Consider the following 49,882-nt stretch of genomic DNA (forward strand, 5'->3'; position numbering starts at 1 on the left):
CGCGCCCATGATCGCCGCCGCCACCGGCTTCAGCGCTACCGCGTTTGTCACATAGGTCAGCCCAGCCCCTGACACCGAGTCTGGGTTTCCGTCAACGGAGTACTCGCCGGTGACGCGGTTCTTCATCACCGGAGCCAGGCCAGCGCGCGGCGCGGCGTAGGGGTCGGTCCACGCGAAGCCGCCGGTCAGATCCGCCGTGGCCTGCTTGGCGGCAATGAGCGCCGCCTCGGTGGCGGCGTCCAGTGTGGTGAGGATGGCGCCCACCGGGGCGCGGCCGTAGGAGGCCAGCAGCTTGATGCTCATGTCGTTCTCCGTTCAGACGTCTGCACCGATCAGGCCTGCGCGTCCTGCACGCAGATCGTGGTCTTCTCGGTGGCGATGCCGGTGCCGCCGGCGTTGTTGAGCAGCGCGGTGAAGGGGAAGGTCTGCACGATGCCGCCCTCGCCGTCTGCCTTGGACGCGCCGCCCACCTTGATGCGCGGGATGCTGAAGGCGATGAAGTCGGCCGCCGCGGTGTTGTCGGCCGTGAAGACCGCCACCAGGTCGATCTCGGTTTCGTTGACGAAGGCGTCGCGCATGGCGACGCTGTCGAAGTACGCCGTGAACTGGCCCGACACCATGACCTTGCCGGCGAACAACTGCGGGATGACGTTGCTGCCGACGACCGGGTCGCCGGTGAAGCTGGGGTCGATGTCCAGCGTCAGGCCCGTGAGGCTTGCTGCCACGACGCCGCCGGCGCGCAGCACGCCGTTGACGGCGGCCAGGCTGCCGGTCGTCGTCACGGCCGTGGGGGCGGTGAAGTACTGCACCGTGGTGGCGATGCCGCCGCGCTTGGCCGAGGTGTCGGCCATGTCCTGCCCCATCACGTCGATGGAGATCGTCGCCATGCCGGTAGGCGGCAGGCTGAGGCTGATCTTGTCGACCTTGTTGCCGAGGAACAGCTCGCTCTGGCCCAGGTCGGGGTAGTAGTGCTCGACGCCGAAGTCCTTGTCGGTGTGACCGGTCTGCGGAATCCAGGTGGACTTGCCGGTCTCCGCGATGGTGCAGCCTGCGATGGGGCCCTCGGCGAACAGGGCGCTGCCGTTCACCACGATGACCGTGGCCACCGTGGACGTGAGGCCGACGATGAGCAGGTTCTTGTTGAGGTTCAGCGCGTTCATCGCGCCGGCGGTGTTGCGGACGACGCGGCCGACCTTAAAGCCGTCGGTCAGGAAGTTGCCCGCGCTGCGCGTGATGGTCCAGGTGCTGCCCGCGCCGGCCGCGACCGTGAGGCCCACGGCGGCAGCGCTGACGCCGGCGGTGAAGTCGCGCTTCAGCGCCATGGCGAAGAAGTCGGCGTGCGTCTTGCAGCTCAGCTCACCGGCGATCTGGCCAGCGACGCGGCGCACGCCGTGGCGGAAGTCGGCCACCTGGAAGTCGGGCCGGATCTCGGCGGACTGGTAGGTGTCCTTCTGGAGGTCGACCGTGGACTGGGTGCGGCGCAGCAACTGGCCGCCCGCCTGGCCGGGCGCGGCGCCGAAGCTGCCGGCGTTGATCTTGTAGGCGACTTGCTTGAAGGTACCGGAAGCTGCGGGCATGGTGAACTCCTTACGGTTCTTGGAAGGTGACGATGAAGTCGATGGACTGGTGGAAGACGGTGCGGTCGTCGTCGCTGAAGTCAGGGCCGACGACGTCGCGCACGACGCTGTTGACGCGCACGCCGGCAATGAGGCCGCGCTGGTAGTTGCAGGCGATGCGCACCTGCTCCAGCAGATCCTTGAGCGCGGGGTAGGCGCCGGCCAGGCCGGTGACCTGGATGCGGCTTTGCATGAGGCCGAACTCGGCCGCCGCGTCCAGCGTGGAGAGCTGCACGGTGCTGACGTGCTCGACGACCAGGGCGGGCAGCGGCTCGCCCTGCAGGAGGGCGTGCGGATAGATGCGGTCGCCGACGATGGCGGTGACCGCCGCGGCCTGGGCCAGCAGCGCGTGGATGGCCTTCTCGGCGCGCATGGCGGTCAGGCCTCGTCGAGCACGTCGACGTCAGGCGTCTCGATGCCTTGCTTGGTGAGCCTGGCCCTGACGGCCTGGCCGAACGCGAGCACGGCGCGCTGCGCGGTGGCGTCCAGCGCGGGCCGCATGAAGGGATGCTTGCGCGCGCCGGGGTGTTCCACGCCGTCGCGCATGACGCCGGCAATGAAGAGGCTCTTGGCGCGCTTGGGCTTGATGAAGTGGGCCTTGGCGCCGAACTCCACCAGGTGCGCGTAGAACGGCGCGTTCTTGCGGTTGCCGCCCACGGTGATGGTGGCCAGCGGCTTGCCCTTGACCAGCCGCGTGCTGACGCGCAGCGAGTCGCGCAGCTTGCCGCTGCGCACCGGCACCTGGCGCTTGGCTTCCTCCAGCGTGACCTTGGCGGCCGCGCGGAGCGCGCTGCGGACAATGTTGCGCTCGATCTTGTCGGGCAGCTCGCTGAGCGCCTTCTGCAGCTCGGCGAAGCCCTTCAGCTTGACGTCAAACATCGCTGGTCTCCTCGCAGGTGATGAGCAGGCCGGAGCGGCGGCCCTGTTCGGCGGGCAAGCCCACCAGGCGGAAGCGGCGATTGCCTTCGACGATGCGCCAGTCGCCCTGCACGTCGGCGCGGTAGCGGATGAGGTACTGCACCTGACGCGAGGCCACGCGCTGGTCAGCGCTGGTGCTGGTGCCGCCTGCAGCCTCCATGCGCCGGGCGCACACGGTGGCCACGGTCTGATAGCTCGGCGCGGCCGACCCGTAGGCCGGATCTCGCGTGACGACGGGCTGCTGCAGCTGGATGTGACGATCAAGCTGGGAGCCGGAGAAGCGTTGCGCCATGGTGGGCCTCAGAAGGATGGGACGCGCCAGCGGTCCAGCAGGCGGTCGATGAACGAATTGCGCTGGATGGCCTGGCCGAGGGTCCAGGCCTCGCGGTTGTCGTAGTACGCCGCCACGCGCATCAGCACCCAGTGCTTGATGGCGGGAGGCACCGCGTCTGCCGTGGCCCAGCCGCAGGTGAAGTCCACCTGCACGGCGTCCAGCTGGGCGCGCGCGCTGGGCCAGGTCTTGCCATAGGCCGGCGCGAGGCGGGCGTAGAGCGGGTGCCCGAGGCTGACTTGGTAGTCAGTGCCGGCCACCAGGGTCTGCTGCACGCCATTGCTGTCGACGTACTTGACCGAGTCCACCGCGGTGACCGGCGGGCGGTGCAGCTCGATGGTCTGGATGACGAAGCAATCCAGCGACAGCCGCCACTGCTGCGGCAGGAGGGCCCGCCGCAGCAGGCCTTCCGCTTCGTCAGTGGCGGCGTAGACCATGGCTGTGATGAGCGCGTCGTCGTCCGCCACGTCGACGCGGCACTGGGCCTTGGCTTCGGCCAGGCTGACCACGAGCGCCGTGGGGGCGGCGATGCGCTGCAGTGCCATGGCTCAGGCCGAGATCTCGCCGGCGGCCAGGCGCTTGGCGTAGCGCACGGCTTCGGGGTGCGTGTCGATGACGAAGGACTTCTCCAGCTCTTCGACGCGCTCGACCGGTACGCTGGCCAGGTCGTTGGGCTTGCCGAACTCGCAGTCGGCCAGCACGCGCGCGTCGACGTGGGTCGGGGCGGGCTCGATGGGCCGCACGGCAGCGCCCAGCTCGCCGTCGACCTGGCCGGGCTGCGGGTCGCCCAAGGGCTCCAGCTCCGCGTTGGCGGCGGCGACCTCCTCTTCCTTGCGGGCAGGCGCCATGCTGGTGGCGCTCAGGTCAGCCGGCGCGGGGGCCGACGGGGCGGGTTGCGCAGCGGCTGCAGCGACGGGCGCGGGGGCCGGTGCCGGCGTGCGGGCGGTTGCCGCTTCCGCAGCGAAGGCGGCGCAGCTCAGGGCGAGGGCCGCGAGCGATGCGAACAGGCGACGAGACTTGAACATGTGGATCTCCTGAAGGGTGGAAAGAACCGCGCCCGGGTGCAGGCGTCTGCACTCGGGCGCGAAAAGGCCGGATGGCCTGGAGACAACCCTGGCGGGTCTGCGATCAGCTGGCGCTGTGCTGGTAGGTGCGCACGCGGCCGGTGTCCATCAGGTTGCCGCCGGCGCGCGCCCAGGCGAGGAAGCCGACCTGGCCCTTGCTCATGTAGGCGCTGTCGTCGAAGCGGAAGAGGTTCACCTCCATCGCATCGCGGATCGTGTAGCCCTCGAAGTCGCCGAACGCGATGCTCTTCGCGTTGGCCGCTGGCGCCGGCATGTCGTTGTTGATGGTGACCGGGTAGCCCAGCAGCAGGTCGGGAGCCTTGGCCGTGATGCCTTCGTCATAGCCCGGCGTCCAGATCGGGCGGCCCGCGGTGTCCTTGATCTTGCGCACCACGCGGCGCATCGTCTGGCCCATCATCCAGCCCGGCTCCGGGCCTTCCTCCAGGTAGGCGATGTCCAGCGAGTCGACCATGTCCGCCAGGTCGTCATAGATGACCGTCAAGGTCTGGCCGGTGGTGCCGGTCTTGCCGACGGTGGCGGAAGGCACCAGGCCGTCCGGCTCGGTGGTGCCTGCGCCCACCGTGAACTTCAGATTCTGGATGCGGCCGATGCGGGTGCGCAGGCGGTTGTTGATGAGCGCGACGATGTCGATCTCGGTGTCTTGCAGCAGCTCGATGGGGATCGTGATGATCTTGGAACCGAACTTGAAGACGTTCAGCGGCTTGGTTCCGAACACGAGGTCCGCATTGGAAGCCGGGCTGTTCTGCGTGACGATCTCGCCGATTTCGCCGGTGCCGTCCGTCGTCGGGAAGCTCATGGTGTTGCCCATGCCGGTCGGCAGGACGTTGGCCTTGCGGCGCATCGCGCCAAACGCCTTCATGGCTTCGATGAACTGCCGGGCCACCTCGGTCTGCACGGTGTAGCCGCCTTCGCTGCCAGTCGTCGTGCTCATGGTGTTGAGGACGATCTGGCGCTCTTCGGCGGTGAGGTCGACCATGCGCTTGCGCATGAAGATCTCGACGCCCTTGGCCAGCGGCGTCTTGTTGCCGGCCTTGTCCTTCTTCTCGGCGTCCTTGAAGTTGGCCTCGGCCTCCTGGTCCAGCACCTTCTGCAGCGCGGTGATCTGGCGCTGCAGGCGCTCGGCCTCGTCGCTGTCGGCGTCGAAGACCGACTGGTCTTCCTTCGACCAGGTGCGGTCGCCCATGCCTTCCAGCTGGGCCTTCATCTTGCGGTTCAGCGCGGCAAGGCGCTCCCGCAGGGCTTGGATGCTCGTGCTCATGGTGATCCTTTCAGTGGTTTGTTGAGCAGAAAAAGAAAAGGCCGCTCGGGTGAGCGGCCTTGTGGCTGGCGCGGGAGCGCGTCAGGCAGCGAGGCTCAGCAGGCGCAGACGGTTCTGGTTGCGCTGCAGTTGCTGGGCGATCTGGGCGTCATCGAGCTTGGGCTCGGGCGGCGTGAGCTTGGGGGCCTTGGCGTAGGCGCTGAGATCCCAGCGCGCAGCGTTGGCGGCCTGGTCGTTGGCCGCGCTGTCGCGCTTGGTGTTGGCGTCGATGGCATCGATGAAGCCCTCGGCCTTGGCCTCTTCGGCGGTGAACCAGGTCTCGTCGTCCATCCAGGCCTGCACGTCGGCCAGCGCCTTGCCGGTCTTGCGGGCGTAGTCGGCGGCGATGGTGCCGTCGATCTTCTGCAGCAGATCGGCCGTGTCGCGCAGCTCGGTCTTGTTGCCGTAGGCCATCGTCCAGCTGTTGTGCACCATGAAGAGACCGCCCTCGGTCATGCGCACCTCGTTCGCAGCCAGGGCCAGGTACGTGGCCGCGCTGGCAGCCAGGCCGTCGATGTGCGTGATGACCTTGCCGGGGTGGGCCACGATGGCGCTGGCCATCGCGCGGGCTTCGAACACGTCGCCGCCCGGGCTGTTGATGTGCAGATGCACGGTGCGGCCGCCGGCATCGGCCAGCGCCTTGACGAGGTCGGCCGCGTTCGCACCCCACCAGCTGCTGATGACGTCATAGACGTACACGTGCAGCTCGGTTTCGGTGGACTCGGCGCGGATGGCGGACTTGCCTTCGGCCTGGCCGCCGGCGTTGTCCTTGATGAGCTGCAAGAGCTTGTTGAGCTGGGGCATGGTCAGGCCTCGGTGGGGTTGGGAGCAGGAGCGAGTGCAGACGTCTGCGCGCCGCGCTGCGCCCTGAAGAGTTCGTCGCCGCCGGTCTCGGGCGGCATGTTCTTGACGCGGCGCACCTGGTTGGGCGTCATCCAGCCGTCGCCGGTGCCGGGGCCGCCGAGGGCAGCGCGGAAGTACTCGGCCTGGGTCTTGCTGTCGCCGGCGAGGATGGCGTCCAGGTCGAAGGACACGAACTGGCCAGCGCGGCGGAAGAGCTTGCGGTTCAGCTCCTCTTCCCAGCGCTGCAGCATGGGCTTGATGGTGAAGCGCACGAAGCCCAGCACGATCTGCTCGATGCCGGTACCCCAGCTGGTGGCCTTCTCGGTGTCGCCGATGATGACCAGCGGCACGCCGAACGCGTCGCAGATGTCCGACTTTTCGAACTTGCGCAGCGCCATCAGCTCCAGGTCGACAGGCGCGATGCTGAGTTGTTTTACCTCGGCGCCCTCGCTCAGCACCAGCGGCAGGTTGCGGCCGCGGCCCTGGCCGTAGGTCTTGGTGAAGCTGTTGTGCAGGAAGGTGACCTGCTCGTCGTCGACCTCGCCGGGGTAGCCGATGGCGATCTTGGGCATGCCGCCCTCGCCCATCGCGCGGCCGCTGAAGTCGCTGGCGGCCAGGCTGTTGCCGATGGCCTGGCGGGCGGCGTTGCTGATGATGCTCAGCGACCGCGTGCCGTCGAAGCCCATGCCAGCAAAGTGCAGCATGTCGTCCTGGTCGACGCCGTAGGCGCGGCCGGTGTCGGGGTCCACGCAGTCATACACCAGGCGGTTGCCCTTGCGGCGGGCCTTGCAGTTGTCGGGGTGGTGAACACGGAAGCCGGCCACGCCAGCGCCCTTGCGCAGGATCTCGGTGTGCTGGTCGCCACGGAAGGCCACGCAGCGCACGATCCATTCCTTCCAGCTGGCCGACGTCCAGGCGTCGTCCGGGCTTTCGTTGAGCAGCCACCACAGCGGCGTGGGCTCCATGCGCTCGCGGTCGCCCTGGGTGTTCAGCCGGTACTGGTGCAGCGGCAGCTGGGTGATGGCGCCGCTGACCTTGCTGAGGCAGGCGAACACGGTGGACACCTGCATGGCTGTGCGGTCCGTCACCGGCATGCCCGCGCTGCTGGTGATGGGGGCGAACAGATCCAGCATGCCGGTGCGGTCGCTGCTGACGACCGTGGTGGCGCTGCGCGGTGCAGGCGTCTGCACACCGGCGCGCTGGCGGGCGCCGGGGTTGGCGTCAAGCCAGGCGCCCAGCACGCGCGACTGGTGCGCCGTGGTGTCAAGGGTGTGGTGCTTGGTCATGCTGGTACTCGGTCGTTGAGATCCACGCAGAGCTGGCGGTGCCGCTTCGGCGCATCGGGCACCTCCAGCGCGCGGCCCAGGGCCAGCAGCAACGCCAGCGGGCCGTCGATCTTGTTTTGGTCGCGGCTCTTGCCGGGGTGCTTCAGGCCGTTGAATTTGCTGGTGCTGACTTCGACGTTGCTGACCATCCACGTGAAGACCGGGTTGCCGTCGGTGTGGATCTTTCGCTCCAGCACCAGGTTCTCCAGCTGGATGAGCGGCTGCGTGAAGAACAGCGCGGCCTGGCGGACCTCTACCATCGGCAGGCCTTCGGCCATGAGCTGGGTGGCGAAGTAGCGGGACAGCGCGGGGTCGAATGGAATTTCTTTGACGTCGAAGCGCTTGCAGAAGCGGCGCAGGTCGTCGGCAATGATGTTGAAGTCGGTGACGTTGCCGGTGTTCTCGACGACGTACCCGGCGCGGACCCAGCCCTGCAGGTGAGCATTGCCGCTCTGCTGGATGGCGGCCTCGTTGTGATACAGCCGCGGGAAGAAGTGCCAGTGCTCGCCGCGGCGGAAGACGAGCACCACGGCCGCGAAGTCGTTCTTCTCGGCCAGGTCCATGCCGATCCAGCAGGGCTCGCCTTCGAAGTCCGCCAGCGTGAGCGTGGGGTCGGCGGTGTGCTGCCAAGCCTGCATGTCCATCCAGGCGGTGGAGCTGCTGACCCAGACATTCAGGCGTTTGGTCAGGAAATTGTTTATCGCACTGGGCTGGGCAACGGCCTTGCGGCAGGCGGCCTCCATGTCGTCGACCTTGACGCTGATGCCCAGCGCCGGGTTGGCCTTGCGCCAGACGGCGGGGTCGTGCCACACGTCGCCGTCGTCGATGGTGTAGATGACGCCGAACCAGGTCTCGTCGATGGCCGTGCGCTCCAGCACCTTGATGGTGTAGTCGCGCAGTTCGTAGCAGATGCCCGAGCGGTCGAAGCCGGCCGTGGTGATGGCGCTGATGAGCGGCTGGCTGCGGGCGCCGGTGGCACTGTCCAGCACGTCCCACACGGCGCGGGTCTTGTGGGCGTGCAGCTCGTCGACGCTGGCGCCGTGGACGTTGAGGCCGTCCAGCGTGCTGCCTTCGGCGTTCAGCGGCTTGAAGCTGCTGGCCGTGCTGGCCATCGTGATGTCGTGCTTGCCGACCTCGACGCCGAAGTGCAGCATGAAGTCCGGCGAGCGCAGCGCCATGTTGCGCGCGGTATCGAACACTTCGCGGGCCTGCTCGCCCGTGGTGGCCACGCTGTAGCAGTGCGCGCCCGGCTCGCCGTCAGCGGTGGCCAGGTACAGCTCGCGCGCCGCGACGCGGGTGCTCTTGGCGTTCTTCCGGGCCACCTCCTCATAGCTGCGGCGGAAGCGACGCAGGCCGGTGTCGCGATGCTTCCAGCCGAACAGCTGGAACTCGCAGAAGATCTGCCACGGGTCCAGCTGGATCTTGGCGTAGGTGTAGCCGCCGTCCACGTAGACGGGCTTGGCCCATTCGCCCTTGATGTGCGGCAGCAGCTCGATGAAGCGGCAGGCCCGGCCGCCGGCGACCTGGTCAAGCACATAGGGAAACTCGTCGGTGCCGGCATGCGCCAGGTCGCGCAGGAAGCGCTGGCACGCCAGGCGCTCATACAGGCCGGCCACCTCGCCGCCGCTGACGACGGCCTGGGCGTAGGCCAGGGCGCGGTCGAAGTAGGTGGCGGACATGGCGAAGCTCTGCAGGATGGGTGGGCGGGCGGGCGGTTCAGCCCCTTAGCCGCGCAGGCCGCTGACGCGACCTGGCGGGCCGTCCCGTGAACGGGTCAGCAGGGGATCGACTTGAGAAGGCTGCCGGTGACCATGAAGACGAAGCGCTGGCCGGACTCGTCTTCCAGCACGAAGTCCACGGTGGCGTTGCCCGCCTGCGTGCCATTGCGCACGACGACGACTTGCTTGACCTCGATGGGCTTGACGGACGGCTGTGCCGCGGCCCAGTCGAAGCCCTTCGCGACGGCGTCGGCAGCATCAGTGCAGACGTTCACACAGAGGTGGTTGTGGATGGGGTTGACCATGGTGTGCTTTCAAAAGTCGCCGAAGGATTGCGGCAGCGCGCCAGCGGGCGGGGCCGGCGCAACAGTCGGTGTGGCCGCAGGCGCAGCCGGGGCTTGGGGTTCCTCGGCCAGCGGCAGCGCGCCCTGGCTGGCGTTGCCCTTCGCGTCGAAGAGCGATGCCTGGGCGCGCATGGCCGTCGTCACCACGGCGCGCGCGTCGGGCCGCAGGCCGAACGAGTTCAGGAACGTGTGCTGCTTCGCCTGTTCCTTGTTCAGCAGCTGATACAGCGCCGACTGGATGCGCAGCCCGTTGGGCGTCACGTCCACCAGCGCGTCGGTGGGGTCCTTGCCTTGCGAGATCAGCAGCGCCTGCTTCGCCTGGATGGCCGTCTCGATCTGCTCGACGCGGCCGATGGTCTGGCACAGCGCCGCGAACGCATCGCGGTCGACCGTGGACAGCAGGTTGTATCGGACCAGCTCGACGCTCAGCCGCTTCCAGGCTTTCTTGCCTTCCTTGCTCAGCCAGGCCGGCGCCGTCGGCGCGCCAGCCTGGGGGCGGAACACCGTCGACAGATCCAGCGGCCGATTGCCGCGGTTGCCTTCGAGCACCTTCAGCTCGACGGGCTTGGCAGCGGGTCCTGGTTTTGCCATGGTCTTCCCCATCGGGCGGATACCCCCCCACCCCTCTAACCTGCGCGCGCAAAAATTTGGGGACCGGGCCGGTCCTCTGTGGGGGCAGGCTCAGACTTTTCCTGCCCCCCCCTCCCCTGCGCTGCCTCGCGCGCGGTCTTGCGCTTGTGGCAATCGACGTTGATGGCGCGCAGGTTGTTGTCGTCGTCGACGCCAGCGAGTGAGCCGTGCCGTCGCTTCCACTCGGCCTTGTTCACCTTGTGGTCCACCTGCGTGGCCGACAGCAGCCGACCAGCTGCCTTGCACTCTTCGCACTGGCACAGCCCACAGTCGCGGCGCAGGATGCGGACGCGCAGTCGATCCCAGTGCGCGCCGTAGCCGCGCTCATGTCGCGACCCGCGCGACGCATCGGCGAACTGCCCGCGCCTGACCTTGTGGGCATCGCAACGCGCGCTGCCGTCATGCACCAGCACGCCGCACGCGGTGCACGGCTTGGGTGGGGCGATGGGCATGGCGATTCCAGAAGCGACGACGCCCGCCAGCGCATTGAGCTGTCGGGCGTCGGGGTGTGCTGCGTGCCTCAGAGACACCAACACCAGCGTTCCAGGAATGTAGGAGAAATGTCTAATCCTTAGAACTCTGGCGCGCACGCTTGGCAAGCTTCGCGCGGGCTGCGATCGACAGCGGCTTACTCGCGTCGCCACGCGGCCGCGCAGACGCCTGCACCAGCTCGCTGGCCTCGCGCTGGTGCCTGAGGCGCGCATCAGCATCACGCAGCCAGGCCGCCAGCGTCTCGTGCGCCTTGTCGATGCGGACATAGAGCGTGGGCCGGCTGATCTGCAGCTCGTTGCAGCGTGTCTCCATCGAGCCATCGCCGAGGTAATACACCTCGACCGTGCGCCGAAGGTGAGACGGCAGCGCCTGCACGCCCCGGTCCGTCTGCTCCGCCTCGATGTCCAGCGTTGGCACCTTGGCTTCGTACCCGCTGGGCCGGCCAGCCGTCACGGCGGGCAAGTACAGCGACGCGTACCCGAGCCCGCCAGACCGGCCGGCAGCAGTGCCGCCCGATTCCTTCCACCGCGCCCAGTTCAGGCAGCGGCGCTCCAGCTCCTCATTGCGCGCCATCGTCCTGCCCCACCAGCTTGCCCGCCAGCATTAGCACCGCCGCGCCCGGGAACTTCTGCAGCAACGTCCCCAGCTCAGCCGGCACCAGCTCACCAGCCGGCGCCGTGCCCACGCTCACCCGGCCTTCGCTGGCCCAGAACTGGCCCGGCTCACCACGCACCACACCAGCACGCCAGCATTCATTCAACTGAGAGCCCCTGCCCGCCTCCCGTTCGCCACGCATCAGGGCGACAACCCGGGGCATGTGCTGCGTCATCCAGTCCCAGCTCAACTTTGCACCGCCGTCCATCCGTCCACCTCTTTTATTGAGTGAGTGACACACACAGGTCTTCGCGCTCGCACGCGCCCGCGAGCGCACCTGTGCCTACATGCATGCGCTCGCAGTAAGCCAACCCAGGCGCGATCGGCAATGCAGCAGCTCCAACTCGGTCTTCCATAGGAAACCACCGCGCTGTGCGCTCACTGCCGCCCCTGGACGGCTGGACGGATCGGCTACATGAACGGCCCGTGGACCGACGTCCCCGCGCACGCCCCACAACGCCGGCCGCGAATCGCGCCTCCAGCAGTCGTCATGAAGCGCCGCGTATCCGGCACCGCGACCTTTTCCGCGCTCACGAAGCGCGCTCCCTGGTCAGAACGGTGCACCATCGGCCCCCTCCAAAGATGGCTCGTCGTCGCGCGACTCCCCATCCACGTGCTGCGCCTGGCTGCCGTCATCGGCACCAGGCGCTTTCTCGTCACCCGGCAACACAGGCGGCCACACCTCGGGCCTGAAGAAGCCGCGACGCCGCTGCCCCTTCGTCTCCCGGCCGGCCTGCCAGCCCATCGCATCGAGCCAGCTGCGGATCTGGTTCTCCAGCTGCGCGCTGCTCTTGCCCGGGTCCGTGCCCAGCGCCTCCACCATCTCGTCGATGGAGACAAACGGCGTCGTCATATGCAGGTGCTGCGTGGCCTTGGCCTCGTTCACGTGGCCGCCCACGCGGGTCAGCAGGCGCCACAGCCTGGCCTGCACGCCCGTCTCCATCAGCCGCTTCTCCTGCTCGGGCACGAAGTAGGCGTCCTCCTCCTCGGGCGTCGGGAAGATGCGCTCCCCTGCCTGGAACAACGCCACCGCCTCGGCGAACAGCTGCTCGCGCCGCTCCCGCAGCCAGTCCAGGTCCGGCCGGTGCAGCACCACGAAAGGCCAATACCGGCGATTGCCGGACAGGTCGCGCAGGTACTGGTACTTGTTCGTAGAACAGAAAATGATGCACTGCCGAGGGTGGGCCACCACATAGCGGCCATAGGCGCCCCGATAGCGGTCTTCCGTCGACGACAAGAACTGCTTCGACTGCTCAGCATCGGCCCGCTGCAGCGCCGTCATCTCGCTCAGTTCATAGCCCCAGATGCCGGCCAGCTGCTCATAGGCATCCTTGCCAGAGCCGATTTCGAAGTGCGTGTCGGAGAAGAACTTCTCCCCCACCAGCACCTTGATGAGCGTGCTCTTGCCCAGCCCGCCCTTGCCTTCCAGCACCGGCGTGTAATCGAACTTGCACCCCGGCTTGATGACCCGCGCCACCAGCCCCAGCAGCATGTAGCGGCCCACCAATTGCAGGTAGCGCCGCAACCCGGGCGCCAGCTCGTCGGACTTCAGCCGCAGCACATAGATCAGCCAGTCATCCAGGCGCTTGCGGCCATCGTGCTGCAGGCCCTCCAGCCAGTCACGCACCGGGTGAAAGCGGTTCTCGTCGGCCACCGTATCGATGGCCTCCTCCAGCGCCGACTTGCTGATGGTGGGCAGCCGGTAGTGCGTGCTGAGGTAGTCCCCCAACCGCAGCGGGTCCGAGTCGATCATCGGCGCGGCCGCCTTGCGCCATGGCCACGCTTCGCGCGTCTCAGGCCCTTCCGTCAGCTCGTTGAAGCCCACGCACCCGCGCAGGCTCTTGGCCTTGCGCAACGCCGCGATGACCAGCTTGCGGTTGGGCTTCAGCCCCCACACCTTGCACTTCGTCTGCGTGCAGACGAAACGAAGGTAATCGCTGAACTCGTCATCGTCATCCCCGCCCACGCCCGTGTCTTCATCGTCATCGGGCGGGGGCTTCTTACCGCCGCCGCCCGACTTCCCCGCATCGCCAGCGGGCGGCGGCACCTCAGCCGCTGCAGACGTCTGCACAGGCGCGTCAACGGGCAACGGGCCTGCTCGCCCGAAGAACTGCAGCACCCGCTCCGCATCCCACCCATCCGTCTCGATGGCATCCGCCGCATCCCAGCCGTCGTCAACTTCGCCCGGCTTCGGAATCGGCAACAGCTGCACCTGGCAGCCCTGCGTGTCGCGCAACAGCGCGCCAATGCCCAGCATCGCCGACATGCCCGGCTGCTTCGCCTCAGGCAACAGCGGCTTCGTGGCCTCGGCCAGCGCCCGTGCAGCCTCGTCCGTGTACTGCTCCCGCTCCGCCTTGGTCAGCGGCTCGCGCTTCGCATCGCAGTCTGGCCACAACAGCACGTTGCAGGCCGCCAGCCAGGCCCACATCGCCTTGCGCCAGGCCTTGCTGCCGCCCGGCCAGCTGGCCACCACGTACACACCGGGGCAGGCGGCATCCAGCACCGCATGCAACACCTCGGCTTTGCGCTCCCCCTCCACCAGCACCACGGTGGGCAGATAGGGCTTGTCGCCCTGCACTGCCACCGGGTGTTGCCGGCCCGGGTAGAACAGCGGCCGGGGCTCATCCCACTGCCGCCACCGCCAGGCCATCGTGCCGTTGCCCTCGCTGACGCACCAGGTGTACGGCAGTGTCTCCTTGCCGCCGTCGCTGGTGCGAAACCGCACCACGTAGCCCAGCAGGCATCCATCGGCCCAGTACGCCGCCGTGTGCGTGATGTCGCTGGCGGCGCGGTGGTAGTGCTTGAAGTTCGCCAGCGAGTGCGCGAACTCGGGCACCGGCAGCGCCGTCTTCCAGGCCTCCTGCGGCCCCTTGTCCACCGCCTTCGGCGGCGGCGGTGGAGGCGTGCGCACCACCACAGGCGCGCCGGCCGGCTGCTTAACCAGGCCGGCCACATCCTCCAGGCCATGCGCGCGTGCCAGCTCGATGGCAGCCTCGCCGCCGCTCAGCCCATGAATGGCCGCGTAAAGCGAAATCAGGTCAGTGCCAACCTCGCCGGTCGCGAAGTCGCCCCACTTCCCCTTGTCCAGGTTGACGGCAAAGCTGCTGCCAGCGCCGCCGCTCAGGCTCGCACAGAAGTACTCGCGCCCGCGCTGGGCGCCGCCCGGCAGCCAGTCCTCCACCAGATCGGCGGCGCGGCGCAGCAGCGCGTCCGCCAGCTCTTTGAACTTGATCGGGGGCAGATCCCCCTTGCGGCCGGCGGTCAACGGAAGTCAGCCCAGCAACGCGCCAGGTCATCGAACGCCGATGCCTGCGAGGCCATCGACGCCGCGCCTGGCCGCGCGAAAACCTTCATCGGCCGGTTGGCCCCCGGCACGCGCCGGTGGCCGATGACGATCAGCTCCCCGGCCGCCGCGATGTTGTCGGCCGTGCGGCGCGCAGCATCGAAGCCCACGCAGGCCAGCTGCGCCAGGTCACGCCAGGTGACGCCCTGAACGCCCGGCTCCGCCACCGGGACGGTGCTGACGGCGGCGTCCATCGCCGCGCGGATCTCGCCACGGGGCCGCATCAGCGCACTCCCCCGCGGCGCTTGCCCGCCGCATTCAGCGCCGCCAACTGCGACATGAGCCGCTGACCAACAATCAGCAGCTCGTCGTATTCCATCCGCGCGGCCGCCACGTCGGCGTCCGTCACCACGTCCTTGCTCAGCGGCGTGGACACCGCCGCGACGACATCAGCAAACTCCTTCGCCGTCTGCGCCAAGAGCAGCGCGCACGGCTGGGCATCGGCGTCATAACCCTCGGGCTTCGGGATGGGCGGAAAGTGCCCGCACTCCTCCGCATGCGCACGCAGCGCGCGGTAGTCGCCCAGCGACAGCTCGATCTGCACCGCGTCGTCAAAGCCCAGCTTGGCGCGATGCGTCGGGCTCAGCTGGTCAGCCAGGTCGCTGATGCCGACCTGGCGGCCAACAGCGGCGGCCCCGCCGTGGTGCCGCACCATCGCGAGCATGGCCTGCATCACCGGCGTCATGGCAGCACCTCGCCCGCTGTCTGAGATTGGCCCTCGGGCGGCAGACTGGAGGAACGGATTGCGGCCGCCGCGGCGACAGTGGCGACATGCCTCGTCGCCACCTCATCCCTCAGCGCTTTGAGCTTGAGTGCATCGTTGGCCCCCACCGGTGCCCGACCTCGCGCCCAGCGCGACATCCGAAACTGCGGAATGCCCGTGCGCGCACCTATCTCCGTCTGAGATAGGCCGTGCTGCATGAGCTCCTGAATGAGTTGCGCAGTTGCATCCATCCGCGCAGTCTATGTGATGTTGCATTAGTAGACAATGCACAATCGCATGATGCATTTGCGCATAGTTCGCCAATGCGACCGCAAGACTTGATTGAGGCACTTCGCCTGCAGCGCGGGCTGTCGGTGGGCCGCCTGGCGGAGCTGATGCACAACCGCAACTTCCAGGGCACGCTTCACCGCTATCTGAAGAGCGACACCACAGCGCCAGAACACTCCACCGCCGAGCGGATCGCCAAGTTCTTCGACCTACCGCTGGAGGCCATCTACGACGCCCGCGTGGCGGCGCGCATTGCGCGCGAGCGCGGCATGGCTATCTCCCCTGTCGTCGCGCCGTCCGCGCACGTGGCTGAAGACGTCAAGGTCTACGAAGTCAAGCGGCCTGCGCGGCAGTTCCCCGCGCCGCTGATGGCCCGCGTCGCCGGCCTGTCCGATCCGCAGTTCAAGAGCCTCATCGAGATGATGACCGTGTTCCTGAACGGCATCGCGCCGGAAGTCTCGCCCACCAAACAGGGCGCCAACTGAACGCGAGCGCGACAATTTACCCGTGGCCGAAAACGCCACGGGCCTAGCCGCCACTGCGGCGCGTGTGGGGCTAGCGCTTCCCTGCCTTGAGCTGGGCGATGCGGCTGTCTGCCTCTTCGAGCGAGATGCGCCTGGACGTCTTGAGGTCGATAAGCCCCATCAGCTTCCAGCGCGCGTAAGGCGGCGGAGAGTTCATCGGCGCGTCGGCCAACAGCACCCAGCCGAACCCCGCCTTGCGGTACTCAAGCCGTCGCGTGACCAGCGGCGGCCGTGGTTTCTCATAGGCTGTCGACACGTCAGCGTCTGGCTTGCCGTGACGCTGGATGATTGCCGCCACATCTGCAGCCGGCAGCGACTGTTCACCCGCCCAGGCGGGTGCGGACAGGCCGACCGCCACGGGCGCGACAAGGAAATCCCTGCGGCGCTGCTTCATCGCGGCTACCGAGCACTGATGGCTTGCGCAACCGCGCTGCGCACGGACTCCACAAATGCCGGATTCGTGGACTTCAGCGCCAGCGTCTCGCCGCCACCGCTCACCAGAATCAAGCTGCGCGACCTCACCTGCTGCCAAATCCAGGCGGCCGCCGCAAGCGCCACGATCAGCCCCCCACGAGTTTCAGGCTTGCTGCCCATCAGCAGCGCAACCACCAGCACCAAGCCTGCAATCCACGGCGTGCCTGGCCTCATGACCTTGACCGAGCCAACGTTGCGCACCGCGAACGTCTGACCGTCAATCTCAATGCGCGTGCTTGTCACAAGCACGTTTCCCACCCGCAGGTACTCCACCTCTTCCATCTGCCCTCCCGTGGGCGCGGCATCAGTGCGCCGCATGTCGTTGCATTGCGGCCAATTCTGTCCAACAAGTTAATGCAATGATGCATTGACAACATCAATGCGACCTTGCATAGTCGCCACCGCCAACACAACGCGGAGGCACCATGCAGCCCACGACGACCGCCAGCCGAGCCTGGCGCAAAGCCCCAGACGATCAGCCCACCGAGCTGGCCAACGGCCAGACCGTCCAGCGCGCCAACCGCATCCCGCGGGTGGCCCGGCGGCCGGCCAAGCCCGGCCTGTTCAGGCGTCTGCACATCCACCTGCTGCAGTACCTGCTGCTGACGCGCATCGACAAGCTGGGCAAGCGGGCTGACGACATCGAGCGCCGGCTGGGCATGAGCGCGCAAAACGCGCACGAGCTGGCTCGGCTCTTCCGCTACAGCCCCCTCGTGGAAGCGCAGCGCCGCACCCTGCGCCGCGAGCTGGCCCAGGTGGCCACCGACTTCCGGCAGGTGCGCCAGCGCCTGGACGACCTCAGCGCGGAGCTGGCGTCGTGAACGGCGTGCTGGTCACCGACAACCTCGCCTGCGGCCTGCATGTCAGCGTCAGCGCTGAGCTGAGCTACTGGCGGCATTGCCACTACTTCAACGATTTCCGCGGCACCAAGGGCCGCTGGGTCATCGCGCTGCACCCCAGCCCCGCCGGCCGCGAAGTGGCGGGCCGCGCCATCCTCGTCCGCCCCGCGGTGGTGGACGACTTCGGCACGCTGGTGCCGGTAGGGACGCTGCAATGAGCCCGCGCCACACCCCCGCCACGCTGCGCATCCAGTCGCGGCTGGAGCGCCTGGAGCTGGAACACCTGCGCGCGCTCGCCGCGGAGCAGGCTGCGCAGATAGAGGCGCAGGCCGAGCAGATCGCCGAACTGCGGCGCGACAACGAATGGCTGGAGGACGTGGCCGAGTGCCACCAGCGCGAGACCATGGCGCTGGGCCAGCGCATGGAAGAGGCCGGCACGGGCCACCTCGGCCTGACCATGAGCGGCAACCTGATCGTCATTGCGCGCGGCGTTCCCGAACTGGGGCTGTCGTCATGAACTACGCCCACAACTTCACCGTGGGCGGCGACGCCAAGGATCCAGACCAGTACATCGAGTGCAACGTCTACGCCCATCAGGGCCAGCAGGCGGCGCACTGGAGCGAGTCGGTGCACATCATCATCGGCTCGGTCGACCACCAGGTGTGGGGCTGGCTGGACCCGGCCAAGGCCCGCACCTTTGCGCACAACCTGCTCGCCTGCGCCACGCATGCGGAGCAGGCCGCCGCCGCTCGCGAACAACGCGAGCGCGACGCTGCGGGAGTTCGGCCATGACGACCGCCACCGAAGCCGTCCCCGGCCTCAAGGCGTTCATCTACGCCGACCCCGGCCAGGCCCGCCGCGACACCCAGTCGCGCCAGCTGTGCGCGCGCGACGGCCACCTGCCCACGCTGCGCTGGCGCGGCATGGTGCTGCGCTGCTACCGCTGCACGCGCTGCGGCCAGGAGCGGCGGCCGTGAAGCCCACCTCCACCCAGCTGGCGCGCGCCTACCACCAGGTGCGCCGCCCCGACTGGCCCTGGGCCAGCGCCGACGAGCTGGCCGAGGCCAAGCGGCGCGTGGACCAGGCCTACACGCTCACCAACGCGTGCGCCGCCAGCATGGCCAACGGCCACGCCCTTGCGCCGGTGCCGGCCCCCATCCCGCCAGCGGCCGCACCCAAGCCCGTGCAGACGCCTGCACCGCACTTCCACCGCCGCCGCGATGACGGCGCCGTCGATCTCAAGCGCGCCGCTTCCGGCGACACCGACTAACCCGCCGCGCACGCCGGCCGGGAACGCCTGGCCGCGCTCGAGGCGCCACCACCACGAGGCACACATGCAACCCGACCTCACCGTGATCCGCCGGCATGGCCGCTACCGCGTCCTTGCCCACAGTCAGCCCGCCCGCCTGAAGGACGGCACCGTCATCGACATCCACCTGGTGCAGCAAGACCCGCCGCACCTCGACGACCGCTTCCTGCGCGCGGTGCTGGACCACGAGCTGGTGCAGAGCCACGTTTTCGACGTGCGCGACCTGGCCGCCAGCCGCGAGCTGCGCCAAGGCCTGGACGACGACATGCGGCGCGCCCACGAGCGCGACGCCGGCGACCTGGTGGTGCTCACGCTGCGCCAGTTCTACCCCGACGCCGCCAGCCTGCTCACCAAGATCGTCGAAGAGAGCTTGGCCAAGCTGCTGCCGCCTGGCCACTTCGCGCACGGCGACGACACGCAGGCGGACATGTTCGTCACGCCGGCCGAGACGGCCGCCCTGACCCGCTTCCTCACCCAAGCCCCGGCCACGCGCCGGCCCTTCTACGCGCGCGGCAAGGAGGCCGACCGTGTCTGACGTTCAATACCTCGATATCCCGCTGGGCCAGCTGCACGACAGCCCCACCCAGCCCCGGCTGGTCTATGACGACGCCTACCTGCAGGAACTGGGCGCCGACATCAGGAGCCACGGCCGCACCCTGTCCCCGCTGCTGGTGCGCCCGCGCGTGCCGGCGCTGTTCGCCGCCGTGGGCGACGAGCAACTGGCACGCGACGCCACGGCCGGCTATGAGATCGTGTTCGGCCACTGCCGCAAGCGCGGCTGCGAGATCGCCGGCTTGGCGACGGCGCGCTGCGAGGTGCGCTCGATGACCGACGAGGAGGTGGAGCGCGCGCAGATCTCCGAGAACCTGCAGCGCAAGAACGTCCACCCCTTTGAAGAGGCCCAGGGCTTCCAGGCGCTGATCGAGCGCCACAACGACACCCCCGACGCCATCGCCGAGCGCACGGGCAAGAGCCGCACCTACGTCTACGCCCGGCTCAAGCTGCTGCAGGCTTGCGCCGAGGTGCGCAAGGCCTGCCTGGCCGGCGAGATCGACGCCGAGGTGGCGCTGCTGGTGGCACGCCTGCGCAGCGACACGCTGCAGATCAAGGCGCTGAAGCGCATCAGCGCCAAGGCGTGGGACTTGAAGGACGGCGGCAAGCGCAGCTTTCGCAACATCCGCGACCTGCTGAACGAAGAGTTCACGCTGGACCTCAAGGCCGCGCCCTTCCCCATCGACGTCGTGCTGGCGGGCAGCGGCCCTTGCCCCACCTGCCCCAAGCGCAGCGCCAACGCGCCCGAGTACCAGGACGTGGCCGAAGGCCAGAAGCGCAGCCAGTGGAGCCACCAGAACCTCGGTCCGAACGTCTGTACAGACCCCGAGTGCTTCGCCGCGCGCAAGACTGCCCACTTCGCCAACCAGGCCGCCGAGCTGCGCCGCAAGGGCCGCACCGTCATCGACGGCAACCGGGCCCGCGCACTGGTGGGCGCCGATGGCAAGGTCAAGGGCGGTTACCTGCCCCTGGCCAGCGTCAAGGACGAACTCAAGCGCGCGCACAAGGCGCCCTTCCTGCCCGCCGCCGTCGTCATCCAGTGCCCGCGCACCGGCAGGACGCACGAGGCCGTGAAGGAAGCCGACCTGGTGGCCGCCGGCCTGCGCACCGCCAGCACGGCCAGGCCCGACGCCACCGGCCACCGCAGCAGCGCGCAGGCCATACAAGACCGCGCCGCCCGCGAGGACCAAGCCAACGCCAAGACCGCCCGCAACCGCGCCTGGCTGCTGGCCGTGCGCGAGGCCGCAAGCCTGCAGGCGCGCAGCGAATTCGACCTGCGCCTGATCTGCCACCACCTGCTGGAGCGCGCCGACGACAACGGCGAAAGCGGCCTGGACATGCTGCTGGACGTGCGCGGCGTGCGGCTGAACGAGCTGCGCGGCCAGATCGAGCTGCTGCCAGCCAACGAGCTGGCGCTGCTGATGCTGGACCTGGTGCTGGCCGAAGGCTGCGAGGTGGACAGCTGGAACCTCGACGACGACCCCGCTGCGCTGATGGCGGCCGGCGCCCACTACGGCGTGGACCTGGCGGCCATCGCTGCCGAAGCCGCCTCTACCCCTGTCCCCGCTGCGCGCGCCAGCAATGGCACGTCGGACGAAGAAGGCGGCGATGCTGACGACGAGGCCGGGGATCTCGCCCAAGGATCTGGCCAGGCCGGCTCCGCCGGCAGTGATGACGAGGACGTCGGCTCCGCCGACGCAGCCAGTCCGTTGAAGCCGGCTGAAGCCGGCGAGTCGGCGGCAGCATGAGCGGCGGGCTCAATCGCGCCCTTGCCACCGGCCAGGCCGCACGGGACTACAACCCCCTGCGCGTGCTGCAGGAGCTGGAGGCCGCCATCGGCTACCGCGACGGCTACGTCATTCCCCTGGGCAAGTCTCAGGACGCCTGGCTGTACCGCCTGCTGGTGGACACCGTGCTGTTCCACGCCGGCGGCGACAACGCGCCGCGGCGCCAGGCCGGCCCGTTGTCCACCAGCCTGCTGACGCGGGCCCGCGTCGACGCCGGCCGCGAGCTGGCCAGCTCGATGCTGCTGCCCGTCATCGGCAAGATCCGCGCGACCGGCGGCGACGCCGCGGCGGTCGACATGGTCATAGGCGCCATCACGCAGCTCGCCGGCGCGCTGGTCCACCACCAGGGCCCGCAGCAGGCCGCGCTGGACCTCGGCGCCATCGTCAGCGCGGTCGCTCAATACAAGGGGCCTGCGTGATGACGGCAACCCATCAAAGCCGCTTCAGCAAGGCCTGGGCAACCACTGCGGCTGACGTCCCGCCCAAGTGCAAGCAATTCCGCACGAGCGCGCTGGGCCTGCAGCGCCGGTGCTGCAGCTGCCAGGAATGGTGGCCCGCCGACACCGACTTCTTCACCCGCGCCGCGCACGCGCCAGGCGGCCTCGCGTCGCTGTGCAAGGCCTGCGCCTTCGACCGCTCGACCACCGCCGCCAACGCCGGCCGCCTGCGGCCCGCCATCACCGCGCCCATGCAGATGCTCGCCAGCGTGGCGTGGCTGCGGACCTATCCACCCAGGAGCCCATCATGATCGGCACCCAGCCCACCGGCACCATCGCCGGCGTTGTCATCACAGCCGTGGCGCACGAAGGCCTGCGGGTCTTGGTCGACGGCAAGCCCGGCCGCCTGGCCATCCTGGACGACGCCGGCAACGTCGTCTCCGCCGGCGACGTCGTCGCCGCCGAGGCCGAAGCCGTCGCCGTCAACAGCCACCGCAACTTCCTCATGGGCCAGGGACACCTGCGCGTGCTGAGCAACCCGCTGGAGGCCAAGCGTGGCTGACCCGACACAAGACGCCATCAACGCTTCCCGCTACGAATGGATGCGGCGCGCGTTCGTGACCTTCGACGAGGAAGGCTTCTGCAACACCGGCCTGGAACCGCTGGCGCTGTGCCAGACGGAAGCAGAGGTCGACGCGGCCATTGACACCGAGCTGGCCCGCGCCGCGGGCCGCCCCATCCCTTGAGCGACATCGATATGGGCATGACCGCAAGAGTGGCGCTGCCACCGATACCCCCACGGCCTCCAGAAATCGGAGCGCACGAGCGCATCGTGCTGGCCGCCTTGAAACAGGCTGCTGCCGAACTGGAGAGGGGCCGCCGGCTCGACACCAGCGGGACAACGGCCAGCGTCTCCGCTACCGGCAACCGCTGGACTTTCAACCTGCAGTTCAAGCCTTGAGCGACATCCATAGGAGGCCAAGAAATGGCACTGACATCAACCGAGCAAGTCGCGTTGCGCGCGCTGAAAGAGGCGCTGGCGAAAGTCATGGACGCGCAGACCCTGTGCGTGGAGGCCCATTGCACAGGGGATCAAGTGGTCGACAACCTGCTGCGCGCTGAGGGCGCGCTGGTGCAGGCGATCCGGGCTTTCGACTGACCTCCCATCCCCTGGAACTAGCCATCATGACCAACCCCACTGAGAAACGCGCGCCCGTCCAGGGCTACCCTGGCGGCATCCCCTGGGCCATCCACCTGGAAGCCTACGAGGTCTACTGCAAGCGCTGGGGCGCCCAGCCCGCGCTGATCGACCTGGAGGGCCGCAACTGCCGCGGCGGCTTCAGCACCGGCGAACTGGATGACTTCATTCCAGGCTGGCGCGACCGAGTAGCCGAGTTTGGCCTGCTCAAGACCAAGGTGGCCGAGCAAGCAGCCCGGCTCGACGACTACGCGACGGAGATCAACCGGCTGCGCAACGTCATCCAGGCGGCATGCAGCGGCGGCCTGGAACACATGATTGATCGCTGGGAGCAACTGTTCCCCGACGCTCCCACCCCGACTGTTGCCACCCGCGCCAAGACGGCTGACCTGCAGGGGCTGCGCGACGTGCTGCTGAACTCCGGCCCAGTCGTCCGCGACGAGGACGGCTACTGGTGCAGCCTGGCTTTGCCGCACTGCGACGAGAACGTCGACTACGCCAAGCTGCTGGCCGTGTTCGGCCTTGAGACCGCCATCGTCGACGCCGAGAGCCAGATGGACTTCGACGCGCACGAGGCGATGTGCGAGGCCGGCGGCTGCAACGCCTGGACGCCCACGCCACCGGAGGGCGACGGCTGGGTGATGGTCAGCCTGCACGACACCGAGGACGGCGCCGTGGCGTTCTACGTGCGCCCCGCCGCGCCGGCCAAAAAGCCCCGGCCCATCGGCGTCGAAGCCGTTGCCGTTGTCCGCCCGGGCGGAGAGGACGGTCCCACGCTTCACTGGCTGCTGGAAGGCGGCATCCACGCCGCGGCCGAGGGTGGCGAGGCCGTGCTGGTGATCGCGGGCGCGCCAATCACCGACGACGACGGGCACGGCTACGTCTATCGCGCCTGAACTTCCCATCCCCGGAACTGGCACCAATGACTGACGCCCTCGTCCTCGACCCCTGCTGCGGCAGCCGCATGATGTGGTTCGACCGCAAGCACCCTGACGTGATCTACGGCGACCGCCGCGCCGAAACCATCACCGTCACCGACCGCAGCCACGGCAACCCCAGCGGCACGCGCACCATCGAGATCGCGCCCGACACGCTGCTGGACTTCCGCGAGCTGCCCTACCCGGACGGCGCCTTCAAGCTGGTGGCGTTCGACCCGCCGCACCTGGTGCGCGCCGGCCCGAAGTCCTGGCTGGCCGCCAAGTACGGCAAGCTGTCCGAGGACTGGCGCGACGACCTGCGCCGAGGCCTCGCGGAATGCATGCGCGTGCTGGAGCCGCATGGCGTCCTCGTCTTCAAGTGGAACGAGACCCAGGTGAAGCTCAGCGAGGTGCTGGCGCTGACGACGCACCGGCCGCTGTTCGGCAACACCAGCGGCAAGAAGGCCGGCACGCATTGGCTGGTCTTCATGAAGCCGGCCGCGGCCACCTGATCCTATCCCCAAGCCTCGCCCATCAACCCCACCAAGGACAACCATGCCCACCGGATACACCGCCGACATCAAAGACGGCATCACCTTCAACACCTTCGCCCTGAACTGCGCCCGCGCGTTCGGCGCCTGCATCATGCTGCGCGATGAGCCGGCCGGCGGCGACAAGATCCCGGAGCAGTTCGAGGTCAGCAACTACCACGCCGAGCACGCCGAAAAGATGCGCGGCGAGCTGGTCAGCTTCCACGCCCTGACGCCGTCTCAGCGCGAACAGCAGGCCGCGAAAGCCTGGGATGACGCCGAGACGCGTCGCCTGATGCGCCTGGAAGAGATGCGCGCCCAGCGCAAGGCTTACGAGGGCATGCTGGCCCAGGTCGACGCCTGGACTCCGCCCACCGCCGAACACGTCGGCCTGCGGGACTTCATGCGCAAGCAGATCGTCGAGAGCATCGATTTCGACTGTGACGAGACCTACTACTTGACGCCGACGGCCCGGCTGACCGGCGAGCAGTGGGCCGCAAAGCGCCTGGCGGATTTGCAGCGCGACATCACGTACCACGAGCAGAACCACGCCGAGGAAGTGCAGCGCACCGACGGCCGGTCGGCCTGGGTGAAAGCCCTGCGCGCCAGCCTGCCGGCCTGACGTTCCCGCCCTTCGACTGTAGGTACCCACGATGAAAACGACACCTTGGTTCAGCGGCAAGACCCAGCCCGCGCGCGATGGCGTTTACGAACGCAAGCACCGCAGCTGGGGGCTTTGCTACTCACGCTTCCACCTGGGCCGCTGGAAGTTTCCCGGGAGCACACCCGATGTGGCGGCCACCCAAGAAGTTGACTCGGACCTGCAGCGCGAGCCTTGGCGCGGCCTAGCCGAAAAACCCAACCGCTGACCCTCCCACCCTCCGAACTCGCACATGAACATCAGCAATTTCCTCGGCGTGCGCTTCGTCACCAGTCCGCTCGCGCTGCAACAGCACACCGAATACCGCATCGAACGATGCGCCATCAGGAAGCGCCGCCGTGGCTACAGAGTGCGCAAACACCAGTGGACAACGCCAGGGTGCTACCAGCTCGCCGATGGCTCCCTGGTGCTGCACCCGGACCTAGTGGGCAAGCTGCAGACCGCAGCTGAACGGCGTGCAGACGCCTGCACAATCACCCCATGATGAAGTCCGGCAACATGGTGAGGCTGCTCGATGGCCGCGAGGTCGATTCCGCCAGCGAGGAGTGGCGCCACGAATGCGAGGCCAGGCATGTGGCCAAGATGGACGGCGCGGCACGCTCCGACTACCTATCCCAGGTGGGCCAGAAGCGGGGCGCTGAGGCGATGAGAACGCTAGAGGCGCTGACCCACCGAGTGGGCAAAGCCTGAACGCAACCCGCACCACACCGAGCCCGCACCAGCGGGCTTTTTTATTGCAGCGCTACACTGCGCGCCGTCGTCGGCCTGACCGGCGGCATTCGCTAGGGGTGTTGGCTTCGGCCGACTGAGACAGTCCCTTTGAACCTGATCCGACGCAAGCCCGCAAGGGCGCGCGCCGAGGCTTGCCGAGTTTAGTTGGCGAGCCCGAGGTAATCCTCGCGCAGGGAAGCAGCCGAATCGCAGTCCCCATCCTGTTTCGTCTCCCGGGGGCCTGGCGTCTTCAGTGTTTGCCGACCTGCCATCGCTTCGCATTCCGATGGCAAGACCTACTCTTTCCCACATCGCCACCGCCGCCGCCCTGCTGGCCGCCGGCGCCGCCTCCGCGCAGTCGCTGCCGCAAGTCAGCGTGACCGGCAAGTCCGTCGAGGCCGTGCCCAGCCTGTCCGGCTTCAACGAGGCGCCGGCCCGGCTGCCCATGCAGGCGCTGAGCCTCTCCGCCGAACGGCTGGAAGACCTGGGCATCACCCAGCTGTCGGGCATCACCAAGCTGGACGCCTCGGTCTCCGACGCCTACAACGCCGTCGGCTACTGGTCGCAGCTCAAGGTCCGCGGCTTCGACCTCGACAACCGCTTCAACCTGCGCCGCGACGGCCTGCCCATCAGCGGCGAGACGGCCCTGTCGCTGGTAAACAAGTCGGCCATCGAAGTGCTCAAGGGCAGCTCCGGCATGCAGGCCGGCACCAGCTCGCCGGCCGGCCTCGTCAACTTCGTCGTCAAGCGCCCGCTGGCCGAGGACGGCACGGCGCTGATGCTCAACGTCGTCCAGGGCGGCACGGTGGCCGCGAGCGTCGACAACTCGCAACGCTTCGGCAGCCAGCGTGAGTTCGGCCTGCGCCTGAACCTCGCTGCCGCCCACCTGGACCCGCAGGTCAACAACGCCCGCGGTCGCTCGCACACCGCGGCGGTGGCGGCCGACTGGCGCGTCAGCGCCGGCACACTCGTCGAAGCCGAGATCGAGTTCAACCGCCAGAGCCAGCCCAGCCAGGATGGCTTCAGCCTGCTGGGCGACAAGCTGCCCGACGCGAAGGCCATCGACCCGCGACTGAACCTCAACAACCAGCCCTGGACGCTGCCCGTCGTCTTCGACAACACCCATGCCTCGCTGCGCGTGCAGCAAAAGCTGGGCGGCGACTGGCGCGCCCAGGCCCACCTGGGCGTGCAGCGCCTGCGCACGGATGACCGCAACGCCTTCGCGTTCGGCCTGGACTGCAACGAGAACAGCGACTTCTCCGGCGCCTACTACTGCGACCGCTTCGGCCCTGACGGCCGCTTCGACCTCTACGACTTCCGCAGCGAGAACGAGCACCGCGACACGACGTCGCTCGACATCTCCGCCAGCGGCCCCGTGCAGCTGGCCGGCCTGCGTCATGATTTGACCGTGGGCGGCCTGAGCAGCCAGTTCAAGAGCCGCTTCCAGCGCCAGGCCTACAACTTCACCGGCATCGGCAACCTCAGCGGCAACGTCGTCACCGCGCCCAGCCCCGCGCTGACCGGAGAGAACACCAACCGCGACGAGCGCAGCAACGAGCTCTACCTGCGCGACCGCGTGGTGCTGGGCGCCGACACCAGCGCCTGGCTTGGGCTGCGCCACTCCCGCCTGCACCGTGAGAGCGTGCGCACCGACGGCTCGCGCGCGACGGACTACTCGCAGGGCGTCACGACGCCATGGGTCGCCGTCAGCCACGCCATCGCCAGCGACTGGCTGGTCTACGCCAGCTGGGGCCAGGGCATCGAGAGCGAAGTCGCGCCCAACCGCGCACGCTTCAAGAACCGCGGCCAGGCCCTGCCCGCGCTGAAGAGCCGCCAGACCGAGATCGGCCTGAAGACCGGCACGCAGCGCGTCGAAGGCTCGCTGACACTGTTCGACATTCACCGCCCCGCCTGGCGCGACGTCGTGCTGCCCGGCTTCACCGAGTGCAGCGCCAACGACAGCTGCGAGCGCCGCGCCGACGGCCAGGCCCGCCACCGCGGCGTCGAGGCCAGCGCCGACCTCAAGTGGAGCGGCGGCGGCGTGTTCGCCAGCGCCATGCGCCTGCAGGCCCGCCGCCACGGCAGTGCCGACACCGCGCTCAACGGCCTGCGCCCCGCCAACGTGCCGGAGACGACGATCAAGCTGCACGTGCGCCAGGACCTGCTGCCCGGCCTGCAGCTGCAAGCCGGCCTGCGCCACGAGGGCCACCGCTTCGCGACGCCCGACAACAGCGTCACCGTGCCCGCCTGGACCGTGGCCGACGCGAGCCTGCGCTACACGCAGCTGCTGGGCGGCCAGACCTGGATCTGGCGTGCCGCGGTGGACAACCTGGCCAACAAGCGCGCCTGGCGCGAGTCGCCGTGGCAGTTCGATCACAGCTACCTCTACCCGCTCGAAACGAGAACTTTCCGCGCAAGCCTCGAAGTTCGACTCTGACCGCCAAAAAACTGCTATAGTCGTGGGCTCTGTTCCTCGATAGCTCAGTCGGTAGAGCGCCGGACTGTTAATCCGTAGGTCCCTGGTTCGAGCCCAGGTCGGGGAGCCACAGAATTGCATCGCAAGATGCCAAGACGCATGACGCAACCGCTTGTCATGCCGACATACAAATCCATTCCTCGATAGCTCAGTCGGTAGAGCGCCGGACTGTTAATCCGTAGGTCCCTGGTTCGAGCCCAGGTCGGGGAGCCAACAATGCTCACTGCGAACCGGTTGCCCGTCATTGCTGACGAGGCAATCCGGCTTGTAGTGAACATCGACAGAGCCGTCATTGATGACGATCCGTTCAGTGATCGTTGCCAAGACGGCTCTTCTTTTTTTCGGGTCGTCGCTGGCCGTGATGATGTTGCGGAAGATCTCCGCGGCCTCTTCTGCCGTGATGGTCAGCGGCCCCACGTTGGGCTCGGGTTCTGCCTCCAGGGCCGTCATCGCCCGCTCCAGCTTGTCGATCTGCAAGTTGAGCTCGCGCAGCCGGGGCCCCAGTTCCTTGATGCCTGGTGCGTCCTTGCCGCCTTCCTCGAGCACTTCGAACAACTTGCGCCGCCGGCCCTCGGCGCCACGTAGTTCCAGCAGCAGCGCGGTGCGCCTGCGGGCGCGGTCCTTCACCCAGTCACTAGTCGCGTCGTCGAGGCGATCAAGCACGCCCTGGATCACCTCCACCGTCAGCACGTTGTCGAGCAGCTGCTGGGTCATCCACGCGTCGAACGTGTCGGCACGGAAAGCCGGCAGACCGCAGCGCACGCCCTGCAGGTCGTTGTGACAGCCGTAGTAGCTGTACATGATGCCGCCGCGGCCTTTGCCCGTGCGGATCTTCAGCGAGCCATCGCAGCGCCCGCAGCGGAGCAACCCCGTGAACACATGCTGGCTGACGCTGGAGCCCTTCTCTGCCCTGGGCGCACGATTCCCCATGGCGGACTGCACCTTCTCGAACACCTCCGCGGTGACGATGCCCTCGTGAGCCTGCACGCGCACCCACTCACCGGCCGGCTTTTCCTTGCGGGTCTTCCGGTCAAAACGGTTGAAGATCACCATCCCCATGTAGGCCTCGCTTTTCAGTAGGTAAAGCACGGCCGCTTTGCGCCAGGGCCTGCCGTTGAGTGTGACGCCCAGCTCGTTGAGCCGCGTCGCGATCAGAAGGGATCCAGCGCCGTCAGCCGCCCATCCGAAGATCTGCCGCACCACCGCCGCCTCGTACTCATCGGGCGCCAGCCGGCGGCGCCGGCCATCCGAGGCCGGCACTGCGCGGAATCCGTAGGGGACACGGCCGCCCATCCAGAAGCCATCGGCCGCAGCGCTCATCATCGAGCGCTTGGTGTCGCGGCTGACCTGGCGGCTGTAGTTCTCGTCGATGACCTGCTGCATGCTGTCCAGCAGCCAGCCCTCATGCGTGTTGATGTCGACGTCCGACTGGGCGTACACCAGGCGCGTGCCGCAGGCCTGCAGCTCGCGCTTGTAGGTGATGGCGTCGTGCTGGTCCCGAGCGAAGCGGCTGCTGCTCCAGCAGATCAGGTAGTCAACGTCGCGCAGCGCGCAGCGGTTGATCGCCGCCCGGAATCCCGGGCGGGCGTCGGTAGTACCGCTGATGCCCTCGTCCCGGTAGACGGCCACCACGGCCGCATTCAGGGCCTGCGCGCGCCGTTCACAGGCATCGATCTGGCTTTCGATGGACAGGCCCTCGTCGGCCTGGCGCTCGGTGCTGACACGGGCGTAGACGACGGCGCGCTTCATCGCCCCACCCTACCGGCATTGAAGAGGCGCATCAAATTGCGGAAGGACATTTTTTCACCCAGTTCGCTCTGCAGCATGGTGTAGATCTGGCGTGGCTTCAGGCCTGAGGCCACGAGGGTTTCGATGTAGCGGTTGCGCTGGTACTTCTCGAACGACCTAATGGTCCGCAGCCGCAGGTGGATGGCGTTGCGCGGGCCGCGCAGCGATGGCTCAGCTGACCAGGCGGCCCACAGCGCCACGAAGTCGTCGTAGCCGACGAGATGAGCCACGTCGAGCCACAACTGCGGCATGCCGATGTCGATCAGCTCGCCGATGCGAGGGTCTCTCGGGGTTTCCGCTTCAGACCTGGCCGGCTTGGCCGGCTTCAGGCAGGCGTCAGCGAGCAACGCGTGCTCCAACTCGCGAGGGAAGAGGTCGCTGCCCGAGCTGGCCACCTCGTGAATCTTCGAGGCCACCAGCGAGCTGACCCGCGGCGCACTACGAGCCGCCATGTGCGACTCGGCCCAGCTCTCCGACATGATGCTTCGAACGTTGTCCTGCGATCGAGCGTCCCCGAGATGGGCTCGCATCGTCGACCAGATCACCGAAGCAGGCAGCCCGGCCTCCTTCAGTGCGCGGATGTACAGGTCTCGCTGGTAGCGCTCGTAGCTGGCGAAATCGCGCAGGGTGACGAATATCTGCCCGTCGTAGGTCAGCGCCTTGGGCTCCGCCGACAACTGCCGCCAGAGGGCCAGGAAGCGGTCGTAGCCGAGGAACTGGGCGACACCGAGCCACATCGCGGACAGGCCGATCTCCGAGAGCTCGAGCATGAGCGGATCTGCGAGCGACAGCGAGCCATCGAACCGCGGCCCCGGAACTTTTGGCGGGGTGCGGCCATCCAGGTACCCACCTCCCCCCTCCAGGCGCCGCCGGGGGGCCTGCCGAGCCCCCACCCCCCCCTGTTCTGGGGGGGCGGCCGCCCGGCCCGGCCGGTCGTCGTCAGCCGGCCACAGGGTCAGGTTGCCGCCTGCATCGTCACCACTGCGCGTTTGCTCGCTCATCGCTCCACCTCGCTCATGGATGCGGCCATGCCACGCCACTGCGTCTTCCAACAGAGTGCGCAGTGGGCATGCCCGCAAATTTGTGTCGTCATAAATGAGTTAGCCCGTTCCTGTTACAGATTTGCACCACGCGCGCAATCGTTCGGCGTCATCGATGTTTCCTGGCTATATGCCCTTCGACGATGGTGACGGGATAGGCGTTGTGTCCTCATGAGGGATCGGGGCACGGGTCGATTGATGGCTGGCGCCTACAGGCGGCGCAGCACTTCGGTGACGGGGGTCTTGATCTTTGCCAGCGGCCCAGACTTGTCGATGGTGGCCGTCTGTCGGCGCGAGGCCAGTGAGTCGTAGATGGCCGTGGTCTTCGGGTCGACGTGCCCCAGCAGCTGCTGCCGCAGGATCAGGTCCACGCCATCCTCGGACAGCTCCGTGCCGAACAGGTGGCGCAAAGCGTGCGGGTGCAGCTCGTGCTTCGGGACGCCGGCCGCCTCACCGTAGCGCTGGATCATTCGCCACACACTCTTGCGCGAGATCCTCACTGCCTCGCCGTGCCAGTCCTCCGGCTTGCAGCGGGTGTTCCTGGCGTTGACGAACAACACCGTGCGCACGTCGCTCCCGACCTTGACCTGGCGGTCGTAGCTGCGGAGCTCTTCGTGGTCGAGGTACACCCGAAGCAGCATCTCGGCCTCGCGCGGCACGGGCAGGATGCGCGTCTTCTCGCCCTTCTCGGTGACGCGAACGATCAGCCTCGGCTTGCCGTCGACGTCGCCATTGCGCAAGTCCTCCACGTTGAGGCCAGTGAGGCCTGAGACCCGCAGGCCACAGCCGATCAACAACGACAGCATGGCCGCGTCCCTCATACCCAGGAACGTGCCCAGATCAGGCGCCCACATCAGCTTCTCTGCGCTGGCCAGGCTGGTGACCTCTGGCAGCGGCTTCGCCGTTTTCGGGTGAAGCAGGTCAGCGGCGGGCGACTTCCTGACCAGGCCACGACGGTTGGCCCAGTGGAAAAAGCCACGCGCCGCCGAGATGTACTGCCGGCGGCTACGGGCGATCACGCCCCGCTTGTGCAGCCAGATGCCGGCCCACGCCTCCAGCTCGACGGGCTCCACTTCCAACAGCGGCCGCCCCTCCAGGAACTCCTGCAGCCGCGCGAGGCACGCCCTGTAGGCCTGAATCGTCCGCGCGCTCCTTCCGCGACCAGCCAGCAGGTGCGTCAGGAAACCATCGATCACCTCGGCATCAGATTCATGAGCCATCGAGAACCCCTTTTCGAGTCCACGGCGGGGGGCATCAGACATTCAACCCATGGAACCGTGGGCAGTGCATTTTATGACCATGAGAACCCAGTATTCATGCGGGTTTGCGGCCGATTCCAAATCCACGGATCAACCCATGGAACGGCTCACGACCCGTGGTTACAAAACTGACACCAATTCCATACCCGTGGATGCCAAACCCTCTTCCGTGGTCCTTCTTTCTCTCTCTTTTCTATATAAATCAAAGAGATAGATAAAAAGAACGACCCAAATGCAGAAAATGCATATCGTGGAATAAATAAATCAATCCGTGGAAATTCACGCTCGATCCATGGATTAAAAAATAGGCAACAGCGGAGCGCTCCATAGGAGAGGAATAGAGAGAGCCTATTCCCGTCCATCAAACCACGGCGATTTGCGCCTCTCCGTGTCTTGTTCAGCCGTTTTGCATGGTCGGCCGCCCCCCTCGTCCTCAATGCCGGCCGGCGCCGGGTCAACGTCATTGGGGGGTGCGGGGGGGATGCCTGTCAGGAAGGCGTGCCGGCGCCCTATAGGCCAGCAAAGGCGCAGTGATGGGGTGGCGACCTTGCTGCCGCCCTAGGGCATGTCCGGGCTCAGCGCCCGAGACGGCGCTGTACGGCGCCCACCGTCGACCGCACCATCCCGGTGGTCAACAGCCCGCGGTCGAAGTAGCTTGCCTTCGTGGGCCCCAACACGCCGGCGCGGATCTCCGGCGTCAGCCGGTCCAGCGCCTGCAGCGTCGTCTCCTGGCCGGCCCGGTCCGCATCGCTCACCTGGTCATCCAGCACGGCCACGACGAAGCTGAGCGTGTTCGGGTGCGCCGGCCATGGGCAGCTCTTGCGGTCCGGGTACACGCCCGAGCCCAGGCCGTGCAGGTTCTGCCTGGCCAGCAGATCGCAGATATCCGGTCGGGGGTGCCGGGGGGACAGCAGGAACCGGAATCCCACCAAGCCAGGCACCGCCGCCATGCTCGCCATGTAGCCCTCGCCGTGGGCCCTGTTCAGCTCCGTGCGCGCCACGCGCTGCGCGCTGGCCAGCGGGGTGCCAGCGGGTGCCTGCAGCAGGTCTGCCGCCTTCATCACCTCGTCGACCGCCGCCGCCCTCTGCGCAGCAGCTGTCGACGGCGGTACGGGGCGGCCCTGCGTGATGAGCTGCAGCGCCGCCTGGTCCGCGCTCCATCCGCGCACCACGGCCTGCTCGATGACCGAGGTCACCGCATCCCGCGTGGTACGCCCCACGCGCCACAGGCGGTCCGAAAGCGTCAGCCCGTCGACGTCGGCGAACTGCCGCACGAACTCCGCGGTGCGCGTGGCGAACAGCTGAGGCGCCTCGCCACCAGCCGGCACGCCGCCCAGCACCTCGTACACCGCCGCCAGCGGCTCCACACCCAGCACAGCGGCCTCGTCCACGGCTGCCAGGATGACGTCACGCCGGCGCGTACCCAGCGCATCCAGTACCGCCGTCACCTGAGCCAGCAGGCCCTGCAGGGCGCCAACGTGCACGGTTCCCTGCCCCTGCGCAGCCTGCGCGATCGCGGCGCGGATCTGCTCAGCCGCGGCCTCGTAAGCCGAGGCCAGCTCCGCGGCCGTCTGCTCGTCCAGCTCACGCATGGCGGCTTGGGCCGCATTGCTGGCCCGCTTGATCGCTGAGGCGATCGCCTGGCGCTCTGCCATCAGCCGCGCCCCTTGCCGCCGTTGCTGCCAGGCACTCCCACGTTGGTGGCGCTCTCGCCCTTGGGCGCGTTGCCGGGCGTCACCTTCACGGCCGGCGCACCGGGGGCGCCGGCGGCGGCCGGGTACGGGTCGCCTTCAGCCGCCCAGGCCTCGCGTGCCTCGATCACCTTCGCCGGGTCATAGCCCATCTCCTCCCACACCATGGGATGAGGCAGGCCAACCGCCAGCAGTTTCATCCCCAGGTCGGCCACTTGGTTGGGCGTCTCTGTGCGGCGGGTCGCCATACGCAGCAGGAACTCATCCGGCCCCGCCACGATGCCCTTGAACAGCAGGTGCAGCCGGAACGCCATCTCGTACTCACCCGCCAACGAGTCCTGGATGAAGTCGACCTCCTCGAAGTAGTCGCGCTTCAGGTCCTCGAGCACATCGCGCGCCAGCCCATCCGTGAAGCCCGCCAGCCCCTTCGGCACACCGGTGCCGGCGAAGAAGCTGTCCAGCAGGTGCACCACGTCCGCGATCTGCTCCAGGTTCGCGTCCCCCTGGATCGCAGTCACGCCGCCCTTCTTGTTGGCGTAGAAGTCGGTGGTGATCTCGCCCTTCTCGCCCTCGATCTGCTTCCGGTAGTCCTGCAGCGCGTGCTCGTCAGCACCCTCCAGAACGTGAGAGAGCCGCAGCGGCGCCCGCTGGCGGCGGCGGATCACCAGGTCCTCCTCGGTCATCACCAGCATGCGCCACTTCTCCACGGCGCTGCTCAGGAACGGCCGCCCCATCGCGCCCAGGTCATCGAAGTTGATCGGGTCGTAGCGCGCCAACTGCAGCTGCCAGGCCGCGAAGGTGGCCTGCACCTCGCCGGTCACCGTGCTGCGCTGCTCGTAGGCCTTCGTCACGTCGGCGAAGCGGCCCGAGTCGTCCACCATCGGGATGATCGTCTCTGCCGGCATACGCACCGCCGCGTCAATCTGCGTCTGGTCGGGGCTCAGCACCATCTGTAGCGCCAGGTTCCCCTCGGCCACCAGCCCGCGGGCATCGCTGTGCAGCTTGGGCGCGCGGTCCAGCATCAGCCGGCGCGTGAAGCCCTCCCATTCCTTGCGCAGCGTGCTTGAGCCCGTGTCCGGGAACTGCATCACCAGCCCTCCCCGCACCGTGTCGCGGCACACGCGGCCGTGGATCTTGCGCACTCGGCCGTCACGCTCCTCCATCTCCCGGATCACCACGATCTTGTCGCGCACCTCGGTGCTGAACGCGAACTGCCGGTACATCCTCATCAGCGCCTGGTCGGCTGGCAGCCGAACCCCGCGCTCCATGGGCGGACGGCCCACCAGCGGCGCCAGCGCGGCCCGCATGAAATCGCCGCCGGCGGCGGCCAGGTTGCGCAGGTAGTTCATCGCGCGCTCCTCAGTTGATCGTCAAGTACTCGACGCGCAGCGTCTTGCGGTCCGGTGCGGCCTTGCCCGCACCGCGCAGCGCCAGGCAGATCTGCGCCCATCCGGCGTCCGTGATCCACTCGTCGGGGTCGGGGGTGGCATGCAAGTCGCACACGCCAACCTGCGGTTCGGCTTTCGCACGCGGTGCCCAAGGGAAGCCGGTGGCCTTGAAGCTCAAGACCGGCCTCTTTGTTGCCACGCATGTGCAGCCCAGCTTGAAGCAGTTCATCGCAATCTCCTTCATTGGCACACCAGCACCTGGCCGCCCGGCTGCGGCGCCCAGCCACCGGCCAAGCTGCGCACCCAATCCATGAATCCAACGCCCTGGCGATTCAGCGCCAGCGGCACCCCCGCCAGCAGCCCCTCGCGGCCCATGCGCCGCGTCTGCACCAAAGTCGGCGCATCGGCCTGCCCGCGCGTGATCAGCGCGTACACGCCGGCACAAGCTGCATCGAAGAAGTCGTCACCGAACTTGGTATCGACCATCTTGAAGCTGCTGTACCCGGCCTTCGTCGGCTCGCCGCGGATGTTCCCGAGCTGCCGCAGAAACGCCTTCCAGGTCGCGTCCTCGCCATCGGCCAGCGAGTCCACGTAGGGCATCGCCGCGCGGCCGTGGTGGAACACCTCGCGCAGCGCGCTCGCCATCACGTGCTTCGTCATGCCGTCGAAGCGCAGCGGCGCGAACGCCCAGCCGGCCCAGGCCGTGGCCGTGCTCTGCCCGTCCGCCACCGCCTCGCGGTTGATGTGCGTCAGCCCCTTGCTGAACAGGTCGTCATTCAGCCCTGTCAGCATGCCAACGCCGAACGCGTCACCGATGGCGTAGTCCGGCCGGAAGTAGTCCCAGAAGCTCACCAGGTCGCGGCGGATCGCCGAGTCGTCCACGCCCGCGCCCCACTGGTAGACGAAGGGGAACGTCACCCAGTTGCCAATCTGCTCGCACACCACCAGCGCGCTCTTCGACGCCTCCGGCCGCTCACCGTGCCCCGTGTGGTCGTAGCCGAAGCTCAGCAGCCCGCGCCGCTTGTAGCGAGCGCCAGGAAGCGGCATCGCACGCTGCAGGCCCGCCTCCAGCCCCAGCGCCGGCGCGCGGCGGATGTGCTGCTCCCAGATCCAGTTGCGCGCCTGAATGTTGCGGCACAGGAACTGCCGGATGTACTCGTCCTCGGGCAGCTGAACCTGCATGCTCTTGGCCCAGTCCGCGTCCACCGCGCCAAGCGCCATGCCCAAGTGCACGTCCACAATGGGCAGCGTGTGGTACTCGCCAGAGTCGATCAGGCCCTGCACCACGCCCGCGCCCTTGTAGACGCCCGTCACGCGCACTTCCGGCTTGAAGCGCGCGGTGCCCGCATCCACCCCGAGCCGCCGGGCCGCGCCCAGCATCGGCAGCAGCCGGCTCATCAGCCGCTCCTGCGGCATGTCGTCCGTCTCCTCGAGGCTCGCGATGGTCAGCGAGTCCCCGTCGATCTGGCTCATGATCCCGTAGCAGTTCGCGCCGCTCAGGTTCGCGAACTGGAAGCCCGTGTCCGCCAGCTGCGGGCGGCCCTGCTTGTAGTTGATGAAGGCGCTCAGCATCGGGCTGCGCCTGATGGCCTCCAACATGTAGTCCAGGTTGTTCTGGGCCTGCTGCTGCCGCGGAGCCACGATCCCGCAGTCCTGGTGCGCCTCGGTGGCCACACGCTCCAGGTTGTACATCTCCTTCACCGCCGTCTTCCCCGTGCGCCGGCAGCTGAAGTCGATGGTGTTCGGGTGCAGGTCCATCTCGTGCATCTTCAGGATCTGCACCGGGTCCAGCTCCACGTTGTGCACGTGCTTGTGCCACAGCGCGTGCGGCCGCACCCCAGTGGCGGGGTCCGGCCGCGCGAACTTCATGATTTCCTCTTCGGCCACCGAGGCATGCTTGACCCGTTCGGCCGCGCTGACCCGCATCAGCTGCCCCCGTCGCCGCCATGTGCGCGCTGGTGGGCCACAAGCACCGGGTCGTTGTCAGCTGCCGCCTTCGCCGCAGCCATCACCCCGGGCAGCTTCTCCAGCACCGCCGCCGTGCGCCGGCTGAAGTCCTCCAGCGCCTCCGGCGCACGCGCCGCGCCGCCCAGGCGGCCGCGCAGCTGCTCCTGCTCATCCTCGTTCGCCTTGATGGTCATGCCCAGGTCGGCCAGGCTCAGGCCCAGCCGCGTCACCAGGTCCGCGATCGGCTTGAACGCCGGGTTCGCCGCCACGTCGTAGATCGTGCGCAGTACCCCTTGGTGGTCGTAGTACGTCACCACCTCGTTGACCATGTTGCCATCGGCATCGGCCCGCAGTTCCAGCTTCGGCGTCCTGATCACGGCGCCCGTGCCCAGCACCTCCTGCACGCACATCTGCAGGCAAGCCACCAGGGCAGCGTGCAAGTCGCCATGCAGCCGGCCCAACACCTTCGGGTTGCGCTGCTCGAAGGCGGCGGAGTGCAGCATGAACAGCTCCGTCTGCTTCACGCACGCCGGCTGCTCACCGCACCAGTCTCGGTCGACGTCGCACTGCTTGCAGAACGCGTAGCGGTCTGGGCGCGCCGGGAAGTAGGTCGCCACCCGCGCATTCAGCCCGTGCTTCATGGCGTTGAATCGCGTGCGCAACGCCTCCTCGGGCGTTGGGTGACCTTCCAGGTTCGCCGCGGCCGCCGCCAGTCCGTCCGGGGTGCGGGGCCCCGTCGACATCTGGTGCGCCTTCAGCAGGCTGCGCTCCCACGCTGCCTGAGGCTGATTCGCGATGCCGCATGTCAGGCACGTCGCGAAGTAGCGCCAGGGGTGGTGTTCCTCCTCCGGCGCAGGCTCCACCACCTCAGGCTTCGCCGAGAACGCACTGCGGCACAAGCCGCAGCGGAAGCTCACGCGGTCCAGTTCGTCGCGCCAATCACGGGTTTTGCGGGCCATCCCGCCACACTACGCAAGCCCCCCGGACATTGGCAGTCCGGAATGCCGGGAAGGCCTACCGCTGCATCGCCCTCGCCAGCTCGCCAGCCTGCGCCACCATGTCCACCGCCAAGCCGAGCAGCGCCCGCGCACTGCGGCGGGCCGCCGCTGTGTCATCGGCCATCAGGAGCGTGTCCACGCCGGTCAGCATGTCCTGTGCAGCACAGAGCGCCTGCGCCAGGTCATCCAGCCCATCCACCGGCAGCGCCGGCACCAAACAAGGTCTCGAACTCATGCGCTGGCCGCTCTATGCACGGCTACCTCCAGGTCTGTACCACCCCCCGCAAACCGATGGCATACCGGATGAAGAACCCACCTGTTCTCACCCGGTTGCCCTCCTAACATCGGCGCGGCGCTCAGCCGTAGTGTCTTCAGGCACCTGGCCGTTAGCAACGGCGCCGATTGCCCAAGTATTCCTACCAGCCCCATGGCCACCTACGCCCCCAAACTGGCCTCCGCGGCCAACACAGATGAGTTCTGCGCCGAGCTGACGCACTCCTGCCAATCAGCTGGGCTGCGCCACTTTTTGGCCATCCAGTACAGCGACGACGATCTGACCCGCGTGCTGCAGCTGCACCACAACGCCCCTCCCGAGGCTGTTGATGACGTCAAGACCGCGAGCCACTGGAGCATCGGCCGCCTGCTTGAGCGGCTGCGCCGCAGCCCACTTCCCGTGCATTTCGGCCGGCACCAGCACATCGGCCTTGAGCTGCCAGGCTACATGAGCGGCGTTGCGGCCCTGGCGCGCAATCGCCGAGGGGGCATCGTCCTGTGCTACGGCCAGCCCTCGGCAGATCTGGACACCTCCCGGCTCATCCACACCATGGGTCAGCTGCTCGTCGACGCCAACCTGTGCATCGAATCGCTGGCCACGCTGCAGACGCAGGCGAGTCCGTTCAGCCAACAAGAACTCGCCTGCCTGGAGCAGGCCCTGCTGGGCCTCTCCAGCAAACAGACGGCGCTCCAGCTGGGCATCAGCCATCGCACCGTCGAGCACCACCTGCAAAGCGCCCGCAAGCGCACGGCAGCCCGCACCAGCATGGCGGCAGCCTACGAAGCCGTCCGCCAGGGTTGGCTACGGCCTCCGGCAGGCGGCGTCGAAGAGGCCACCGGCTGACTACTTGCCGCCGGTACGGGGAACGCCGAGCAGCTCGTAAATGACGTCGATAAACACGCTCATGAGGGACTCCAAAGGTCAGTGGACACGGCCGGAATTGGCCGCCGGTCACTGTGGCATACCTAGGTAATCCTTCCAGGTAGCGGCACCCTGGAAACTCTTCCAGCTTCCGCTGGACGTCCTCAACGATCGATCAACCCGCCCTCGATGGCGCGAAGGACCGCCTGGGAACGCGACGAGGCTCCCAGCTTTCGAACCGCGCGCCGTTCGCTGTCCTCACGTCCTGGATGGGAAATGACAGCCACGCCCCGCGTGTGCCACACCGACACAGCGTCCGCGGCCCAACGCAGCGCCTCCACCTCGTCCGCGCCCACAGCGTTCAGATCGACGGACGGCGCCGGCGTCCAGAGCCGCTTGGCGGCCTCGTGAGCATGCAGGGACAGGAGCCGGAGCTGCCCCTCCAGCGACGCCCGGGCGGCCGGCTGGACAGGCAAAGCATCTGGGCCATCGACCCCGAAGAAGAACACCTCGGCATGAGAGCGCTCGTGCAGTGAAACCGCCATGCCGCGCCGGTAACCGAACGGCGCCTGGTGCTCCCACAGCAACCCCGCACCGGCGCGGACATAGAACGCCTGGTCGTAGGTGTAGCAGTCGGGGCCTGCGAGCATCGCAGTCAGCAGCGGATCCTGCAGCCCATCGTCCAGCGATCGGGAGGCTTCCACGAACGCCGCTGGCGGGTTGCCAAAGGAATGCACCGCCGCCTTGCGCGACGCCAGCCGCCCCCGCACCAATGCGCCGGCAGAAAGCCCAAAACCGAGCTTGGCCGCGGCATCGACAAGCTGCGCCTGCAAGGCATCAGCGTCGGGAGACAGGCCGATGTTCAGCACATCTTCGTACGAAAGCATGGGGCCGAACTGTACCGGCCACCCCGGGTCGCTACTACCCGCGCGTTCACGTGGAACCCGCATACTCCGCACGACAAAAGACGCAGTGAAACAACCGTACCAAGGGGCACGATGAGGATGATCGCCACACTGATAGTCGCGCTGTCGATGTCGGCAACAGCGCCGGCGCAAGACGAGGCCTCTGCGCGCTCCTCAGCTGGCTCAAGGCTCGACGCTTTGTCTGCCCGCTCGGGGCTGCTGCTCGTCACCAACTACACCGACGTGGGCGGCATGGGTGGCGAGACCGTGGGCCGGATCAAGGTACAGGCACAGGAAGTGCGAGACACCGCAAATCCCAAGGTGGCGCAGCTCGGCCTGGCGATCACGATCGAAGAGCCCGGGCGCGCCGTCAGGCTCAGCATCGCCTATGTGGACGACGACGAAATCGACGCTTTGATCAAGGGCATCGACTACCTCGCCAAGTTGACACCTGGCGGCACGGCATTGAGGAACGTCAATGGCCTGTACCGCACGCGTGGCGGCTTCACGGTCTCTGTGCTCGATCAGAACGAGCTGGTGGTATCGACTGGCGTCCCGCGCGCCATGGTGCTGATGCCCGTTGCCGGCATCTCTCGGCTGCGCCAGCTGCTTTGGGATGGGAAGGCCGCGCTGGACCTGCAAAAGCAGAAGCGATGAGAAGGCGGCATCGCATAGCGAACGACAGCTGACGCGGACCGTATCCTTGCCCCCGGATGCAGACGACATAGTGTGGGGCACTCAACTCAGGAGCCCCTATGGCAACCCAAGCCCCTTACAAGCGCCAAGCCGACGTGGTGCAGCACCTCCAGGCGCTGCTCGACGAGATCCGCAGCCAGAAGCGCGAGCCCGACAAATGGGAAGCGACTCACATTGCGCAGGCGCTTGGCCTGCTCAGCGCCCATTGGTACGACGCGGCGTTGGCCATGGCAGCGAAGGCCGCGGAACCCGCTACTCACACAGAAGGGGAGCGTGCACGCGACAGCGACACGCCAACGCTGCGAACGCTGGATGAAGCGATGCTGTTCATCGCCGCCCAACCGGCACTGAATCGCTTCTGAATTTCCACGGCCGGACCCAATGGAGCGCCTAGCTCCACAACGGGTCATCCTCAAGCGAGCTCGGCGGCCGCTCCTCTTCGGGAACCCATCGGGGCACCGGCAGACCACGGACCGCATATGCCTCGCGCACCAGTCGGGTCGCATGCAGTCGCTTCGCTCGATCGCCAGGCACACCGAGCAGGCTCTCATAGTCGGCGGGGCGTAGCCTCTTGACCGACGGGAACGGCCAAGCCGGAGGCGTGCACGTGGCGACGATGAGCAGTTCGTACGTCTCCATGCAGACTTCGAACCGGATGAACGCGAAGCGCCATCCATCGCACCGGCCGCCCTCGATCCTGCCGAAGGCCGGCATCCACAGTTGGCCGCGCTCCGCCGCCACGATCAGTTTGCAGCCGCGCCAGAGGGAATCGAAGCGCTTTCGCCCGCCAGCTCGGCGCGCGTCCTGAACCTGCCCTGCAGGAACACCAGGCGTCGGCAGCTGCAGCACCAATCCACGTCCAGCTTCACACGCTCGCAGAAGGGGCAAGGCTCAAGACCTTTGCACCGGTCGCACGGGCAGCGGTCCGGGTGATCGCCAATACCGTCAGGGGGCGCGGGGGCGGTCATGGCGCTGGATCTGTAGCGGTCTGAACGCCGGACATCACCACATCCCGCGGCACGCCGAACCACTTCAGCTGGCCCTTGTAGGGAACGAATGGCAGCGGCCGTGCGTCCTTCAACACAAAGCCATAGGGGCCCATGAAGAACGGGTTATCCATCTCGGTCACCACGTCCACCAGCGTCGCTGCACCAACGATGCCGCCAAAGTCCAGCGACGTGAAGTGCGGCACCTCGATGCCAAGCTCGGCCTTCAGGTGATCCACCGTTGCCCAGTAGTCCCTCCTCACCATCTGGCCGCCAGCATGGATCAGGAAGCGACCACGGAACTCCGTGCTCCAGTCGCGGTTCTCGACGAGCTTGTGCCCGTTGACGATGAGCCAGGCCCAAGGCTGGCGAATGCTGAGGGTGCGCATGCAATTGCCTCGTTAGAACTATGGTGATGGGATCAGGAGAGCAGCTCCATCTGGCCGCCGGCAGTGCGCCGTGTGACCTGGCGCGTCTTGGCGTGGTGCTCGGCGTCGTAGCGCAGGTGGCACCGCTGGCACAGCGCCTTGAGGTTGGCGCGTTTGCAGTTCTCAGGCCGGTGGTCGAGGTGTGCTGTGGTCAGCACGATGGTGGTCCACTTCGAGCCCTCGTAGTCGCTCATGCGCACCCGGCCCAGCTTCATTCCAGTGTCGGCGTCGTAGACCCAAGCGTCGGCGTCCTGGAAGGTGTCCGCGTTCTCGCCGGTGCCGCGGCAGATGCGCTCACCGTGCTTGACCTTGCAGAAGGCGCAGCGCCACCCCTGGGCCTCTTTCACAGCGGTGCTGATGGCCTTCCAGTTGGCCGGATAGCGGTGGCGGTTCTCGGGCTTGATCGGCATGGCGTGCAGGCTTCGGTGATGGGATCAGGCCGCGAACAGCTCGCGCTGCGAGCCAGTTCCCGGGTTCTGGGTTGGGGTGGAGTCGGCGTAGTAGCTGTCCATCAGCGTTGTCAGCGCGCGGCATGGGCGGATCAGGCCTGACTCGATGTCCGTCAACAGATGCGGGTTGACGGCTGCGGTGTCGCGGGCGAACTGCTTCAGGCGCTGCACGTCATCAAACGCGACAAGCTCGACGGTCAGGTGTTCAAGCGCCACGATCTGCGCAGCCGTCAGCGGCGCCTCGCTGTGCTCGATATCGCGGAAGACGCGGAGCGCTTCCAGCTGCTGTGGTGTCAGTTCCATGGCCGAGGCTTGGGGCTGGGGTCAGGCGTCCGGGTCCGTCTCGGATTCCGGCTCGGGCGGGTCCACGCGCGCGGCCAGGCGGCGCAGGCGGTCGATCTCGCGCGAGTGCGCCAGCTCGACGCTGCCGTAGTGCTCGGGCTTGCGGCGGTAGTCGTCGGAAAAGCCGGCAATCTCATTGGCGCGGCGGCGCAGGATTTCGCCGATCTGGTTGCGCTCGGACTTGGTCAGCATCGTGTAGGTCATGGATCAGTTCCGGGGCTTGGACAGTTACTCGGTGGCAAGCGGCACGTCGTGCCACTCAATCGGTCCGCCGTGGACGGGAGCCCAGGCCTGCTGCAGCACCCGCAAAGTGCGCGCCGTTCCGTCGCCTACGGGTTGCTGGCGCTCCAGGAAGCGGAGGCCGCCTGTCGGCTGCATGACACGGCCTGGCCGCGGCAGATTGACCGGCGGCGTGGGGCACAGGCCACCAGCGTGGTCGATGTTGGGGCGACCGCATTTGAGGCACGGGCCGCCGATGCTGTTTGTGTTCATGATGGGCAGTTCCAGGGGCTTGGTCAGAACTCGGTCGTGAGGTGCGCAGCGCCGCCGAGCCCGGCATGCACGACGCGCATCACGTCCACGTTGTCGAAGTCGTCGCGCAGGTCGCGCGCCTCGGCCTGGGCGGTCAGCAGCGACTGGTGATAGCTGTCCACGCGCTCAAACAGCGTCCCTGGATCTGTGACGACGGCGAAGCGGGCGGCCGGTGGGGGGCTGATGGTCATCGTGGCCCCCGTGGCAGCGCCCAGTGCGTGATGCCCAGCACGCTGCCGCCGCTCTCGCAGCCGATCCAACCGGCGCCGTCCCAGTAGCCGGTCCAGAACTCCTCGTCGTCGGCATGCCAACACAGCACGGTTAGCTCGGCATCAGGTTTGCGCAGGCTGGCGTCGTGCCACTCCAGCGCCTCGCCAGTCCATTGCGGCAGCGCTTTCGCCAGCCGCTCCCGAACGGCCTCGACGGGCATGCCCTGCGCCGCGGCATAGTCGGCCGTCAACCGGTCGAAGGCCTCACTGCCCGGGCCGATCAGGAAGGCCAGCCGCGGATCGCGCCGCATGAGGCCCAGCAGGTGGCTCGCGGCGCCGATCATGATTGCCCCCTTGCGACCATCAGGGCAGCGACAGCCGGCTGCACCCAAACTGGTGCCGAGCTCAGCGCGAACGTCTCGCCGCTCCAGGCCAGCAACAGGCACTGCCCGAACACATCGGCCATGGCCTTGGCGGCGGACGGCGGCACCGCATTGCCGATGCGCTCGCGCCAAGCTTGGTCGCTCAGGCCGTCCAGCTCGAGTTGCTCCTCGGGGTCGATGAGGCTCTGCAGAGCGGCGAGCTCCAACGTCGTGAACGGCCTGTGCCACGTGCCGTCCTCGGCACGGATAAGGGCCACCAGGTTGTCGCTGGCCGCCGGCATGCGGTGGTCGGCCACGCTCCAGCGGCCGTTGTCGTGGCACGCCGCAGCGGCGACTGCACCGCAAGGCTCGTCCCAACGCACCACGCCGTAGTGGCCTCCGGTCTGGTAGAACTCTCGGCTCGCGTCCATGCCGCTGCGCGGATCCGCGACAGCGAATGCACCCTGTCCGGTATCACTGCGGGCAATGACGGTGCCGGCCGGTTCGTCGAAAGCCGTCACGCGGTACTTGCCTTTGCCGCCGAAACCGGTGTGGGCGCGAGGGTCAGCCACGCAGCCGCCCACCGATCCCAGTCCGCCCGTCACCGTCTTGGCATGGTCCGCCCAGCGCACCACCCTGAAGGCGTTGCTGTGCAGCGTGCGCGGCACGCGCGGGTCGGCCACGCTGTACGCGCCCTGCCCCGGGTTCTGCTGACCAGCGATGGCGCCGCTGTGCTCGGCCCATTCCAGCACGCCGTACGCCTGCCCATCGTTCCAGCGGGAGGACTGTTCGAACCGCGGATCAGCCACGCTGTGCGCGCCGTTCAACGGCAGCGTCTCGCCCGCAATGGCACCCGTGGGCTGGTCCCAGCGGCGGACACCCAGGCCACCTCGGAACATGGTGGGCACCATCAAGTAGTCCCGCAGCACACCGTCCTTCACCACCAGCCGGTTCAGGCTGCGCCAGTCCTTGCCGGCCTCCACGAAGGCCAGCCGCACCCAGGTCTTCCATTGCAACGCCGGCACGCGGTGCATGGGCCCGGCGCGCAGGTCGCCCGGCAACGGCATGCGGCCCAGCACCTCACCCACGCCGCGCAGCGAGCGCGTAGTGGGCTGGTACAGCAGGCCGGGCACCTTTTCGATGTGCCGGGCCACCAGCAGGAATCGCTTGCGGCTCTCGGCCAGCGGCGGGTTTGCGATCTGGCCGCAGTCATGCGTCGTCTCTGCAGTGGCGTAGCCGTAGCGGCGCAGCAGCGCCGTGATGCGGTCCAGCAGCGAGCGACCCCGGTTGGCCAGGCGCGGCACGTTCTCGAACAGCACCAGCTCCGGCGGGTCATCGGCCCAGGCCTCGAGCATCAGCCACACACCGCGCAGCGTCAGGCGATTGAGCGCCTGGTACTTGTCAGTGCGGCTCTTCGTTTCGCTCAGCAGCCCGCTGAAGCCCTTGCACGGGGCGGAGAGGAACACGATGTGCGGACGCTCGCCGCCGGCGGCACGCTGGATGTCCTGTGGCGTGGCTTCGCGCCAGTCAGCCGGCGGCTCGTGGCCGTTGAAGGCCATGTACTGCTCGCGGTCGAACAGGTCCATCACCGTGCCCGGCACGCCCGTGAGAGTGCGGAAGTCGCGCATCGCCGCAGGGTCGATGTCGATGCCGCCGATGCAGCGGAACTTGGCCTGCAGCTGGCCCACGCGGGCCTCACCCATGTTGAAGCCCTTGGCGCCCCCGCCCAGGCCACAGAACAGGTGGAAGTGGCGAATCTCGGCGCGGCTCATCGCGGCACCTCGCCGTAGCTCTTGGCGTCACCGTAGATCGCGTCGCGCAGTCGTGCCAGCGTCTTCAAGGCCTGGCTCTTCGCGATGTCCGTCTTGCTGGCGCTTTCGTGCAACGAGGCATCGGTCATGGCCGAGGCGTACGCATTGAGCAAAGGAAGCAACTCAGGCCAGGCTTTGGGCGTGCTGGCTGCCGGCGCACTGCCCGCATAGAGCGGGACCCACGCGCCGCATCGCTTCCGCACGTCCTCGATCACGCGGTCGGGCAAGGGCCCTTCGAACGTGCCGTCACTGCAAGGGCGGTACCAGAACAGCACCTCACCGGTGGCGGCAGCAACGTGATGCCCGGCGATCAGGTGGTGGAGCAGCTCGCGCAGCGCGAACGCTTGAGCCTCTCGACCGGCCGCCGTGGAGTCATTGCCGCGGGCCTTCTCCTCCTGAGCATGTCCATTAAGGAAGCTGGCAATGTCGTCCAGCAGAATGCCGAACCGGTCAAACAGCGGACGGCGCTGCAGAACGCCCAGCTGTTTTTCCAACCAGTCGGTGCAGGTTTCGTCCAGCAACTGCGAAACCGCCGCCTGGTCGACCCACTGGCCCGCTCTGTCGGGAGCGCGTCGAACACCGCCTGAGCCATCCAACAAGAACGAGAAGCGCTGGAAGCCGTTGAACCTCATGCGCAGCGCAGTGAGAACAGCAATCAGGTCAGGCGACTTCAGCATGACGCTCCTCCTGCTGCTGAAGATCCTGGACGAACTGCGGCCGTGAGCCATCGCCCGGGTCGCAGGTGTCCATGACGTGGGGGCTGGCGTGCCCTTCCACGGCGGCGTACCGCTGGCACTGGCCGTGCCGCGGGCAGCACATGCCGAAGCACGGCGTGCTGCTGGTGATCCTGGTGATGTTCATGTTCTCGGTCTCCTGCTGGTGGCAATCAAGCCGCTCGCCGTGCGCCCAGCGCAGCACGGCCGGCGAAAGGGTTAGGCCTGGCCAGTGACGGCCGACACCCAACGGCTGGCTGGCAGCGCGTACTCGCCGGGGCGGCGGCTGGCGAACACGGCATCGGCCGGCGCCTCGCAGGCGTAGCGGTCCGGCATGGGCGGTGCCACCACGTGACGCGTGGTTGCAGTCACGTTCAGGGGCACCGGCTCGGCAGCTGCTGGCGCCGCCACCAGCACGGCGGGGCATGGGCTCAGCGGCTCGCGGAAAGGTGCGGCAGCCGCATCCCGCGCCTGCATCGCCAGCGCCTCCGACGAGAACCAGCGCGACTCGCCACGGCGGCCGCGCACGATCCACAGCAGCCCGTTCTGGGTCATGTTGCTCAGCGTCGTGTGTGCGGCGTCGGTGCTGGTACCCAGTGCCGTCGCCACGTCGACAGCACGCAGCCCGCGCAGGCCCGCGGCCTTCACCAGATCGCGCACCTGCCCCTGGCGGCTGCCCGGGTGGGCTCGGCACTCCGTCAGACCGGTGCGTGACTTCTTCAGCCCCATCGCCCAGGCCTTGCTCAACAACGTCTTGACCGGCACGCCCAGCTCATCCGCGAGGCGTTTGTTGTTGGCCTCCGCATAGCGGTCCTTCAGCGTCTGAACCTGCTGTTTAGTCCAACCCCATGGCTTCATGGTCATACCTCCACTGAATAGCGCTCACCGCGCATATCTCGCCCGCGATCGGGCCCAAGAGCACTGCCAAGCCCGGCAGCGCCGTCCTTGCTGTCATCCGCAGTCGGCGTGGCGTGCAGTCCGTAGCGCGTCAGCCCGTCCAGGCTGAGCGCCGTCATGTTCGAGATGCGCCGGCCATGCACCGTTCTCTCGATGCAGTCGCTCAGCACCACTTCCGCCTGGATCAGCTGGTGCTTCAAGATGCGGTCGCTCTTGATCGGCAGCCCGTTGTAGAACTCCCGCAAGCTCGGCTCGCGGCTGATGTGGTCCATCACATGGCTGGTGCGCACGGCCAGCACATCCGAGCCCTCGTGCGTCGTCCACGCGTACGGGAAGCGGAACGAGCCACGAGCGATCTCGCTCAGCAGCGTGTCCACGATCCACACCCACGGCTGTCGGTCGCCCGCGCTCTCCATGATGTGGGCGTTCATCTCCGCCGTCAGGTCGGGCAGGAAGCTGCCATGCTCCACCGGCATGCCGGCAAAGTCGCACAGCAGCACCCACGCGGCGCGCAGCGCGCCGTAGTTCGTCAGCATCCGCGCCGCGCCGGCGTCGGTGGCGGTGGCCGCGCACGCGCGGCTCAGCTCCTCACGGGCCTCGGCGTGCAGCTCGCGCACGCGCTCCTTCGTCAGGCCGGCCAGGTAGTTCAGCCACTCCCGCACGGGGAACACCGGCAGGTCCTCAGGCATCAGCGGGCCCTGGTGCTGCTTGCTCAGCTTGTTGCGCACCAGCTTGCCGTGCAGGCTGCGCAGCTCCTCCAGGTCCTCGCCGGCCAGCAGCACCGGCGCGCACAGCAGGAAGTCCTTCAGCTCCGCGCCGCGGCGGGTGTGGCTGTACTGGTAGCACTCCTGCAGGTTGTGCACCGCCTTGTCGATCAGGTCCTTCTTGTTGGCGCTCAGCTCACCCCAGCCAACCGGGTGGCTCGTGTAGCTGATGCTGGTCAGGATGCGGAACTCCGTCTGCATGCTCTGCCGGCTCATCACGCTCATGCCGATGGCGCGCTGCAGGCGGGCCAGCAGCGTGTCCTTGCCCACGCCCTTGTCCGCGCCGAACGCGAAGTGCGGCCAGAAGCCCAGGAACGCCTTCAGGTGCGCTCCCAGCGCCCACACCATGATCTTGGCCGCCCCGTTGCCCTTGAACGTGCTCTGGAAGGCCTGCAGCACACGCTTGGCGCTGTCCCGCGGGCCGGTAGGGAACGTGAGGTTGTAGTACGGGCACTGCTGCACCGGGTCGGCGAAGTAGCAATCCGGCCCCTCGTTCACCACCGTGCGCCCGTCGCGCCAGGCCAGGCCCACGAAGTTGATCGCGTCGCGGCTGCCGATGTCGGCGGACCGCTCCAGGATGTTCACCATCCGCAGGAAGTTCGGCGCCGAGTAGATCGGCCCCAGCTTCTTCCACTTCTCCACGTTGTGCAGGTCCTCGTCGGCCACCACGCGGCGCAGCAGCCTGTCGCCATAGCGCGGCACCTGCACGCTGATGCTGAACACCGTGTTGGGCGCCAGGTCGGCGTCGCCGGTCATCGTCGAGACCGGGCTGGCAATTCGCACGCGGCTGATGCCAGCGACCCGGAAGCCGGCCACGCTCTCGTAGGTGATGCTCAGCTCTTCGCCGCCCTCCACCTTCTCGGTCTTGCCGGCCTCTTCGTCCTCGTCCTTCGGCTTCTCGCTGTACTTCGACACGTACTGGGTGAAGTCGTCCCGCACGCGATACCGCCAGTAGCTCAGGAAGTCGTGCCGCGGCAGCCACAGCCGGGGCTTGCCGCTGGGCACGTCGCCGGGCTTGTGGCCGCCAGGCATGCCCGTCACCAGCCACGGCTCCATCTTCTTCAGCGCGCCGGCCAGCTTGGCGGCGCCCCAGGCCTTCAGCGCGGCCGCCGGGCCGGCCAGCGCCTCGCCGTCGTCGTGCCAGTCCTGCGTGTCCACGGCCAGCACCGGCACGTCCAGCGCCAGCAGCGCCGAGTGCACATCCCACACCGCGCGCATGCCGGGTGCATAGCCCTTGGCCGGACCGTCCTCCGGCACGTCGCCGGGCGCGATGGCGATCACCACCGCCTTGCCGCGCAGCAGCCGCCAGTCGGCCATGCGGGCCGTCCAGGCGGAGCGCAGCGCCACCACGGCGGTGTGGGGCATGCGCAGGCTCTCCACGGCCAGCGCGTCCAGCACGCTCAGCACCACCACCACGCGCCGCGCGCCGGCCAGCCGCTTCCAGTCCAGGCACCAAAGCGCACCGTCGCGCGGGCCCACGGTCTTGTGCCCATGGCCGCCGTTGCGTTCGGGGTTGAAGTAGTCCAGGTGCACCGCCACCA

The 49,882-nt window shown here is 67.9% G+C and carries 69 protein-coding genes, 2 tRNA genes and 1 pseudogene (1 of these 72 cut by a window edge); 28 read left to right on the forward strand and 44 right to left on the reverse strand.

Annotated features, from left to right (window positions below; all coding sequences use genetic code 11):
* From AC1Q7O_RS24675 to AC1Q7O_RS24765, 19 genes are all read right to left on the reverse strand, one after another.
* The coding region (locus AC1Q7O_RS24675) for a hypothetical protein (RefSeq protein ID WP_492661778.1) at positions 1–303 on the reverse strand (303 nt) is incomplete at its 3' end.
* A gap of 29 nt (positions 304–332) precedes the next feature.
* The gene (locus AC1Q7O_RS24680; protein ID WP_492661777.1) at positions 333–1,577 is read right to left on the reverse strand and encodes a phage tail tube protein; all 1,245 of its coding nucleotides are present in this window, start codon (positions 1,575–1,577) and stop codon (positions 333–335) included.
* Positions 1,578–1,587: 10 nt separating this feature from the next.
* Positions 1,588–1,989, reverse strand: coding sequence for a tail completion protein gp17 (gene gp17 / locus AC1Q7O_RS24685; protein ID WP_492661776.1), 402 nt, complete (start codon positions 1,987–1,989; stop codon positions 1,588–1,590).
* 5 nt (positions 1,990–1,994) lie between these two features.
* On the reverse strand, positions 1,995–2,495 hold the full coding sequence (locus tag AC1Q7O_RS24690; protein WP_492661775.1) for an HK97-gp10 family putative phage morphogenesis protein: 501 nt from the start codon (positions 2,493–2,495) through the stop codon (positions 1,995–1,997).
* Entirely contained in the window at positions 2,488–2,826 is a 339-nt protein-coding gene (locus tag AC1Q7O_RS24695) for a phage head closure protein (RefSeq protein WP_492661774.1), read from the reverse strand. Before AC1Q7O_RS24695 ends, AC1Q7O_RS24690 begins: the two co-directional genes overlap by 8 nt.
* An 8-nt stretch (positions 2,827–2,834) precedes the next feature.
* The gene (locus AC1Q7O_RS24700) at positions 2,835–3,410 is read right to left on the reverse strand and encodes a head-tail connector protein (RefSeq protein ID WP_492661773.1); all 576 of its coding nucleotides are present in this window, start codon (positions 3,408–3,410) and stop codon (positions 2,835–2,837) included.
* A 3-nt stretch (positions 3,411–3,413) separates the two neighbouring features.
* Positions 3,414–3,890 (reverse strand): hypothetical protein, encoded by a 477-nt coding sequence (locus AC1Q7O_RS24705; protein WP_492661772.1) that lies wholly within the window; start codon positions 3,888–3,890, stop codon positions 3,414–3,416.
* A gap of 103 nt (positions 3,891–3,993) precedes the next feature.
* The gene (locus tag AC1Q7O_RS24710; RefSeq protein ID WP_492661771.1) at positions 3,994–5,208 is read right to left on the reverse strand and encodes a phage major capsid protein; all 1,215 of its coding nucleotides are present in this window, start codon (positions 5,206–5,208) and stop codon (positions 3,994–3,996) included.
* 81 nt (positions 5,209–5,289) lie between these two features.
* Entirely contained in the window at positions 5,290–6,051 is a 762-nt protein-coding gene (locus AC1Q7O_RS24715; protein WP_492661770.1) for a head maturation protease, ClpP-related, read from the reverse strand.
* Positions 6,052–6,053: 2 nt separating this feature from the next.
* Positions 6,054–7,376 (reverse strand): phage portal protein, encoded by a 1,323-nt coding sequence (locus AC1Q7O_RS24720; RefSeq protein WP_492661769.1) that lies wholly within the window; start codon positions 7,374–7,376, stop codon positions 6,054–6,056.
* Entirely contained in the window at positions 7,373–9,094 is a 1,722-nt protein-coding gene (locus AC1Q7O_RS24725; protein WP_492661768.1) for a terminase large subunit, read from the reverse strand. Before AC1Q7O_RS24725 ends, AC1Q7O_RS24720 begins: the two co-directional genes overlap by 4 nt.
* 95 nt (positions 9,095–9,189) lie before the next feature.
* Positions 9,190–9,438 (reverse strand): hypothetical protein, encoded by a 249-nt coding sequence (locus tag AC1Q7O_RS24730; RefSeq protein ID WP_492661767.1) that lies wholly within the window; start codon positions 9,436–9,438, stop codon positions 9,190–9,192.
* A 9-nt stretch (positions 9,439–9,447) separates the two neighbouring features.
* Positions 9,448–10,068, reverse strand: coding sequence for a phage terminase small subunit P27 family (locus AC1Q7O_RS24735; protein WP_492661766.1), 621 nt, complete (start codon positions 10,066–10,068; stop codon positions 9,448–9,450).
* A 35-nt stretch (positions 10,069–10,103) separates the two neighbouring features.
* Entirely contained in the window at positions 10,104–10,559 is a 456-nt protein-coding gene (locus AC1Q7O_RS24740) for an HNH endonuclease (protein WP_492661765.1), read from the reverse strand.
* A 112-nt stretch (positions 10,560–10,671) separates the two neighbouring features.
* Positions 10,672–11,172, reverse strand: a complete 501-nt coding sequence (locus AC1Q7O_RS24745) for a helix-turn-helix domain-containing protein (RefSeq protein ID WP_492661764.1) — start codon at positions 11,170–11,172, stop codon at positions 10,672–10,674.
* Positions 11,159–11,461, reverse strand: coding sequence for a hypothetical protein (locus AC1Q7O_RS24750; protein ID WP_492661763.1), 303 nt, complete (start codon positions 11,459–11,461; stop codon positions 11,159–11,161). The genes AC1Q7O_RS24745 and AC1Q7O_RS24750 overlap by 14 nt, the downstream gene beginning before the upstream one ends.
* 342 nt (positions 11,462–11,803) lie before the next feature.
* A complete protein-coding gene (locus tag AC1Q7O_RS24755) occupies positions 11,804–14,518 on the reverse strand; it encodes a VapE domain-containing protein (RefSeq protein ID WP_492661762.1) in 2,715 nt (904 codons plus the stop codon).
* The gene (locus AC1Q7O_RS24760; RefSeq protein ID WP_492661761.1) at positions 14,515–14,790 is read right to left on the reverse strand and encodes a hypothetical protein; all 276 of its coding nucleotides are present in this window, start codon (positions 14,788–14,790) and stop codon (positions 14,515–14,517) included. Before AC1Q7O_RS24760 ends, AC1Q7O_RS24755 begins: the two co-directional genes overlap by 4 nt.
* Positions 14,791–14,819: 29 nt before the next feature.
* Positions 14,820–15,281 carry a phage regulatory CII family protein gene (locus AC1Q7O_RS24765; RefSeq protein WP_492661760.1) on the reverse strand — a complete coding sequence of 154 codons (462 nt, stop codon included), beginning with the start codon at positions 15,279–15,281 and terminating at the stop codon, positions 14,820–14,822.
* A gap of 341 nt (positions 15,282–15,622) precedes the next feature.
* Between AC1Q7O_RS24765 and AC1Q7O_RS24770 the strand changes: the two genes are divergently transcribed.
* The gene (locus AC1Q7O_RS24770) at positions 15,623–16,072 is read left to right on the forward strand and encodes a helix-turn-helix domain-containing protein (RefSeq protein ID WP_492662759.1); all 450 of its coding nucleotides are present in this window, start codon (positions 15,623–15,625) and stop codon (positions 16,070–16,072) included.
* A gap of 70 nt (positions 16,073–16,142) precedes the next feature.
* Here the strand turns inward: AC1Q7O_RS24770 and AC1Q7O_RS24775 are convergent, their stop codons facing one another.
* Together AC1Q7O_RS24775 and AC1Q7O_RS24780 are read right to left on the reverse strand one after the other, a co-directional pair.
* Positions 16,143–16,505 carry a hypothetical protein gene (locus tag AC1Q7O_RS24775; protein WP_492661758.1) on the reverse strand — a complete coding sequence of 121 codons (363 nt, stop codon included), beginning with the start codon at positions 16,503–16,505 and terminating at the stop codon, positions 16,143–16,145.
* Between the two features lie 5 nt (positions 16,506–16,510).
* Entirely contained in the window at positions 16,511–16,867 is a 357-nt protein-coding gene (locus tag AC1Q7O_RS24780; RefSeq protein ID WP_492661757.1) for a DUF6232 family protein, read from the reverse strand.
* 143 nt (positions 16,868–17,010) lie between these two features.
* On the opposite strand from AC1Q7O_RS24780, the gene AC1Q7O_RS24785 reads away from it, so the two are divergent.
* From AC1Q7O_RS24785 to AC1Q7O_RS24900, 24 genes are all read left to right on the forward strand, one after another.
* Positions 17,011–17,406 (forward strand): hypothetical protein, encoded by a 396-nt coding sequence (locus AC1Q7O_RS24785; protein WP_492661756.1) that lies wholly within the window; start codon positions 17,011–17,013, stop codon positions 17,404–17,406.
* Complete coding sequence (locus tag AC1Q7O_RS24790) at positions 17,403–17,642, forward strand: hypothetical protein (RefSeq protein WP_492661755.1); 240 nt, start codon at positions 17,403–17,405, stop codon at positions 17,640–17,642. The genes AC1Q7O_RS24785 and AC1Q7O_RS24790 overlap by 4 nt, the downstream gene beginning before the upstream one ends.
* Positions 17,639–17,941, forward strand: a complete 303-nt coding sequence (locus AC1Q7O_RS24795) for a hypothetical protein (RefSeq protein WP_492661754.1) — start codon at positions 17,639–17,641, stop codon at positions 17,939–17,941. The genes AC1Q7O_RS24790 and AC1Q7O_RS24795 overlap by 4 nt, the downstream gene beginning before the upstream one ends.
* Positions 17,938–18,216 (forward strand): hypothetical protein, encoded by a 279-nt coding sequence (locus tag AC1Q7O_RS24800; RefSeq protein ID WP_492661753.1) that lies wholly within the window; start codon positions 17,938–17,940, stop codon positions 18,214–18,216. The genes AC1Q7O_RS24795 and AC1Q7O_RS24800 overlap by 4 nt, the downstream gene beginning before the upstream one ends.
* Entirely contained in the window at positions 18,213–18,401 is a 189-nt protein-coding gene (locus tag AC1Q7O_RS24805) for a hypothetical protein (RefSeq protein ID WP_492661752.1), read from the forward strand. Before AC1Q7O_RS24800 ends, AC1Q7O_RS24805 begins: the two co-directional genes overlap by 4 nt.
* On the forward strand, positions 18,398–18,694 hold the full coding sequence (locus AC1Q7O_RS24810) for a hypothetical protein (RefSeq protein WP_492661751.1): 297 nt from the start codon (positions 18,398–18,400) through the stop codon (positions 18,692–18,694). Before AC1Q7O_RS24805 ends, AC1Q7O_RS24810 begins: the two co-directional genes overlap by 4 nt.
* A gap of 64 nt (positions 18,695–18,758) precedes the next feature.
* Positions 18,759–19,268, forward strand: coding sequence for a hypothetical protein (locus AC1Q7O_RS24815; RefSeq protein WP_492661750.1), 510 nt, complete (start codon positions 18,759–18,761; stop codon positions 19,266–19,268).
* A complete protein-coding gene (locus AC1Q7O_RS24820; RefSeq protein ID WP_492661749.1) occupies positions 19,261–21,033 on the forward strand; it encodes a ParB/RepB/Spo0J family partition protein in 1,773 nt (590 codons plus the stop codon). Before AC1Q7O_RS24815 ends, AC1Q7O_RS24820 begins: the two co-directional genes overlap by 8 nt.
* On the forward strand, positions 21,030–21,491 hold the full coding sequence (locus AC1Q7O_RS24825) for a hypothetical protein (RefSeq protein WP_492661748.1): 462 nt from the start codon (positions 21,030–21,032) through the stop codon (positions 21,489–21,491). Before AC1Q7O_RS24820 ends, AC1Q7O_RS24825 begins: the two co-directional genes overlap by 4 nt.
* Positions 21,491–21,820 (forward strand): hypothetical protein, encoded by a 330-nt coding sequence (locus AC1Q7O_RS24830; protein ID WP_492661747.1) that lies wholly within the window; start codon positions 21,491–21,493, stop codon positions 21,818–21,820. Before AC1Q7O_RS24825 ends, AC1Q7O_RS24830 begins: the two co-directional genes overlap by 1 nt.
* Positions 21,817–22,071, forward strand: coding sequence for a hypothetical protein (locus tag AC1Q7O_RS24835; protein ID WP_492661746.1), 255 nt, complete (start codon positions 21,817–21,819; stop codon positions 22,069–22,071). Before AC1Q7O_RS24830 ends, AC1Q7O_RS24835 begins: the two co-directional genes overlap by 4 nt.
* Complete coding sequence (locus AC1Q7O_RS24840) at positions 22,064–22,255, forward strand: hypothetical protein (RefSeq protein WP_492661745.1); 192 nt, start codon at positions 22,064–22,066, stop codon at positions 22,253–22,255. Before AC1Q7O_RS24835 ends, AC1Q7O_RS24840 begins: the two co-directional genes overlap by 8 nt.
* Positions 22,252–22,470, forward strand: a complete 219-nt coding sequence (locus AC1Q7O_RS24845) for a hypothetical protein (protein ID WP_492661744.1) — start codon at positions 22,252–22,254, stop codon at positions 22,468–22,470. Before AC1Q7O_RS24840 ends, AC1Q7O_RS24845 begins: the two co-directional genes overlap by 4 nt.
* 24 nt (positions 22,471–22,494) lie before the next feature.
* Positions 22,495–22,668: a hypothetical protein gene (locus AC1Q7O_RS24850; protein WP_492661743.1), complete on the forward strand. Its 174-nt coding sequence runs from the start codon at positions 22,495–22,497 to the stop codon at positions 22,666–22,668.
* Between the two features lie 26 nt (positions 22,669–22,694).
* Positions 22,695–23,603, forward strand: coding sequence for a hypothetical protein (locus AC1Q7O_RS24855; protein ID WP_492661742.1), 909 nt, complete (start codon positions 22,695–22,697; stop codon positions 23,601–23,603).
* Between the two features lie 26 nt (positions 23,604–23,629).
* Complete coding sequence (locus AC1Q7O_RS24860; RefSeq protein ID WP_492661741.1) at positions 23,630–24,136, forward strand: class I SAM-dependent methyltransferase; 507 nt, start codon at positions 23,630–23,632, stop codon at positions 24,134–24,136.
* 43 nt (positions 24,137–24,179) lie between these two features.
* Positions 24,180–24,776 (forward strand): hypothetical protein, encoded by a 597-nt coding sequence (locus tag AC1Q7O_RS24865; RefSeq protein WP_492661740.1) that lies wholly within the window; start codon positions 24,180–24,182, stop codon positions 24,774–24,776.
* Positions 24,777–24,807: 31 nt separating this feature from the next.
* Positions 24,808–25,023, forward strand: coding sequence for a hypothetical protein (locus tag AC1Q7O_RS24870; RefSeq protein ID WP_492661739.1), 216 nt, complete (start codon positions 24,808–24,810; stop codon positions 25,021–25,023).
* 24 nt (positions 25,024–25,047) lie between these two features.
* The gene (locus AC1Q7O_RS24875; RefSeq protein WP_492661738.1) at positions 25,048–25,299 is read left to right on the forward strand and encodes a hypothetical protein; all 252 of its coding nucleotides are present in this window, start codon (positions 25,048–25,050) and stop codon (positions 25,297–25,299) included.
* Positions 25,296–25,505, forward strand: coding sequence for a DUF7696 family protein (locus AC1Q7O_RS24880; RefSeq protein ID WP_492661737.1), 210 nt, complete (start codon positions 25,296–25,298; stop codon positions 25,503–25,505). Before AC1Q7O_RS24875 ends, AC1Q7O_RS24880 begins: the two co-directional genes overlap by 4 nt.
* 307 nt (positions 25,506–25,812) lie before the next feature.
* A complete protein-coding gene (locus AC1Q7O_RS24885) occupies positions 25,813–27,963 on the forward strand; it encodes a TonB-dependent siderophore receptor (protein WP_492661736.1) in 2,151 nt (716 codons plus the stop codon).
* A 33-nt stretch (positions 27,964–27,996) separates the two neighbouring features.
* Positions 27,997–28,072, forward strand: a tRNA-Asn gene (locus AC1Q7O_RS24890).
* 67 nt (positions 28,073–28,139) lie between these two features.
* Positions 28,140–28,215, forward strand: a tRNA-Asn gene (locus AC1Q7O_RS24895).
* Positions 28,216–28,218: 3 nt separating this feature from the next.
* Positions 28,219–28,587, forward strand: a complete 369-nt coding sequence (locus AC1Q7O_RS24900; protein ID WP_492661735.1) for a hypothetical protein — start codon at positions 28,219–28,221, stop codon at positions 28,585–28,587.
* A gap of 138 nt (positions 28,588–28,725) precedes the next feature.
* Here the strand turns inward: AC1Q7O_RS24900 and AC1Q7O_RS24905 are convergent.
* From AC1Q7O_RS24905 to AC1Q7O_RS24945, 9 genes and pseudogenes are all read right to left on the reverse strand, one after another.
* Positions 28,726–29,751: pseudogene (locus tag AC1Q7O_RS24905) on the reverse strand (recombinase family protein); the annotation flags it as partial.
* Positions 29,748–30,791 (reverse strand): hypothetical protein, encoded by a 1,044-nt coding sequence (locus AC1Q7O_RS24910; protein ID WP_492661734.1) that lies wholly within the window; start codon positions 30,789–30,791, stop codon positions 29,748–29,750. The gene AC1Q7O_RS24910 and the pseudogene AC1Q7O_RS24905, both read right to left, overlap by 4 nt.
* 248 nt (positions 30,792–31,039) lie before the next feature.
* The gene (locus AC1Q7O_RS24915; protein WP_492661733.1) at positions 31,040–32,092 is read right to left on the reverse strand and encodes a tyrosine-type recombinase/integrase; all 1,053 of its coding nucleotides are present in this window, start codon (positions 32,090–32,092) and stop codon (positions 31,040–31,042) included.
* A 572-nt stretch (positions 32,093–32,664) separates the two neighbouring features.
* Entirely contained in the window at positions 32,665–33,744 is a 1,080-nt protein-coding gene (locus tag AC1Q7O_RS24920) for a hypothetical protein (RefSeq protein ID WP_492661732.1), read from the reverse strand.
* Positions 33,744–35,129 (reverse strand): hypothetical protein, encoded by a 1,386-nt coding sequence (locus tag AC1Q7O_RS24925; RefSeq protein ID WP_492661731.1) that lies wholly within the window; start codon positions 35,127–35,129, stop codon positions 33,744–33,746. Before AC1Q7O_RS24925 ends, AC1Q7O_RS24920 begins: the two co-directional genes overlap by 1 nt.
* 10 nt (positions 35,130–35,139) lie before the next feature.
* Positions 35,140–35,397, reverse strand: coding sequence for a hypothetical protein (locus AC1Q7O_RS24930; protein ID WP_492662760.1), 258 nt, complete (start codon positions 35,395–35,397; stop codon positions 35,140–35,142).
* Positions 35,398–35,408: 11 nt separating this feature from the next.
* Positions 35,409–37,094 carry a hypothetical protein gene (locus AC1Q7O_RS24935; protein ID WP_492662761.1) on the reverse strand — a complete coding sequence of 562 codons (1,686 nt, stop codon included), beginning with the start codon at positions 37,092–37,094 and terminating at the stop codon, positions 35,409–35,411.
* Positions 37,094–38,074 (reverse strand): hypothetical protein, encoded by a 981-nt coding sequence (locus AC1Q7O_RS24940; protein ID WP_492661728.1) that lies wholly within the window; start codon positions 38,072–38,074, stop codon positions 37,094–37,096. Before AC1Q7O_RS24940 ends, AC1Q7O_RS24935 begins: the two co-directional genes overlap by 1 nt.
* A gap of 55 nt (positions 38,075–38,129) precedes the next feature.
* Complete coding sequence (locus tag AC1Q7O_RS24945; protein WP_492661727.1) at positions 38,130–38,348, reverse strand: hypothetical protein; 219 nt, start codon at positions 38,346–38,348, stop codon at positions 38,130–38,132.
* A gap of 192 nt (positions 38,349–38,540) precedes the next feature.
* Between AC1Q7O_RS24945 and AC1Q7O_RS24950 the strand changes: the two genes are divergently transcribed.
* Complete coding sequence (locus AC1Q7O_RS24950) at positions 38,541–39,230, forward strand: helix-turn-helix transcriptional regulator (protein ID WP_492661726.1); 690 nt, start codon at positions 38,541–38,543, stop codon at positions 39,228–39,230.
* A 182-nt stretch (positions 39,231–39,412) separates the two neighbouring features.
* Here the strand turns inward: AC1Q7O_RS24950 and AC1Q7O_RS24955 are convergent, their stop codons facing one another.
* Entirely contained in the window at positions 39,413–40,135 is a 723-nt protein-coding gene (locus tag AC1Q7O_RS24955) for an autoinducer binding domain-containing protein (RefSeq protein WP_492661725.1), read from the reverse strand.
* Between the two features lie 111 nt (positions 40,136–40,246).
* Between AC1Q7O_RS24955 and AC1Q7O_RS24960 the strand changes: the two genes are divergently transcribed.
* Positions 40,247–40,810, forward strand: coding sequence for a hypothetical protein (locus AC1Q7O_RS24960; protein ID WP_492661724.1), 564 nt, complete (start codon positions 40,247–40,249; stop codon positions 40,808–40,810).
* Between the two features lie 98 nt (positions 40,811–40,908).
* Entirely contained in the window at positions 40,909–41,211 is a 303-nt protein-coding gene (locus AC1Q7O_RS24965; RefSeq protein WP_492661723.1) for a hypothetical protein, read from the forward strand.
* A 28-nt stretch (positions 41,212–41,239) separates the two neighbouring features.
* Here the strand turns inward: AC1Q7O_RS24965 and AC1Q7O_RS24970 are convergent, their stop codons facing one another.
* From AC1Q7O_RS24970 to AC1Q7O_RS25030, 13 genes are all read right to left on the reverse strand, one after another.
* Positions 41,240–41,698 (reverse strand): hypothetical protein, encoded by a 459-nt coding sequence (locus AC1Q7O_RS24970; protein ID WP_492661722.1) that lies wholly within the window; start codon positions 41,696–41,698, stop codon positions 41,240–41,242.
* Positions 41,699–41,813: 115 nt separating this feature from the next.
* Positions 41,814–42,224: an ASCH domain-containing protein gene (locus AC1Q7O_RS24975; protein WP_492661721.1), complete on the reverse strand. Its 411-nt coding sequence runs from the start codon at positions 42,222–42,224 to the stop codon at positions 41,814–41,816.
* Positions 42,225–42,256: 32 nt separating this feature from the next.
* Positions 42,257–42,673: a hypothetical protein gene (locus AC1Q7O_RS24980; RefSeq protein ID WP_492661720.1), complete on the reverse strand. Its 417-nt coding sequence runs from the start codon at positions 42,671–42,673 to the stop codon at positions 42,257–42,259.
* Positions 42,674–42,697: 24 nt separating this feature from the next.
* Positions 42,698–43,015: a hypothetical protein gene (locus AC1Q7O_RS24985; protein ID WP_492661719.1), complete on the reverse strand. Its 318-nt coding sequence runs from the start codon at positions 43,013–43,015 to the stop codon at positions 42,698–42,700.
* 21 nt (positions 43,016–43,036) lie between these two features.
* Positions 43,037–43,258: a hypothetical protein gene (locus tag AC1Q7O_RS24990; RefSeq protein WP_492661718.1), complete on the reverse strand. Its 222-nt coding sequence runs from the start codon at positions 43,256–43,258 to the stop codon at positions 43,037–43,039.
* A gap of 24 nt (positions 43,259–43,282) precedes the next feature.
* Positions 43,283–43,546 (reverse strand): hypothetical protein, encoded by a 264-nt coding sequence (locus AC1Q7O_RS24995; RefSeq protein ID WP_492661717.1) that lies wholly within the window; start codon positions 43,544–43,546, stop codon positions 43,283–43,285.
* Between the two features lie 23 nt (positions 43,547–43,569).
* Positions 43,570–43,776, reverse strand: a complete 207-nt coding sequence (locus AC1Q7O_RS25000) for a hypothetical protein (RefSeq protein ID WP_492661716.1) — start codon at positions 43,774–43,776, stop codon at positions 43,570–43,572.
* Positions 43,773–44,138 carry a hypothetical protein gene (locus AC1Q7O_RS25005; RefSeq protein ID WP_492661715.1) on the reverse strand — a complete coding sequence of 122 codons (366 nt, stop codon included), beginning with the start codon at positions 44,136–44,138 and terminating at the stop codon, positions 43,773–43,775. Before AC1Q7O_RS25005 ends, AC1Q7O_RS25000 begins: the two co-directional genes overlap by 4 nt.
* The gene (locus AC1Q7O_RS25010) at positions 44,135–45,928 is read right to left on the reverse strand and encodes a DNA cytosine methyltransferase (RefSeq protein WP_492661714.1); all 1,794 of its coding nucleotides are present in this window, start codon (positions 45,926–45,928) and stop codon (positions 44,135–44,137) included. The genes AC1Q7O_RS25005 and AC1Q7O_RS25010 overlap by 4 nt, the downstream gene beginning before the upstream one ends.
* Positions 45,925–46,644, reverse strand: coding sequence for a hypothetical protein (locus tag AC1Q7O_RS25015; protein ID WP_492661713.1), 720 nt, complete (start codon positions 46,642–46,644; stop codon positions 45,925–45,927). Before AC1Q7O_RS25015 ends, AC1Q7O_RS25010 begins: the two co-directional genes overlap by 4 nt.
* Entirely contained in the window at positions 46,628–46,885 is a 258-nt protein-coding gene (locus AC1Q7O_RS25020) for a hypothetical protein (protein ID WP_492661712.1), read from the reverse strand. The genes AC1Q7O_RS25015 and AC1Q7O_RS25020 overlap by 17 nt, the downstream gene beginning before the upstream one ends.
* Before the next feature lie 14 nt (positions 46,886–46,899).
* Positions 46,900–47,538 (reverse strand): hypothetical protein, encoded by a 639-nt coding sequence (locus tag AC1Q7O_RS25025; RefSeq protein WP_492661711.1) that lies wholly within the window; start codon positions 47,536–47,538, stop codon positions 46,900–46,902.
* 2 nt (positions 47,539–47,540) lie between these two features.
* On the reverse strand, positions 47,541–49,882 hold the 3' portion of the coding sequence (locus AC1Q7O_RS25030) for a toprim domain-containing protein (RefSeq protein ID WP_492661710.1). Its footprint extends 574 nt past the window's final position; 2,342 of the gene's 2,916 nt are visible here — the last part of the coding sequence; the start codon falls outside the window, past its right edge; its stop codon occupies positions 47,541–47,543.

This window comes from Roseateles sp. GW823-FHT07B05 (assembly GCF_058794515.1).

Coding starts and splice junctions, on each gene's coding strand:
- AC1Q7O_RS24680 (WP_492661777.1), bottom strand. CDS start 1,577: ATGCCCGCAGCTTCCGGTACCTTCAAGCAAGTCGCCTACAAGATCAAC.
- gp17 (WP_492661776.1), bottom strand. CDS start 1,989: ATGCGCGCCGAGAAGGCCATCCACGCGCTGCTGGCCCAGGCCGCGGCG.
- AC1Q7O_RS24690 (WP_492661775.1), bottom strand. CDS start 2,495: ATGTTTGACGTCAAGCTGAAGGGCTTCGCCGAGCTGCAGAAGGCGCTC.
- AC1Q7O_RS24695 (WP_492661774.1), bottom strand. CDS start 2,826: ATGGCGCAACGCTTCTCCGGCTCCCAGCTTGATCGTCACATCCAGCTG.
- AC1Q7O_RS24700 (WP_492661773.1), bottom strand. CDS start 3,410: ATGGCACTGCAGCGCATCGCCGCCCCCACGGCGCTCGTGGTCAGCCTG.
- AC1Q7O_RS24705 (WP_492661772.1), bottom strand. CDS start 3,890: ATGTTCAAGTCTCGTCGCCTGTTCGCATCGCTCGCGGCCCTCGCCCTG.
- AC1Q7O_RS24710 (WP_492661771.1), bottom strand. CDS start 5,208: ATGAGCACGAGCATCCAAGCCCTGCGGGAGCGCCTTGCCGCGCTGAAC.
- AC1Q7O_RS24715 (WP_492661770.1), bottom strand. CDS start 6,051: ATGCCCCAGCTCAACAAGCTCTTGCAGCTCATCAAGGACAACGCCGGC.
- AC1Q7O_RS24720 (WP_492661769.1), bottom strand. CDS start 7,376: ATGACCAAGCACCACACCCTTGACACCACGGCGCACCAGTCGCGCGTG.
- AC1Q7O_RS24725 (WP_492661768.1), bottom strand. CDS start 9,094: ATGTCCGCCACCTACTTCGACCGCGCCCTGGCCTACGCCCAGGCCGTC.
- AC1Q7O_RS24730 (WP_492661767.1), bottom strand. CDS start 9,438: ATGGTCAACCCCATCCACAACCACCTCTGTGTGAACGTCTGCACTGAT.
- AC1Q7O_RS24735 (WP_492661766.1), bottom strand. CDS start 10,068: ATGGCAAAACCAGGACCCGCTGCCAAGCCCGTCGAGCTGAAGGTGCTC.
- AC1Q7O_RS24740 (WP_492661765.1), bottom strand. CDS start 10,559: ATGCCCATCGCCCCACCCAAGCCGTGCACCGCGTGCGGCGTGCTGGTG.
- AC1Q7O_RS24745 (WP_492661764.1), bottom strand. CDS start 11,172: ATGGCGCGCAATGAGGAGCTGGAGCGCCGCTGCCTGAACTGGGCGCGG.
- AC1Q7O_RS24750 (WP_492661763.1), bottom strand. CDS start 11,461: ATGGACGGCGGTGCAAAGTTGAGCTGGGACTGGATGACGCAGCACATG.
- AC1Q7O_RS24760 (WP_492661761.1), bottom strand. CDS start 14,790: ATGGACGCCGCCGTCAGCACCGTCCCGGTGGCGGAGCCGGGCGTTCAG.
- AC1Q7O_RS24765 (WP_492661760.1), bottom strand. CDS start 15,281: ATGACGCCGGTGATGCAGGCCATGCTCGCGATGGTGCGGCACCACGGC.
- AC1Q7O_RS24770 (WP_492662759.1), top strand. CDS start 15,623: ATGCGACCGCAAGACTTGATTGAGGCACTTCGCCTGCAGCGCGGGCTG.
- AC1Q7O_RS24775 (WP_492661758.1), bottom strand. CDS start 16,505: ATGAAGCAGCGCCGCAGGGATTTCCTTGTCGCGCCCGTGGCGGTCGGC.
- AC1Q7O_RS24780 (WP_492661757.1), bottom strand. CDS start 16,867: ATGGAAGAGGTGGAGTACCTGCGGGTGGGAAACGTGCTTGTGACAAGC.
- AC1Q7O_RS24785 (WP_492661756.1), top strand. CDS start 17,011: ATGCAGCCCACGACGACCGCCAGCCGAGCCTGGCGCAAAGCCCCAGAC.
- AC1Q7O_RS24795 (WP_492661754.1), top strand. CDS start 17,639: ATGAGCCCGCGCCACACCCCCGCCACGCTGCGCATCCAGTCGCGGCTG.
- AC1Q7O_RS24800 (WP_492661753.1), top strand. CDS start 17,938: ATGAACTACGCCCACAACTTCACCGTGGGCGGCGACGCCAAGGATCCA.
- AC1Q7O_RS24805 (WP_492661752.1), top strand. CDS start 18,213: ATGACGACCGCCACCGAAGCCGTCCCCGGCCTCAAGGCGTTCATCTAC.
- AC1Q7O_RS24815 (WP_492661750.1), top strand. CDS start 18,759: ATGCAACCCGACCTCACCGTGATCCGCCGGCATGGCCGCTACCGCGTC.
- AC1Q7O_RS24825 (WP_492661748.1), top strand. CDS start 21,030: ATGAGCGGCGGGCTCAATCGCGCCCTTGCCACCGGCCAGGCCGCACGG.
- AC1Q7O_RS24830 (WP_492661747.1), top strand. CDS start 21,491: ATGACGGCAACCCATCAAAGCCGCTTCAGCAAGGCCTGGGCAACCACT.
- AC1Q7O_RS24835 (WP_492661746.1), top strand. CDS start 21,817: ATGATCGGCACCCAGCCCACCGGCACCATCGCCGGCGTTGTCATCACA.
- AC1Q7O_RS24850 (WP_492661743.1), top strand. CDS start 22,495: ATGGCACTGACATCAACCGAGCAAGTCGCGTTGCGCGCGCTGAAAGAG.
- AC1Q7O_RS24855 (WP_492661742.1), top strand. CDS start 22,695: ATGACCAACCCCACTGAGAAACGCGCGCCCGTCCAGGGCTACCCTGGC.
- AC1Q7O_RS24860 (WP_492661741.1), top strand. CDS start 23,630: ATGACTGACGCCCTCGTCCTCGACCCCTGCTGCGGCAGCCGCATGATG.
- AC1Q7O_RS24865 (WP_492661740.1), top strand. CDS start 24,180: ATGCCCACCGGATACACCGCCGACATCAAAGACGGCATCACCTTCAAC.
- AC1Q7O_RS24870 (WP_492661739.1), top strand. CDS start 24,808: ATGAAAACGACACCTTGGTTCAGCGGCAAGACCCAGCCCGCGCGCGAT.
- AC1Q7O_RS24875 (WP_492661738.1), top strand. CDS start 25,048: ATGAACATCAGCAATTTCCTCGGCGTGCGCTTCGTCACCAGTCCGCTC.
- AC1Q7O_RS24880 (WP_492661737.1), top strand. CDS start 25,296: ATGATGAAGTCCGGCAACATGGTGAGGCTGCTCGATGGCCGCGAGGTC.
- AC1Q7O_RS24885 (WP_492661736.1), top strand. CDS start 25,813: ATGGCAAGACCTACTCTTTCCCACATCGCCACCGCCGCCGCCCTGCTG.
- AC1Q7O_RS24900 (WP_492661735.1), top strand. CDS start 28,219: ATGCTCACTGCGAACCGGTTGCCCGTCATTGCTGACGAGGCAATCCGG.
- AC1Q7O_RS24910 (WP_492661734.1), bottom strand. CDS start 30,791: ATGAGCGAGCAAACGCGCAGTGGTGACGATGCAGGCGGCAACCTGACC.
- AC1Q7O_RS24915 (WP_492661733.1), bottom strand. CDS start 32,092: ATGTCTGATGCCCCCCGCCGTGGACTCGAAAAGGGGTTCTCGATGGCT.
- AC1Q7O_RS24920 (WP_492661732.1), bottom strand. CDS start 33,744: ATGGCAGAGCGCCAGGCGATCGCCTCAGCGATCAAGCGGGCCAGCAAT.
- AC1Q7O_RS24925 (WP_492661731.1), bottom strand. CDS start 35,129: ATGAACTACCTGCGCAACCTGGCCGCCGCCGGCGGCGATTTCATGCGG.
- AC1Q7O_RS24930 (WP_492662760.1), bottom strand. CDS start 35,397: ATGAACTGCTTCAAGCTGGGCTGCACATGCGTGGCAACAAAGAGGCCG.
- AC1Q7O_RS24935 (WP_492662761.1), bottom strand. CDS start 37,094: ATGCGGGTCAGCGCGGCCGAACGGGTCAAGCATGCCTCGGTGGCCGAA.
- AC1Q7O_RS24940 (WP_492661728.1), bottom strand. CDS start 38,074: ATGGCCCGCAAAACCCGTGATTGGCGCGACGAACTGGACCGCGTGAGC.
- AC1Q7O_RS24945 (WP_492661727.1), bottom strand. CDS start 38,348: ATGAGTTCGAGACCTTGTTTGGTGCCGGCGCTGCCGGTGGATGGGCTG.
- AC1Q7O_RS24950 (WP_492661726.1), top strand. CDS start 38,541: ATGGCCACCTACGCCCCCAAACTGGCCTCCGCGGCCAACACAGATGAG.
- AC1Q7O_RS24955 (WP_492661725.1), bottom strand. CDS start 40,135: ATGCTTTCGTACGAAGATGTGCTGAACATCGGCCTGTCTCCCGACGCT.
- AC1Q7O_RS24960 (WP_492661724.1), top strand. CDS start 40,247: ATGAGGATGATCGCCACACTGATAGTCGCGCTGTCGATGTCGGCAACA.
- AC1Q7O_RS24965 (WP_492661723.1), top strand. CDS start 40,909: ATGGCAACCCAAGCCCCTTACAAGCGCCAAGCCGACGTGGTGCAGCAC.
- AC1Q7O_RS24975 (WP_492661721.1), bottom strand. CDS start 42,224: ATGCGCACCCTCAGCATTCGCCAGCCTTGGGCCTGGCTCATCGTCAAC.
- AC1Q7O_RS24980 (WP_492661720.1), bottom strand. CDS start 42,673: ATGCCGATCAAGCCCGAGAACCGCCACCGCTATCCGGCCAACTGGAAG.
- AC1Q7O_RS24985 (WP_492661719.1), bottom strand. CDS start 43,015: ATGGAACTGACACCACAGCAGCTGGAAGCGCTCCGCGTCTTCCGCGAT.
- AC1Q7O_RS24990 (WP_492661718.1), bottom strand. CDS start 43,258: ATGACCTACACGATGCTGACCAAGTCCGAGCGCAACCAGATCGGCGAA.
- AC1Q7O_RS24995 (WP_492661717.1), bottom strand. CDS start 43,546: ATGAACACAAACAGCATCGGCGGCCCGTGCCTCAAATGCGGTCGCCCC.
- AC1Q7O_RS25000 (WP_492661716.1), bottom strand. CDS start 43,776: ATGACCATCAGCCCCCCACCGGCCGCCCGCTTCGCCGTCGTCACAGAT.
- AC1Q7O_RS25005 (WP_492661715.1), bottom strand. CDS start 44,138: ATGATCGGCGCCGCGAGCCACCTGCTGGGCCTCATGCGGCGCGATCCG.
- AC1Q7O_RS25010 (WP_492661714.1), bottom strand. CDS start 45,928: ATGAGCCGCGCCGAGATTCGCCACTTCCACCTGTTCTGTGGCCTGGGC.
- AC1Q7O_RS25015 (WP_492661713.1), bottom strand. CDS start 46,644: ATGCTGAAGTCGCCTGACCTGATTGCTGTTCTCACTGCGCTGCGCATG.
- AC1Q7O_RS25025 (WP_492661711.1), bottom strand. CDS start 47,538: ATGAAGCCATGGGGTTGGACTAAACAGCAGGTTCAGACGCTGAAGGAC.